This window comes from Chelativorans intermedius (assembly GCF_025398255.1).
GTDB lineage: Bacteria > Pseudomonadota > Alphaproteobacteria > Rhizobiales > Rhizobiaceae > Chelativorans > Chelativorans intermedius.
Genome location: NZ_JAODNW010000005.1, coordinates 1 through 54,727, shown reverse-complemented (window position 1 = coordinate 54,727; position 54,727 = coordinate 1). Strand labels below are relative to the sequence as shown.

The 54,727-nt window shown below is 68.1% G+C and carries 58 protein-coding genes and 1 other RNA gene (1 of these 59 cut by a window edge); 19 read left to right on the top strand and 40 right to left on the bottom strand.

Annotated features, from left to right (window positions below; genetic code table 11):
* Both thpD and NYR58_RS06020 read left to right on the top strand, forming a co-directional pair.
* Nucleotides 1-146 carry the 3' portion of an ectoine hydroxylase gene (gene thpD / locus NYR58_RS06025; RefSeq protein WP_261519585.1) on the top strand. It extends 787 nt beyond the left edge of the window, so 146 of the gene's 933 nt are visible here — the last part of the coding sequence; its start codon lies off the left edge, out of view; its stop codon occupies nt 144-146.
* Between the two features lie 17 nt (nt 147-163).
* Nucleotides 164-1,654: an aspartate kinase gene (locus NYR58_RS06020; RefSeq protein WP_261519584.1), complete on the top strand. Its 1,491-nt coding sequence runs from the start codon at nt 164-166 to the stop codon at nt 1,652-1,654.
* A gap of 40 nt (nt 1,655-1,694) precedes the next feature.
* On the opposite strand, the gene NYR58_RS06015 is transcribed toward NYR58_RS06020, so the two are convergent.
* From NYR58_RS06015 to NYR58_RS06000, 4 genes are all read right to left on the bottom strand, one after another.
* Entirely contained in the window at nt 1,695-2,627 is a 933-nt protein-coding gene (locus tag NYR58_RS06015) for a VOC family protein (protein ID WP_261519583.1), read from the bottom strand.
* A 183-nt stretch (nt 2,628-2,810) separates the two neighbouring features.
* Entirely contained in the window at nt 2,811-3,350 is a 540-nt protein-coding gene (locus NYR58_RS06010; RefSeq protein ID WP_261519582.1) for a PRC-barrel domain-containing protein, read from the bottom strand.
* A 144-nt stretch (nt 3,351-3,494) separates the two neighbouring features.
* Nucleotides 3,495-4,037, bottom strand: a complete 543-nt coding sequence (locus tag NYR58_RS06005) for a sigma-70 family RNA polymerase sigma factor (RefSeq protein WP_261519581.1) — start codon at nt 4,035-4,037, stop codon at nt 3,495-3,497.
* A 2-nt stretch (nt 4,038-4,039) separates the two neighbouring features.
* On the bottom strand, nt 4,040-4,255 hold the full coding sequence (locus NYR58_RS06000; protein ID WP_261519702.1) for a NepR family anti-sigma factor: 216 nt from the start codon (nt 4,253-4,255) through the stop codon (nt 4,040-4,042).
* Between the two features lie 194 nt (nt 4,256-4,449).
* On the opposite strand from NYR58_RS06000, the gene NYR58_RS05995 reads away from it, so the two are divergent.
* Nucleotides 4,450-5,244, top strand: coding sequence for a response regulator (locus NYR58_RS05995; protein WP_261519580.1), 795 nt, complete (start codon nt 4,450-4,452; stop codon nt 5,242-5,244).
* Nucleotides 5,245-5,253: 9 nt separating this feature from the next.
* Here NYR58_RS05995 and serA read toward each other — a convergent pair whose 3' ends face one another.
* The 20 genes from serA to NYR58_RS05895 form a co-directional block, all read right to left on the bottom strand.
* Entirely contained in the window at nt 5,254-6,852 is a 1,599-nt protein-coding gene (gene serA / locus NYR58_RS05990; RefSeq protein WP_261519579.1) for a phosphoglycerate dehydrogenase, read from the bottom strand.
* 51 nt (nt 6,853-6,903) lie between these two features.
* Nucleotides 6,904-8,076: a phosphoserine transaminase gene (locus NYR58_RS05985; protein ID WP_261519578.1), complete on the bottom strand. Its 1,173-nt coding sequence runs from the start codon at nt 8,074-8,076 to the stop codon at nt 6,904-6,906.
* Between the two features lie 124 nt (nt 8,077-8,200).
* Nucleotides 8,201-8,905, bottom strand: coding sequence for an outer membrane protein (locus NYR58_RS05980; RefSeq protein ID WP_261519577.1), 705 nt, complete (start codon nt 8,903-8,905; stop codon nt 8,201-8,203).
* A gap of 186 nt (nt 8,906-9,091) precedes the next feature.
* The gene (locus tag NYR58_RS05975; protein ID WP_261519576.1) at nt 9,092-9,940 is read right to left on the bottom strand and encodes an outer membrane protein; all 849 of its coding nucleotides are present in this window, start codon (nt 9,938-9,940) and stop codon (nt 9,092-9,094) included.
* Nucleotides 9,941-10,088: 148 nt separating this feature from the next.
* Nucleotides 10,089-11,441: a phosphoglucosamine mutase gene (gene glmM / locus NYR58_RS05970; protein ID WP_261519575.1), complete on the bottom strand. Its 1,353-nt coding sequence runs from the start codon at nt 11,439-11,441 to the stop codon at nt 10,089-10,091.
* Nucleotides 11,442-11,759: 318 nt separating this feature from the next.
* On the bottom strand, nt 11,760-13,697 hold the full coding sequence (gene ftsH / locus NYR58_RS05965; RefSeq protein WP_261519574.1) for an ATP-dependent zinc metalloprotease FtsH: 1,938 nt from the start codon (nt 13,695-13,697) through the stop codon (nt 11,760-11,762).
* 115 nt (nt 13,698-13,812) lie between these two features.
* The gene (gene tilS, locus NYR58_RS05960) at nt 13,813-15,147 is read right to left on the bottom strand and encodes a tRNA lysidine(34) synthetase TilS (protein WP_261519573.1); all 1,335 of its coding nucleotides are present in this window, start codon (nt 15,145-15,147) and stop codon (nt 13,813-13,815) included.
* Nucleotides 15,141-16,052, bottom strand: coding sequence for a tol-pal system protein YbgF (gene ybgF / locus NYR58_RS05955; RefSeq protein WP_261519572.1), 912 nt, complete (start codon nt 16,050-16,052; stop codon nt 15,141-15,143). The genes tilS and ybgF overlap by 7 nt, the downstream gene beginning before the upstream one ends.
* 110 nt (nt 16,053-16,162) lie before the next feature.
* Nucleotides 16,163-16,669 carry a peptidoglycan-associated lipoprotein Pal gene (gene pal, locus NYR58_RS05950; RefSeq protein WP_261519571.1) on the bottom strand — a complete coding sequence of 169 codons (507 nt, stop codon included), beginning with the start codon at nt 16,667-16,669 and terminating at the stop codon, nt 16,163-16,165.
* A gap of 166 nt (nt 16,670-16,835) precedes the next feature.
* Nucleotides 16,836-18,152, bottom strand: coding sequence for a Tol-Pal system beta propeller repeat protein TolB (tolB, locus tag NYR58_RS05945; RefSeq protein ID WP_261519701.1), 1,317 nt, complete (start codon nt 18,150-18,152; stop codon nt 16,836-16,838).
* Between the two features lie 29 nt (nt 18,153-18,181).
* Nucleotides 18,182-19,237: a hypothetical protein gene (locus tag NYR58_RS05940; protein ID WP_261519570.1), complete on the bottom strand. Its 1,056-nt coding sequence runs from the start codon at nt 19,235-19,237 to the stop codon at nt 18,182-18,184.
* A 5-nt stretch (nt 19,238-19,242) separates the two neighbouring features.
* A complete protein-coding gene (tolR, locus tag NYR58_RS05935; protein WP_261519569.1) occupies nt 19,243-19,695 on the bottom strand; it encodes a protein TolR in 453 nt (150 codons plus the stop codon).
* Complete coding sequence (tolQ, locus tag NYR58_RS05930) at nt 19,695-20,423, bottom strand: protein TolQ (RefSeq protein WP_261519568.1); 729 nt, start codon at nt 20,421-20,423, stop codon at nt 19,695-19,697. Before tolQ ends, tolR begins: the two co-directional genes overlap by 1 nt.
* A 228-nt stretch (nt 20,424-20,651) precedes the next feature.
* On the bottom strand, nt 20,652-21,116 hold the full coding sequence (ybgC, locus tag NYR58_RS05925; protein ID WP_261519567.1) for a tol-pal system-associated acyl-CoA thioesterase: 465 nt from the start codon (nt 21,114-21,116) through the stop codon (nt 20,652-20,654).
* Nucleotides 21,117-21,242: 126 nt separating this feature from the next.
* The gene (gene ruvB, locus NYR58_RS05920) at nt 21,243-22,280 is read right to left on the bottom strand and encodes a Holliday junction branch migration DNA helicase RuvB (protein ID WP_261519566.1); all 1,038 of its coding nucleotides are present in this window, start codon (nt 22,278-22,280) and stop codon (nt 21,243-21,245) included.
* A gap of 133 nt (nt 22,281-22,413) precedes the next feature.
* Complete coding sequence (ruvA, locus tag NYR58_RS05915) at nt 22,414-23,034, bottom strand: Holliday junction branch migration protein RuvA (protein ID WP_261519565.1); 621 nt, start codon at nt 23,032-23,034, stop codon at nt 22,414-22,416.
* Nucleotides 23,031-23,546: a crossover junction endodeoxyribonuclease RuvC gene (gene ruvC / locus NYR58_RS05910; protein WP_261519564.1), complete on the bottom strand. Its 516-nt coding sequence runs from the start codon at nt 23,544-23,546 to the stop codon at nt 23,031-23,033. The genes ruvA and ruvC overlap by 4 nt, the downstream gene beginning before the upstream one ends.
* A gap of 72 nt (nt 23,547-23,618) precedes the next feature.
* On the bottom strand, nt 23,619-24,149 hold the full coding sequence (gene rcdA / locus NYR58_RS05905) for a protease adaptor protein RcdA (RefSeq protein ID WP_261519563.1): 531 nt from the start codon (nt 24,147-24,149) through the stop codon (nt 23,619-23,621).
* A gap of 338 nt (nt 24,150-24,487) precedes the next feature.
* Nucleotides 24,488-26,131 (bottom strand): acyl-CoA synthetase, encoded by a 1,644-nt coding sequence (locus NYR58_RS05900; protein WP_261519562.1) that lies wholly within the window; start codon nt 26,129-26,131, stop codon nt 24,488-24,490.
* A gap of 50 nt (nt 26,132-26,181) precedes the next feature.
* Nucleotides 26,182-26,955, bottom strand: coding sequence for a sulfite exporter TauE/SafE family protein (locus NYR58_RS05895; RefSeq protein WP_261519561.1), 774 nt, complete (start codon nt 26,953-26,955; stop codon nt 26,182-26,184).
* A gap of 132 nt (nt 26,956-27,087) precedes the next feature.
* On the opposite strand from NYR58_RS05895, the gene NYR58_RS05890 reads away from it, so the two are divergent.
* From NYR58_RS05890 to NYR58_RS05875, 4 genes are all read left to right on the top strand, one after another.
* Nucleotides 27,088-27,741: a thiamine phosphate synthase gene (locus tag NYR58_RS05890; protein ID WP_261519560.1), complete on the top strand. Its 654-nt coding sequence runs from the start codon at nt 27,088-27,090 to the stop codon at nt 27,739-27,741.
* Between the two features lies 1 nt (nt 27,742).
* Complete coding sequence (locus tag NYR58_RS05885) at nt 27,743-28,762, top strand: SEL1-like repeat protein (protein ID WP_261519559.1); 1,020 nt, start codon at nt 27,743-27,745, stop codon at nt 28,760-28,762.
* 113 nt (nt 28,763-28,875) lie between these two features.
* Entirely contained in the window at nt 28,876-29,439 is a 564-nt protein-coding gene (gene efp / locus NYR58_RS05880) for an elongation factor P (protein WP_261519700.1), read from the top strand.
* A 50-nt stretch (nt 29,440-29,489) separates the two neighbouring features.
* Nucleotides 29,490-30,284, top strand: coding sequence for an inositol monophosphatase family protein (locus tag NYR58_RS05875; RefSeq protein WP_261519558.1), 795 nt, complete (start codon nt 29,490-29,492; stop codon nt 30,282-30,284).
* Here NYR58_RS05875 and NYR58_RS05870 read toward each other — a convergent pair.
* Complete coding sequence (locus NYR58_RS05870; RefSeq protein WP_261519557.1) at nt 30,256-31,176, bottom strand: NAD-dependent epimerase/dehydratase family protein; 921 nt, start codon at nt 31,174-31,176, stop codon at nt 30,256-30,258. The genes NYR58_RS05875 and NYR58_RS05870 overlap by 29 nt on opposite strands.
* Before the next feature lie 235 nt (nt 31,177-31,411).
* Between NYR58_RS05870 and NYR58_RS05865 the strand changes: the two genes are divergently transcribed.
* Together NYR58_RS05865 and NYR58_RS05860 are read left to right on the top strand one after the other, a co-directional pair.
* Entirely contained in the window at nt 31,412-32,428 is a 1,017-nt protein-coding gene (locus NYR58_RS05865) for a MotA/TolQ/ExbB proton channel family protein (protein ID WP_261519556.1), read from the top strand.
* The gene (locus tag NYR58_RS05860) at nt 32,428-33,459 is read left to right on the top strand and encodes a peptidoglycan -binding protein (protein ID WP_261519555.1); all 1,032 of its coding nucleotides are present in this window, start codon (nt 32,428-32,430) and stop codon (nt 33,457-33,459) included. Before NYR58_RS05865 ends, NYR58_RS05860 begins: the two co-directional genes overlap by 1 nt.
* Nucleotides 33,460-33,484: 25 nt before the next feature.
* Here the strand turns inward: NYR58_RS05860 and NYR58_RS05855 are convergent, their stop codons facing one another.
* On the bottom strand, nt 33,485-35,287 hold the full coding sequence (locus NYR58_RS05855; protein ID WP_261519554.1) for an ABC transporter transmembrane domain-containing protein: 1,803 nt from the start codon (nt 35,285-35,287) through the stop codon (nt 33,485-33,487).
* 192 nt (nt 35,288-35,479) lie between these two features.
* Between NYR58_RS05855 and rpmE the strand changes: the two genes are divergently transcribed.
* Nucleotides 35,480-35,701 (top strand): 50S ribosomal protein L31, encoded by a 222-nt coding sequence (gene rpmE / locus NYR58_RS05850; protein ID WP_261519553.1) that lies wholly within the window; start codon nt 35,480-35,482, stop codon nt 35,699-35,701.
* 193 nt (nt 35,702-35,894) lie between these two features.
* Here rpmE and NYR58_RS05845 read toward each other — a convergent pair whose 3' ends face one another.
* Nucleotides 35,895-36,176, bottom strand: coding sequence for a SelT/SelW/SelH family protein (locus tag NYR58_RS05845; protein WP_261519552.1), 282 nt, complete (start codon nt 36,174-36,176; stop codon nt 35,895-35,897).
* 22 nt (nt 36,177-36,198) lie between these two features.
* Entirely contained in the window at nt 36,199-36,948 is a 750-nt protein-coding gene (locus NYR58_RS05840) for a YebC/PmpR family DNA-binding transcriptional regulator (RefSeq protein WP_261519551.1), read from the bottom strand.
* A 178-nt stretch (nt 36,949-37,126) separates the two neighbouring features.
* Between NYR58_RS05840 and NYR58_RS05835 the strand changes: the two genes are divergently transcribed.
* Nucleotides 37,127-37,927, top strand: coding sequence for an MBL fold metallo-hydrolase (locus tag NYR58_RS05835; protein ID WP_261519550.1), 801 nt, complete (start codon nt 37,127-37,129; stop codon nt 37,925-37,927).
* 4 nt (nt 37,928-37,931) lie between these two features.
* Here the strand turns inward: NYR58_RS05835 and NYR58_RS05830 are convergent, their stop codons facing one another.
* The 10 genes from NYR58_RS05830 to hemC form a co-directional block, all read right to left on the bottom strand.
* On the bottom strand, nt 37,932-38,699 hold the full coding sequence (locus NYR58_RS05830) for a TerC family protein (RefSeq protein WP_261519549.1): 768 nt from the start codon (nt 38,697-38,699) through the stop codon (nt 37,932-37,934).
* A 60-nt stretch (nt 38,700-38,759) separates the two neighbouring features.
* Nucleotides 38,760-39,584, bottom strand: coding sequence for a TIGR00282 family metallophosphoesterase (locus tag NYR58_RS05825; RefSeq protein WP_261519548.1), 825 nt, complete (start codon nt 39,582-39,584; stop codon nt 38,760-38,762).
* A 9-nt stretch (nt 39,585-39,593) separates the two neighbouring features.
* Complete coding sequence (locus tag NYR58_RS05820; RefSeq protein ID WP_378074733.1) at nt 39,594-40,181, bottom strand: 5-formyltetrahydrofolate cyclo-ligase; 588 nt, start codon at nt 40,179-40,181, stop codon at nt 39,594-39,596.
* Nucleotides 40,182-40,282: 101 nt separating this feature from the next.
* Nucleotides 40,283-40,438: non-coding RNA, 6S RNA (gene ssrS / locus NYR58_RS05815), on the bottom strand.
* A 257-nt stretch (nt 40,439-40,695) separates the two neighbouring features.
* The gene (locus NYR58_RS05810; RefSeq protein ID WP_261519547.1) at nt 40,696-41,484 is read right to left on the bottom strand and encodes a glutamine amidotransferase; all 789 of its coding nucleotides are present in this window, start codon (nt 41,482-41,484) and stop codon (nt 40,696-40,698) included.
* Between the two features lie 8 nt (nt 41,485-41,492).
* The gene (locus NYR58_RS05805) at nt 41,493-41,963 is read right to left on the bottom strand and encodes a tellurite resistance TerB family protein (RefSeq protein WP_261519546.1); all 471 of its coding nucleotides are present in this window, start codon (nt 41,961-41,963) and stop codon (nt 41,493-41,495) included.
* 89 nt (nt 41,964-42,052) lie between these two features.
* Nucleotides 42,053-43,663 carry a heme biosynthesis protein HemY gene (locus NYR58_RS05800; RefSeq protein WP_261519545.1) on the bottom strand — a complete coding sequence of 537 codons (1,611 nt, stop codon included), beginning with the start codon at nt 43,661-43,663 and terminating at the stop codon, nt 42,053-42,055.
* Between the two features lie 10 nt (nt 43,664-43,673).
* On the bottom strand, nt 43,674-44,993 hold the full coding sequence (locus NYR58_RS05795; RefSeq protein ID WP_261519544.1) for a COG4223 family protein: 1,320 nt from the start codon (nt 44,991-44,993) through the stop codon (nt 43,674-43,676).
* Nucleotides 44,994-45,089: 96 nt separating this feature from the next.
* The gene (locus NYR58_RS05790) at nt 45,090-45,800 is read right to left on the bottom strand and encodes a uroporphyrinogen-III synthase (protein WP_261519543.1); all 711 of its coding nucleotides are present in this window, start codon (nt 45,798-45,800) and stop codon (nt 45,090-45,092) included.
* A gap of 3 nt (nt 45,801-45,803) precedes the next feature.
* Complete coding sequence (gene hemC, locus NYR58_RS05785) at nt 45,804-46,733, bottom strand: hydroxymethylbilane synthase (protein ID WP_261519542.1); 930 nt, start codon at nt 46,731-46,733, stop codon at nt 45,804-45,806.
* Between the two features lie 98 nt (nt 46,734-46,831).
* On the opposite strand from hemC, the gene tsaD reads away from it, so the two are divergent.
* From tsaD to NYR58_RS05745, 8 genes are all read left to right on the top strand, one after another.
* Nucleotides 46,832-47,920, top strand: coding sequence for a tRNA (adenosine(37)-N6)-threonylcarbamoyltransferase complex transferase subunit TsaD (gene tsaD, locus NYR58_RS05780; protein ID WP_261519541.1), 1,089 nt, complete (start codon nt 46,832-46,834; stop codon nt 47,918-47,920).
* Nucleotides 47,917-48,906, top strand: a complete 990-nt coding sequence (locus tag NYR58_RS05775) for an NAD(P)H-dependent glycerol-3-phosphate dehydrogenase (RefSeq protein ID WP_261519540.1) — start codon at nt 47,917-47,919, stop codon at nt 48,904-48,906. Before tsaD ends, NYR58_RS05775 begins: the two co-directional genes overlap by 4 nt.
* Before the next feature lie 25 nt (nt 48,907-48,931).
* On the top strand, nt 48,932-49,228 hold the full coding sequence (locus tag NYR58_RS05770) for a YciI-like protein (RefSeq protein WP_261519539.1): 297 nt from the start codon (nt 48,932-48,934) through the stop codon (nt 49,226-49,228).
* Nucleotides 49,228-49,653: an EVE domain-containing protein gene (locus NYR58_RS05765; RefSeq protein ID WP_261519538.1), complete on the top strand. Its 426-nt coding sequence runs from the start codon at nt 49,228-49,230 to the stop codon at nt 49,651-49,653. Before NYR58_RS05770 ends, NYR58_RS05765 begins: the two co-directional genes overlap by 1 nt.
* Nucleotides 49,608-50,309: a class I SAM-dependent methyltransferase gene (locus NYR58_RS05760; RefSeq protein WP_261519537.1), complete on the top strand. Its 702-nt coding sequence runs from the start codon at nt 49,608-49,610 to the stop codon at nt 50,307-50,309. The genes NYR58_RS05765 and NYR58_RS05760 overlap by 46 nt, the downstream gene beginning before the upstream one ends.
* A 69-nt stretch (nt 50,310-50,378) precedes the next feature.
* Nucleotides 50,379-50,786 (top strand): DUF1761 domain-containing protein, encoded by a 408-nt coding sequence (locus tag NYR58_RS05755; RefSeq protein ID WP_261519536.1) that lies wholly within the window; start codon nt 50,379-50,381, stop codon nt 50,784-50,786.
* A 100-nt stretch (nt 50,787-50,886) separates the two neighbouring features.
* On the top strand, nt 50,887-51,156 hold the full coding sequence (locus NYR58_RS05750) for a helix-turn-helix domain-containing protein (RefSeq protein WP_261519535.1): 270 nt from the start codon (nt 50,887-50,889) through the stop codon (nt 51,154-51,156).
* Nucleotides 51,157-51,221: 65 nt separating this feature from the next.
* Nucleotides 51,222-52,931: a SulP family inorganic anion transporter gene (locus NYR58_RS05745; RefSeq protein ID WP_261519534.1), complete on the top strand. Its 1,710-nt coding sequence runs from the start codon at nt 51,222-51,224 to the stop codon at nt 52,929-52,931.
* Between the two features lie 26 nt (nt 52,932-52,957).
* On the opposite strand, the gene NYR58_RS05740 is transcribed toward NYR58_RS05745, so the two are convergent.
* Complete coding sequence (locus NYR58_RS05740) at nt 52,958-53,611, bottom strand: septation protein A (protein ID WP_261519533.1); 654 nt, start codon at nt 53,609-53,611, stop codon at nt 52,958-52,960.
* On the bottom strand, nt 53,612-54,727 hold a 1,116-nt coding region (gene ftsY, locus NYR58_RS05735; RefSeq protein WP_261519532.1), incomplete at its 5' end, for a signal recognition particle-docking protein FtsY.

Sequence of the window (54,727 nt, the reverse complement as noted above, 5' to 3'; positions counted from 1 at the left end):
TCCCCCGCTCCAACGCCTTCTTCGTGTTCAACGCCGTGTCGAACAGGCTGGAAGAGCCCTTCGGCGCCAGGAAGCCCAGACCGGATTTCCTGGCCGATCGCAGCGAGCCGAAGGCCATCGACATCGCGTCCGGCAAGCTGGTGTAGGAGAAACGGTCCAGACCATGACACCAAGAGCGGAAGAGACGCACGCCGCAGCCAGCCGCGGCGTGCAGGAAGGTGCGCCCGGCGGCCACACGGTCGAGAAGATCGGCGGCACCTCCATGAGCAGGGCACGCGAGCTCATCGACACCGTCCTGATCGGCCAGCGCCGCGGGGAAGCGCTTTACGGCCGCGTGTTCGTGGTTTCCGCCTTCGGCGGCATCACGGACAGGCTGCTGGAGCACAAGAAGTCGGGCGAGCCCGGAGTCTATGCCCAGTTCGCGCGCGCCGACAACGAGCACGGCTGGCTCGACGCGCTGAGCGCCGTCAGCCATGCCATGCAGGAGATCAACGCCGCGATGTTCGACGACGCCGGCGACCGGCACGCGGCCAACGATTTCGTGCGCGAGCGCATCGAGGGCGCGCGCGGTTGCCTGATGGATCTGCAGCGCCTGTGCTCCTACGGCCATTTCCAGCTCGTCGAGCACATGCACACCATCCGCGAAATGCTGTCGGCGCTGGGTGAGGCCCATTCGGCGAACAATCTGACGCTGCTGCTGCGCCGCCACGGCGTGAACGCCCGCTTCATCGACCTGACGGGCTGGCGCGACGAATCCCAGCCCAGCCTGGAGGAGCGCATCGCAGATGCCTTCGCCGAGGTCGAGCTGGCGCGCGAGCTGCCCATCGTCACCGGCTATGCCCAATGCCGCGAGGGGCTGATGCGCGAGTTCGACCGCGGCTATTCCGAGGTCACCTTCGCGACGATTGCGGCGCTGACCGGCGCGCGCGAGGCGATCATCCACAAGGAGTTTCACCTCTCCAGCGCCGATCCGCGCCTGGTCGGCATGGAGAACGTGCGCAAGATCGGACGCACCAACTACGATGTCGCCGACCAGCTCTCCAACATGGGCATGGAGGCGATTCACCCGAAGGCCGCCAAGAAGCTGCGCCAGGCGGGGGTGCCGCTGCGCGTGGCCAATGCCTTCGAGCCGCACGACCCCGGCACGCTGATCGACGCCGAGCCGGCAGAGGCGCCGGGGGTGGAGATGGTCACCGGCCTGCCCGTCACCTCGCTGGAGCTCTTCGAGCAGGACATGGTGGGCGTGAAGGGCTATGACGCGGCCATCCTGGAGGTGCTCACGCGCCATCGCGTGCGCATTGTCTCCAAGGTCTCCAACGCCAATTCGATCGTGCACCACATCGAGGCGCCCCTGAAGACCATACGCCGCGTCGAGCGGGACCTGACGGAGCGCTATCCCTCCGCGCGCATCACCACGCGCCGCGCCGGCATGGTGTCGGTCATCGGCCGGGACCTGACGGGCCTCGACGTCATGCTCCAAGGGCTGACGGCGCTGGGCGATGCCGGCATCCGGCCGATTTCGGCACAGGAGACCGGCCGTGGTGTCGACGTGCAGTTCGTGGTGGGCTACGAGGAGCGCGAGGCGGCGGTGAAGGCGCTGCACCGCGCCTTCATCGAGGGGGAGGAAAACCCGCGCCTGGCAAGGGCCGCCTGAGGCGCCGGCCGAGGGTGCAGCCCGGCGTTCTGCCGCCGCCTCACGCCCCGAGGGGCGGCAGATGGCTTTCCAGATAAGGGCGCAGATGCGCGTGCTGCCTTGGCAGTTTCAGCGCCTCGCCCAGATGCGCCAGATCCTCGTCGCGCGCAAAGCCGGGTTCGTTGGTGGCGATCTCGAAGAGGACGCCGCCCGGCGCCCGGAAATAGATGGACAGGAAGTAGTCTCGGTCGATCACCGGCGTGACCGCGAAGCCCTCCTTGACAAGCGCCTCGCGCACGCCGCGCTGGGCGGCTATATCGGCCACGGCAAAGGCGATGTGATGCACCGAGCCCGCGCCCTGGCGCGCCGGGGCCGCCATTGCGTCGGTCTCCAGATCGACGATGTCCGCACCGTTGCCGCCGGCGCGCGCCATGCGGCGCACGGAGCCCTCGGCGCCGACGCTCTCGAAGCCCATCAGCGCGAGCAGCTCCTCCGTTCCCGCGCTATCGTCGAGCAGGAGCGAGGCGGAGTGAAAGCCGCGAATGGCGTGCTCGGCGGGGATGCCGGCACCCGTCCAGGGCGAGCGTCGATCCTGCGCCGTCTCGACGAGTGCAAAGCCGTCCCCATCGGCTCCGTGGAAGTGAAGGCGCGCCTCGCCGAACCGACCGCCGCGCGCAAGCCCGCCGACCCCGTGAGCGGCCAGATGCTTCTCCCAGAAATCGAGACTGCCTTCGGGAACGGAAAAGACCGTGGTGCCGACCTCGCCCGCCCCGCGCACGCCGACCACGACGTTGGGGAAGGGGAAATAGGTCATCACCGTGCCCGGCTCGCCGGTGCCGTTGGCATAGTAGAGATGGTAGACCTCCGGCGCGTCGAAATTCACCGTCTTCTTGACGCGACGCAACCCCATGACGGTGGTCAGGAAGCGGTCCGTGCGGACGGCATCCTTCGCCAGAGAGGTGATGTGGTGAATGCCTTCGATGGTCTTGAGCATGGCAGCGCTCCTTGCGTTGGAATGGCCCACAGATGTGGCCTCTCGGCCGCGTGCAAAAGCCGCCCTCGTGGATAAGCACTGTTTCCGCCACGGCGACAGTGCTCTTTTCCCTTTCCGTGCAAACCGGCCCCGCAACGGCAAGCGCTGCGGAGCCTTGAGGCATTCAGGCCGAAGGAGCGGCTTCTATTCGGCGATCTCTTCTTCCTTGGCGGCATCCTCCCGCGAGGTGGAGGCCGTCTCGAGATCCTCGGCGGAAGCGGGCGGCGTCTCCCTCACATCGGCATCCGCCGGCATGGGCCTGTAGGCGGAACGATCGAACGCCTGCTGGGCGCGCAATGCGTCCTCCGTGGTCTCGACCACGAGCCAGCGCTCGCCGCCTTGCTGCTCGAACCAGCGCACGAGGTCGTATTCGAGAGCCACCTCCTTCTGTCCGATACCGAGGAAGCCGCCGACGCCGACGACAATCGCCTCGACATTGCCTTCCTTGCCGATCACCAGGTCGTTGACGGAGCCGATATTCTCCGCGCCCTCCCCGGTGCCGTTGTAGACAGCCTTGCCGATGATGTCGGAGGCCAGGTTGCCCTCGGCGCGAATGAGCATTTCGACCGGCTGCTGTTCGGTCAGCGTGGGGTCGGTTGTCGTGGTCGTGGTGGTTTGTGCCATGGCACTGCCGGCTGCCAGAAGCGCAACCAGTGAGCCGGTCGCCAGAGTGTTGCGGATCATGAGAATTTCTCCTTGTGTAGCGTCTTGCACATCGGTGCACAGCGCCCACCGCCCGGCAACGCGTTGCCTGCGCGTCCGTTGCTCTCCTTCAAAACGCTTTGTCCTGGGAAGAAGTTCCCTGCCGACGCTGCTGCCCGGCGCCGCTCAGGCGACGTTCGTCGCCTGAGCGGCAATCGAATCGGGGCCGAACTCGCCCTCGCCCTCGATGCCGAGGATGTCCTGAAGGCGGGCGCGGGCGCGGCTGACGCGGCTCTTGATCGTGCCCACGGCACAGCCGCAGATGGCCGCTGCCTCCTCGTAGGAAAAGCCGGAGGCGCCGACGAGAATGATCGCCTCGCGCTGGTCTTCGGGAAGAAGCGCCAGCGCCTTGCAAAAATCGGCAAGATCGGAGGAGCTCTCCTGGCTGGGACGCACGGAAAGGCTCTCCGTCATCGTTCCCTCCGCATCCTCCACTTCGCGCCGCCGCTTGCGCATCTGCGAATAGAACTCGTTGCGCAGGATCGTGAACAGCCAGGCCCTCAGATTCGTACCGGGCTGGAAGCTGTCCTGCTTGCTCCATGCCTTGACCAGGGTCTCCTGGACGAGATCGTCCGCCCGGTCGGCATCCTTGGCAAGCGAGATCGCGAAGGCGCGCAAGGTGGGCACCGCGGCCAGCAGACCGTCTCGAAAGGTCGGCGTCCCGGTCATGCTCAATCCTCTTTGGCGGCCTGGCGCGGCGTGTTGAGCTTCTCCTTCTTTTCCAGCTCGCTCAAAAGCTGGCTGAAGCGGTCCGGTACCTCATCCGAAATCAGCGCATCATAATATTGCTTGAGCTTGCGGCCTATCTCCGAGTTCGGCCCCAGCGGATCGGAGACGAGGCGGCGCTTGTGTGAGTTTCGTCTTCTGTCGGAATTCTGCTTCGTCATACCCTTTTCAAAGCCCGTCTCGCATCCCGTTCCCGTGCGCTTCCTGCCCGCCATGGAGCGACCGCGGGTCGGGCAAGGTCGGGTGGAAACGCCAGCGGCGCCCGATTGTTCCCCCGTCGGGGAACTTTCGCCGGCAAGCGGCGTTGGGAATGGACCTTGCATCCGCCGCATTTCCAGAAGGAGAGATCGCCAGCATGAGCCTTTCAGCGAGAATCGCGCCGCACCTGCCCTATCTGCGCCGGTTCGCCCGGGCGGTTTGCGGATCGCAGACCAGCGGCGATGCGCTGGTTGCCGCAACGCTCGAGGCGCTGGTCTCCGATGTCTCCATTTTTCCCGAGGCATCGAACGACCGCGTGGCACTGTACCGGCTTTTCGTCGAGCTGTCAGAGAGCCTCGACATCCGTGTGCCGCAGGCGCAGCCCAGCTCCGCCTGGGAGCAGCGCGCAGCCGCCAACCTTTCCGCCCTTGCCCCGCAGCCGCGGCAAGCCTTCCTTCTGGTGGCGGTGGAGGGGTTCGAGACGCCCGAGGCCGCCGAGATCCTGGCGGTCGAGGAGGCGCGGCTGGAGACGCTGCTGCGGGAAGCAAGCGACGAGATCTCGCGCCAGATGGCGACCGACATCATGATCATCGAGGACGAACCGCTGATCGCCATGGACATCGAGGAGATGGTGGAAAGCCTCGGCCACCGCGTCGTCGGCACGGCGCGCACCCGTCGCGAGGCGGTCGCGCTGTTTCAGAAGACCGCGCCGGGCATGGTGCTGGCCGACATCCAGCTTGCCGACGGCAGCTCGGGGATCGACGCCATCAACGAGATCCTGGAGAACGATCCGGTCCCCGTCATCTTCATCACGGCTTTCCCCGAACGGCTGCTGACGGGGGAAAGGCCGGAGCCGGCCTTTCTCGTCACCAAGCCGTTCAATCCCTCCATGGTGAAGGCGCTCATCAGCCAGGCCCTCTTCTTCGACCGGCGGACAAGGGCCACCGTCTGAGGCGGCGGCCTATGCGCCCACGTCAAAATGCAGCCGCTTGGCCGAGAGGATGGACTGGGTCGCCAGCAGTTCCTGAAGCACGTTCTGCGGAAACGGTGCATCGAGATAGAGCAGCGCGATGGCATCTCCCCCCGGCCGGTTGCGGCCGAGCTGGAAGTTGGCGATGTTCACCCCGTGCTTGGCACACACGGTGCCGAGCAGGCCGATGATGCCCGGCGTATCGTAGTTGGTGGTGTAGAGCATATGCTCGCCCACCTCCGCATCGAGATTGATGCCCTTGATCTGGATGAAGCGCGGCTTTCCGTCGGAAAACACCGTACCGGCGATGGAGCGGGTCTTGGCCGAGGTCTTGACCGTGAGCTTGATATAGCCGTCGAAGACGCCCGACTTGTCGCGCTTGACCTCCGAGACGATGACGCCGCGCTCCTTGGCCATGATGGGAGCGGAGACCATGTTGACGTCGGAGACCTGCGGCCGGATGAGGCCGGCCAGCGTGGCGCTGACGAGGGCGCGCGTGTTCATGTTCGCCGTGGCGCCATCGAAGACCACCTCCACCTCGCGGATCGGCTCCTCCGTCACCTGGCCGACAAAGGCGCCCAGCACCTCCGCCAGCTTGATGAAGGGTTTCAGGCGCGGCGCCTCTTCGGCGCTGATGGAGGGCATGTTGATGGCGTTGGTGACCGCGCCCTTGATGAGATAGTCCGACATCTGCTCGGCAATCTGCAGCGCCACGTTCTCCTGCGCCTCGGTGGTGGCCGCGCCGAGATGCGGCGTGCACACCACGTTGGGCAGGTTGAACAGCGGATTCTCCGTCGCCGGCTCGACCTCGAACACGTCGATGCCCGCGCCCGCCACCTTGCCGGACTTCAGCGCCTCGACCAGATCGGCCTCGACGATCAGCCCGCCGCGCGCGCAATTGATGATGCGCACGCCATCCTTCATCTTGGCGATCGCCGCCGCGTCGATGATGCCCCTTGTCTTGTCGGTGAGCGGGGTGTGCAGGGTGATGAAGTCCGCGCGCGCGAACAGCTCGTCGAGCTCCACCTTCTCCACGCCCAGCTCCTCGGCCCGCTGGGTGGACAGGAAGGGATCGAACGCCACCACATGCATCTTCAGCCCAATGGCGCGCATGGCCACCACGGAGCCGATGTTGCCGCAGCCGATCACCCCCAGCGTCTTGCCGGTGATCTCCACGCCCATGAAGCGGTTCTTTTCCCACTTGCCGGCGTGGGTGGAGGCATTGGCCTGGGGGATCTGCCGCGCCACGGCGAAAAGCATGGCGATGGCGTGCTCGGCGGTGGTGATGGAGTTGCCGAAGGGCGTGTTCATCACGATGATGCCGCGGCGCGAGGCGGCCGGGATGTCCACATTGTCGACGCCGATGCCGGCGCGCCCGACAACCTTGAGATTGGTCGCCGCATTGATGAGCTTTTCCGTCACCTTGGTGGCCGAGCGGATGGCGAGCCCGTCATACTTGTCGATGACGGAGAGCAAGGCTTCCTTGTCCTTGCCGAGGTCGGGCTCGTAGTCGACCTCGATGCCATGCTGCCTGAAGATGTCGACCGCGGTCGGCGAAAGCTTGTCGGAAACGAGTACGCGAGGTGCCATGTCGAGGCTCCGTGTTTCGATCGGGAGTGATGAGGCCGTGAGGCGGCGGGCTCAGGGGCGCGCGAGCGCCGCCTTCTGCTCGTGGAATGCCCAGTCGAGCCAGGGCATCAGGGCTTCGAGATCGGCGGTTTCCACCGTCGCGCCGGCCCAGATGCGCAGGCCCGGAGGCGCGTCGCGATAGTGGCCGATGTCGTAGGCTGCGCCTTCGGCCTCCAGCCTGGCGACCATACCCTTGGCGAAGGCTGCCTGGGCCGCGGCGTCGAGGCGCGTCACGGCCTCGTCGACGATCGACAGGCACACGGAGGTGTTGGAGCGCGTGGCCGGGTCCTCTGCCAGATGCGCCAGCCATCCGCTCTTTTCCACGAAACGGTCGATGACGGCGAAATTGGCGTCCGCGCGCGCGATCAGACCGTCGAGTCCGCCGACCGACTGCGCCCAGGAAAGGGCATCCAGATAGTCCTCCACGCACAGCATGGAAGGGGTGTTGATGGTCTCGCCCCTGAAGATGCCCTCGATGAGCTTCCCACCCTTGGTGAGACGGAAGATCTTCGGCAGCGGCCAGGCGGGTGTGTGGCTTTCAAGCCGTGCCACCGCGCGGGGAGAAAGGATCAGCACGCCATGGGCGGCTTCCCCGCCCAGCACCTTCTGCCAGGAGAAGGTGACGACATCGAGCTTCCGGAAATCGAGGCGCTGGGCGAAGGCGGCCGAGGTGGCATCGCAGATGGTCAGGCCGCCGCGCGTCTCGGGAATGAAGTCGCCGTCGGGCACGCGCACGCCGGAGGTCGTGCCATTCCAGGTGAACACCACGTCGCGGTCGAAATCCACCTGCGAGAGGTCCGGCAGCTTTCCGTAGTCGGCCTCGATGCGGCGCACGTCCGAAAGCCTGAGCTGCTTGACGACATCCGTCACCCAGCCGGCGCCAAAGGACTCCCAGGCCAGCATATCGACGCCGCGCGCACCCAGGAGCGACCAGAGCGCCATCTCCACCGCCCCCGTGTCGGAGGCGGGCACAATGCCGATACGGTAGTCTTCGGGAACCTGAAGCACCTCGCGCGTCAGCGCGATGGCGCGGGCGAGCTTTTCCTTGCCGATCTTGGCGCGGTGGGAACGGCCGAGCGCAGCATTCTTCAGCACCTCGGGTGTCCAGCCCGGGCGCTTTGCACATGGTCCTGACGAGAAATGGGGATTTGCCGGACGGATGTCCGGCTTCTTGTGTGTGGTCATGGTGGTCTACCCTTCCAGATAGCACGCCCCTCGGTGGGGAGGGGTGGCCCACGCGGGGACTTAGCGGAAAGCCCTCCGCGGCGCAAGGAAAAAGGCAGACCGGGCGTGCGGCAATGTGCCGGCGCTACCAGAGGTCGTAGCGAAGCCCCACCCGCAGCTGATGGAAGTCGATGCCGTCCTTCACTGCGCCGGAGGCGAGGTCGCGATATTCCGCGCTCGGCGCGCTGAGATACTGATAGCCGACATCGACGGAGACGTTGCGCGTGAGCTGATAGGCAACGCCCGCATTGAGGCTGTAGGCGAATTCATACTGCCTGTCCGTCTCGGCATAGGCTACGCCCAGCGTGGGCGAGTTCACCCTCAGCTCCTGCTTCGAGTAGAGAAGGCCCGCGCCGGCGCCGACATAGGGCGTGATGCCTACGAAGGTGCCGAGATCCACATAGCCGTTGACCATTGCGGCCAGCGTCCTGTTCTCGGCCGAAGCGAAGTCGACCCCGTCGTCGTGGTAAAAGCTGTCGTCCCCGATATAGGCCAGATTGACGTCGGCGCGCAGCATGTCCGTGAAGTGATAGCCCATGCCGATGCTGCCGCCGAAGCGGTTGTTGTCCGCCTCGGTGCCGAAAAGGCGGACATCATAGACCGAGTCGTTGAGGGCATAGGTGACGTCGCCGCGCAGATACCATCCGGAGCCGACTTCCACCGGCACATATTGCGGCGCGTCGAGGGGGATCGAAAGGTCGTAGTCGGCCGCTCCGGCCGCCATGGGCATGGCCAGGACGCCGATCGCCCCCGCCAGGGAAAAATGCCTGAAGAACAATGATTTCGACATGATGATCGACCCCGCAGGATGTGACGGAGCGGCCCGCCCACACCGCCTTTGGGAAGACAGTGTTAACCAAGCCGGTTAAACGACCGTTAAGGCTAACGGGGGGTAACCGCGAAATTTCGCCGCCCACGCGCAAAAAATCCGCCCGGCAGGGCGCCGGGCGGACGATGGATGAAACGGCAGGGACGGCTACTTGTAGACCGGCTCGTATTCATAGGCCGGCGGCTCGTAGGCCACCACCTGCGGCACCGCGCAGTTGACGTTGCCGTTGCCGAAGGAATAGCGCAGGCCCGCGCGCGCCTCGTGCACGTTGAAGCCGTGGTCGAAGCCGGGGCCCACGCCATTGGCGTAGTCGAACATCCGGCCACCCTCGATCTGCGTGAAGCGGTAGCCCGCATCGAGCTGCAGGTTCTCCGTCAGGCAGTAGGACGCGCCCGCCATGACCGACCAGGCAAAGCGCCAGTTGCTGGCGCCCCTGTGCACCGTGCTGCCGCCGCCGTCGATGGCGTTGGTCAGGTCGTCCCAGCTCACATAGGCCCCGCCGAGGCCCGCGCCCACATAGGGCGTGACGCCCTGATAGGTGCCCAGATCGACATAGGCATTGGCCATGAGGAGCAGCGCCGAGTAGGAGGACTCATCGGTCGAGGTGCAGGGCACGCCCCCGCAGGTGCCCGACGTGGTGCCGCGGAAATCCGAATCGAACCAGTAGTCGGCGGTGAAATCGGCGCGCAGATAGGGCGACATCTGGTAGCCCACGCCGGCACCGAGCGAGAACGCCCCGTCGAGGTCCGTCGTGTCGAAATCGTCGCTGCCGGGATCGACGACACCGCAGCAGCCATAGGTGATGTACTCGCTGCCGCGCAGCTTCGACCAATGATAGTTGAGATCGCCGCGCAGGTACCAGCCGCCCGTGGCGACCGGCTTCTCGATCACCGTCGGCGGTGTCACCGCCGGCGGCTCGTAGAGATCGGCGGCATGTGCGCTGGTGGCCACCGCAAATGCAGCGGCAGCGACGAACGGCATCATCGTCTTAAGCATCTTCCCCACCCCAATTCACTTGGCCGCCTGCCAGGCGCCCCACTTGTGAGTCTCGGGAAGATTGAAGGAAAAAGGTTAAGCGCCGCTTAACCCTAACGGGCGGTTATCCCGCCCGTTCGCCTTTCGCGTGTTGCGGTCGGGAAATGCCTCAGGCGGCGGTGCGCGCGTCGGCAATGGCATCGACGATGTCGTCGACCACGGCGCGAACCAGTTCCGGGTCGTCGCCCTCGGCCATCACGCGGATGAGCGGCTCGGTGCCGGAAGGCCGGATGACAAGCCGCCCGGCCTGGCCGAGCCGCGCCTGCGCATCGGCGATCGCCGCCTTGACCGGCGCGCGCTCCAGCGGCTTCCCGCCGGCAATGCGCACATTCCTGAGAACCTGCGGCACCGGCTCGAACTTGCGGCACACCTCGCTGGCCGGCCGGTTCTCGCGCTTGATGCAGGCCAGCACCTGCAGCGCGGTCACCAGCCCGTCGCCGGAGGTGGTGAAATCCGACAGGATGACGTGGCCGGACTGCTCCCCGCCGACATTGAGGCCATGGGCGCGCATGTGCTCGACCACGTAGCGGTCGCCCACCTTGGTGCGATGGAGTTCCAGCCCGCGCGCATTGAGGAAGCGCTCGAGGCCCAGATTGGACATGACCGTGGCCGCGATGCCGCCGCCGGCCAGCCGCTCGCTCTCGTGCCAGGACTGGGCGATCAGCGCCATGATCTGGTCGCCGTCCACCACGGTGCCATTCTCGTCGACGATGACCACGCGGTCGGCGTCGCCGTCGAGCGCGATGCCGATGTCGGCACGCACCTCGTGCACCTTCTTAGCCAGGCTCAGCGGACTGGTGGAGCCGCAGTCACGGTTGATGTTGAGGCCGTCGGGCTCGACATGGATGGGTACCACCTCCGCGCCCAGCTCCCACAGCGCGGCCGGCGCCACCTTGTAGGCGGCACCGTTGGCGCAGTCGACGACGATGCGCAGGCCCGACAGCGACATGGCACGCGGCAGCGTGCGCTTGGCAAACTCGATATAGCGGTCGTGCACGCCGTCCACGCGCTTGGCGCGGCCGAGCGAATCGGCGTCGGCCAATGCCAGCTCCACACCCTTGTCGAGCAGTGCCTCGATGCGGTCCTCGATCCTGTCGGAAAGCTTGTAGCCATCCGGCCCGAACAGCTTGATGCCGTTGTCCTCGAAGGGATTGTGGGAGGCCGAGATCATCACCCCGATATCGGCCCTCAGCGAACGCACCAGCATGGCGACGGCGGGCGTGGGGATGGGCCCCAGAAGGAAGACGTCCATGCCCGCCGCGCAGAAGCCGGCGACGAGTGCGTTCTCGATCATGTAACCGGAAAGACGGGTGTCCTTGCCGAGCACCACGCGATGGCGGTGATTGCCGTTCTGGAAGGTCAGACCCGCGGCCATCCCCACCTTCATGGCCACCTCGGCCGTCATGGGAAATCTGTTGGCGCGGCCGCGGATGCCGTCGGTCCCGAAATATTTCTTCGTCATGCTCTTTCTTGCCCGCACCGTTTTGGAAGTCTGTCGCAAGATCGCGGTCCCCGTCTTCAACTGCCACAGGTTCGGGTGCTTCTGCCCATCACTTTATGTGAGAAATCGTAATCGATCCATATGAACAGCCACTTGCCCACTATGATTAACACGGGGTTAAACATGGTGGGGACAGCAGCGGCCGATGGTGGAGGGTCCGAAGGCGACCCATACGCAGGAAGACGGATCGAAGCGCCGCCTTCCTGCGGGAGGGCCGGCGGCGCGCCCGTCGCCTTCATGGCGCATCAGGCACCATGCAATGCGCGCCGCGGCACAGCCTCATCCCTGCGGTTGAGGCTCCATGCCGGCGTCGGGTTCCTCGCCGCCCTTCTTGTTCTCCTTGCGCACGCCGGCCTTGGGCACGGTGGAGCCGCGCGAAGGCGGGGTGTCGTCGCCGAGATCGCGCGAGGGCTTCTCGCCGCGAATGATCGCCTGGATCTCCTCGCCCGACAGCGTCTCATATTCCAGCAGCCCTTCGGCAATGGCGATCCAGTCCTTCTTCTTTTCGGTCAGGATCGAGCGCGCCTTGTCATACGCCTCGTCGATAAGGCGGCGCACCTCGGCGTCGATCTTCTGCTGGGTCTCCTCGGACATGTTCTGCTGGCGCGTCACGGAATGGCCCAGGAAAACCTCCTCCTGGTTCTCGCCATAGGCGACCTGGCCGAGCTTGTCGGAAAAGCCCCAGCGCGTGACCATGGCGCGCGCAAGCTTCGTCGCCTGCTCGATGTCGGAGGCCGCACCCGAGGTGATGTTCTCCTTGCCGAACTTCAGCTCCTCGGCCACGCGCCCGCCCATCATGATGGCGAGCCGGGAGATCATCCACTTGTAGCTCATGGAGTAGCGGTCGCCCTCGGGAAGCTGCATCACCATGCCGAGCGCGCGTCCACGCGGGATGATCGTCGCCTTGTGCACGGGGTCGGCCGACGGCACGTTGAGCGCCACGATGGCGTGGCCCGCCTCGTGATAGGCCGTCAGCTCCTTCTCTTCCTGGGTCATGACATGCGAGCGGCGCTCCGCCCCCATCATCACCTTGTCCTTGGCGTCCTCGAACTCCTGCATGGTGACGAGGCGTTTGTTGCGCCTGGCCGCCATCAGCGCCGCCTCGTTGACCAGATTGGCAAGGTCCGCCCCGGAGAAGCCTGGGGTGCCGCGCGCCACGGTCTTGAGGTCCACATTGGGTGCCAGCGGCACGTTGCGCACATGGACCTTCAGGATCTTCTCGCGCCCGGCAATGTCCGGGTTCGGCACCACCACCTGCCGGTCGAAGCGGCCGGGACGCAGCAGTGCCGGGTCGAGCACGTCCGGCCGGTTGGTGGCGGCGATCAGGATGATGCCCTCGTTGGCCTCGAAGCCGTCCATCTCCACCAGAAGCTGGTTCAGCGTCTGCTCGCGCTCGTCATTGCCGCCGCCGAGCCCCGCGCCGCGGTGCCGGCCAACGGCGTCGATCTCGTCGATGAAGATGATGCAGGGCGCATTCTTCTTGGCCTGCTCGAACATGTCGCGCACGCGCGAAGCGCCGACGCCCACGAACATCTCCACGAAATCCGAGCCGGAAATCGTGAAGAAGGGCACGTTCGCCTCGCCGGCGACGGAGCGGGCAAGCAGCGTCTTGCCGGTTCCCGGCGGGCCGACGAGCAGCACGCCGCGCGGAATCTTGCCGCCGAGGCGCTGGAACTTCTGCGGATCGCGCAGGAACTCGACGATCTCCTCCAGGTCCTCCTTCGCCTCGTCGACGCCCGCCACGTCCTGGAAGGTGACGCGCCCGTGCGCCTCGGTCAGAAGCTTGGCCTTGGACTTGCCGAAGCCCATGGCCCGACCCGAGCCCGACTGCATCTGCCGCATGAAGAAGATCCACACCGCCAGGATGAGGATCATCGGCAGCCATGAGATGAAATAGCCGAGCAGCGAGTTGGAGCCGTCCGTTTCTGGCCGCGCATTGATGGTCACGCCGCGCTCCTCCAGCCGCTGCACCAGGCTCGGGTCGCCCGGAGAATAGGTCTGGAATGGCGTGTTGTTGTCCGTATAGGTGCCGGTGATGCGCTCGCCCGTGATCGTCACGCTCTCCACGCGGCCGTTCGACAGATCCTGCAGGAACTGCGAGTAGGCAATCTCACGCGTGGCACCGCGCTGCTGCGGCGCCTGGAACAGGTTGAACAGCGCGATGAGCAGAACGGCGATGATCGCCCACAGCGCAAAGTTTCTGTAATTCGGGTTCATGTGCGTCCTGTATGTGCGCCGAGGCCGGCATCATCCAAAGCACCAGTTTTCCCTAACATAGGGAGCATGCGCAACCTTGCCAAGCGCGCGGAAGGCGCCAGCCGACCGATATGGTTTATCTGTCATCGTCATTGTGGCCGCGCCATGGCGAAGGCGGCGGCGGCACGCCACCGATGAGCCGCAGGACGGCCCGCGCCGCCGCCAGATCGAAGCAGGGAAGAAAGCGCGCCCACGGCCCGGCCACTGGCTGCAGCACGACGCCAGGAACGGCGCGGCCGAGGCACAGCCCGCCCTGCCAGAAGGCAGGCTCGGCGGCCGCCGCAGCGCGCGCCAGCCCGCGGGGCGCCTCCTCGCCGCTCTCGGGGGGTGGCACGTTCTCCCGGCCCGACGCGGCAAGCGTCAGGGCTTCTGCCTGCCGGCACTCGGCAACACGGTACCGCCCGTCCCAGACCAGGTCGGCGGCCACGTCCAGCCGGGGAAGATGGCGCCCCTCGCGATGCAGGTAGACCGCGCCGCGCCGCACGGCCACCACCGCCCGCGACAGCGTGACGCGGAGCCCATCCTCCTCGAGCCGCGCCTGCAGAGCCCGGCTCCGCGCCTCGTCCGGCAGGTGCGATGTCCCACCGGCCACGGCAAGGAGAATGCGCAGGGCATAAAGGGCCGTCTCGCCCTCAGCCCGCGTCGCCGCGCCCGCCAGACGCAGAAGCCCGGGCGCGGCAAGCCGCGCATGACGGGCGATGAAGGCGGCCGCCTCCTCGCCCGCAAGGGCGCGGGCTGCCGCCATCCGCCGCCCCGTGGCCAGAAGCGGCGCGATGTCGGCATGGGCCAGCGCCTGGCGCACGCGTGCCCGCTCGAACCGCCGATCCTCGTTGGTCGGATCGTCGAACCAGCCGACCCCCTGCGCCTGCAGGAAGCCGCGCAGCGCCGCGCGCCGCACGCCGAGCAGCGGGCGAACGAACCATATGCGCCCCTCGTGGAGCGTTGCCGGCGCCATGCCGGCCATGCCGCGCCCGCTGCCGCGCCGCCCGCGCATGGCCAGGGTCTCGGCCTGGTCGTCGGCGGTGTGGCCCGTCAGCACGAGATCGCTGCCTGCCTCTTCCGCCGCCTTTGCCAGAAGCCCCAGCCGCGCCTCGCGCGCAGCCGCCGAAAGCCCGCTGGCGGGCTTTTCCCCCTGCCATTGCAGCGTGCGATGGGCGATGCCGCGTGCCCCGCAAAGCCGCTCCACGGCGCGCGCTTCCTCGGCCGCCTGCGCGCGCAGGCCGTGGTCCACCGTCACGGCGAGCAGCGAAGGCGCGTCGGCCAGCCGCCGCAGATAATCGTGAAGCAGAAGCAGGAGAGCCAGCGAATCGCCGCCGCCCGAGACCGCCACGACAAGGCAGGACCTGCCGGTCAGATCGATGGAGGAGAAAAGAAGATCCGCCTTCGGCGGAAAGACGGCCTGGCTCAGCAACCGGCGTTGGCCTGCTCGCGGCGGACGCGCTCCCTGAGCGCGTCGGAAATCTGCGGATAGCGCTGGCCGACCTCCGTGAAGGTGGCGCAGGCGACATCGATCTGGTCGAGCGCGGCGAGCGAGACGCCGAGCTTCAGAAGCATCTCCGGTGCCTTGGCGGCACTGGGGTGGTCGCGGTTGGCCTGCAGGAAAACCTCGGCCGCCTCGCGGTACCGGTCCTGGCCAAGCAGCGCCTCGCCGAGCCAGAAGCTGGCATCGGCCGCGTGCTCCCCGTTGGGAAAGCGTTCCAGATATTGGCGGAAGCCGGCTTCTGCCGTGCGATAGTCGCCGGAAAGCACAAACTGATAGGCATTGCCGTAGATCTCCTCCGGGTTGTCGGAGGGGGGCAGCGCGGTGACGACCGAACCCGCCCCGCCGGGCACCGGGTTGCCGTCGAGAAGGTCGACCGTCCCGTTGCTGCCGTTGGCGACGACATTGCCGCTCTCATCGAGTGTGATCGTGCCGAGCGCGCGCGGCGGCTCTCCCGTGCCTGCCGGGGCGGAAGGCGCCGCCTGCCCGGCATTGCGGGCCGGCGGGGGCGCGCCGGCATCCGAGCGCCGTCCCTCCAGCTCCTGAAACCGGAACTCGTAGTCCTCCTGCATCCGGCGAAGCTGGTCCTGCATCTGCAGCATCTGGAAGTTGAGGTCTTCCATCCGCCCGTTCAGCCGCCGGATCTCCTCTTCGAGGCCGATGAGGCGCGGATCGCTCGCCTGGGCAAGGATCACCGGGGCGGGGAGATGGTTCCGCCCGTCGTGAACGGGTGTGCCGGGCAGGTGCGACTGGATGGCCGCGTGGCCGGCTCCTACCGCGGCTGCCAGGGAAAGCGCGGCAATGGCCAGGCCGCTCAGATGGGTTCGCAACAGCATACCTGTCTCGCTCTCGAAAAGGAAACGGCGAAGGCGACGGCACCGAGCCGCCGCCCCTTGCCTTTATCAGGCCGCGAGACTTCGGCCAAATTTTGATTGCCGCCCCGCGGTCAGCTTCCCGCGCCGTTGAGCACCGTCACGGCGCGCCGGTTCTGCGACCAGCAGGAGATGTCGTCACAGGTGGCCACCGGGCGCTCCTTGCCGTAGGAGATGGTCTGGATGCGGTTTGCCGCCACGCCCTGGGCGATGAGGAAATCGCGGGTGGCCGCGGCACGGCGCGCGCCGAGCGCCAGGTTGTATTCGCGCGTGCCGCGCTCGTCGGCATGGCCCTCGATGGTGATGGAATAGGAGGGATACTGGTTTAGCCATTGCGCCTGGCGGGTCAGCGTCGCCTGCGCATCGGGGCGGATGACGGAGGAGTCGGTGTCGAAGAAGATGCGGTCGCCGACCGTGACGGTGAACTCCTGCCGGGAACCGGGAGCTGCCGCCGCCCCGGCACCAAGGCCCAGATCGGCCGCGGTGTTGGGCACCTGCTGCGTTCGGCATCCCGCCACCGCAAGGGCGGCCAGGAAGACGATGGCGACTGGATGTCTGGTCAGGGCTGCGATACGGCGCATTGCCGTCACTCCTTGGCAATCGAGGGGAATTCTTCAACGCTTGGTAACCATCGTGGGGTTAACGGGCGCTGAAGAAACGGGGTTAATCTTTCCTTTATATTCTCTCTTGGCCGCGGCCATCCTACAGCACTTGCCGGCTGCGGGGTACTGCGGAATGGCGCTGGCCTCACTTCAGCAGCGGCGACCAGGCCGGGTCCGAGCCGAAATTCGGCGTCGGCACCGGTTGCTCGTTGCGGCCCGTCAGGTCGATCGTATAGAGCTTCGGGCCGGCTGCGCCCGCATCCTGGCGGAAGAACATGATCACCCGGCCGTTGGGCGACCAGGTCGGCCCTTCCTGCAGGAAGCCGGTGGAGATGATGCGCTCGCCGGAGCCGTCGGTGCGCATCACGCCGATCTGGAACTGGCCTGCGCTCTGCTTCGTGAAGGCGATGAGGTCGCCGCGCGGCGACCAGACGGGCGTCGAATAGGTGCCGTCGCCGAAGGAGATGCGGCGCTGGTTGGACCCGTCGGCATTCATCACATAGATCTGCGCCCGCCCGCCGCGGTCGGAGGTGAAGGTCACCTGCTTGCCGTCCGGCGAATAGGAAGGCGAGGTGTCGATGGCGTTTGTGTCGGTCAGCCGCGCCGTGTTGCGCGTCCGCAGATCCATGGTGAAGATGTTGGAGTTGCCGTCCTCGCGCAGAAGGCTCATGATGACCTTGTCGCCGCTGGGCGAGAAGCGCGGCGCGAAGGTCATGCCGGGGAAATTGCCCACAAGCTCGCGCTGCCCGGTCTCCAGTTGCAGGAGATAGACCTGCGGCTGGCCGCTCTCATAGGACATGTAGGTGATTTCCTGGCGCTCCGGCGAGAAGCGCGGCGTGAGAACGATGGAGCGGCCATCGGAGAGGTAGCGATGGTTGGCGCCGTCCTGGTCCATGATGGCCAGGCGCTTGACGCGGTTGTTGCGCGGCCCCGATTCGTCGACATAGACGATGCGGCTGTCGAAATAGCCCTTCTCGCCGGTGAACTGCTCATAGATGGTGTCGGCGATGATGTGGGCGACGCGGCGCCAGTTCTCGCGATTGGCGAAAAGCTGCTCGCCCTTCAGCTGCTGCCCAGCGAAGGTGTCCCACACGCGGAACTCGACACGCAGCCGCCCGTCCGGCTCCTGCCGCACACGCCCCGTCACCACCGCCTGGGCGTTGATGACGCGCCAGTCCTCGAACCGTGGCGCCACGTCGGGATTGGAGATCTTTTCGATGAAGGCGCCCTTGTCGATCGGCGCGAAGAGGCCGGAGCGGCGCAGATCGGCAGCCACGACGCCGGTGATTTCCGCACCCATCGCATCCGCCGAAAGAAAGTCGGTGATGGCGATCGGCACCGGCTCGACGACGCCCTTGTTGACGTCGATCTCCACCAGAGCACGCGCCGGCACGGCCGCCAGCGCCAGCGCGCCCGCAGCCAGGCTGGCGATGGTCAGGATCGCTTTCACGAATGTCCGCATCAACTCATGCCTCGTCGCTTCTCTCGGGGTCAGAACATGTCGCTGGGGTCGAAATGCACGATGACATCGGCCCAGGCGCTGTATTTTTCGGTCGGCAGGTTGTAGGGCGCACATTGCAGGATGGCGCGCCGGGCCGACTCGGCGGCCGCCCGCGCCACGCCGGAACCGTCGCCGCCGGAAATGATCTCGGGGTTGCCCTCGACCGCTCCGCTGGGGTCCAGCCTGAAACGCAGCGACACCTTCAGATTGGCCGCGTCGATGGCGCCTGCCGGCACGTTCCAGCAACGCTGGATCTGGCCGCGCAGCGCATCCATCTCGCTCTGCGTGAGCTGCTCGCCCGCCGTGGTGCGCGTGCCGCCGAGCGCCGCCTCCCCGGTGGAACGCCTGGCGCCGCCGCCCGACGCACGCTCCTTGTTGAGGAGGGCGGCGACCTGGTCGAACAGCTCGTCATCCTTCTTCTCGCCCCTCGCCTGCTGGCGGGGTGCGGGCGTCTCCGCCTCCGCCTGCCGGCGCTCCGGCGCCTTGGCGGTCTGCGCCCTGGGCGGCTGCGGGCGTGCCTGCGGCACCGGCGCGGTGCGCGGCAGCGTCACGCTTTCGGCCTCGGCATTCTCCGCCACCATGGGCTTGTCGGTGGGATCCGGCGTCACCTCCTGCCGTGGCTGGGGCTCCGGCTGCCGCTCCGTCGCCGGCACGGGTTCGGCCTCGGCCACCTGCGCCTCCTCGGCTGCCGTCTCCACGGGCTGCGGCCGCGGCGCGGGTGCCGGCGGAGGTTCGGCAGCGCGTTCCACGGGCTTGGGCTTCGCATCCGGCGTGGGCGGCGATTTCAGGTCGGTCTCCGCCTCGCCCACCTTCTGGGCGTTCTCCACCTCGTCGGTGCGCAGGGTGGGCCTCGGTGCCGGCCGCCGCTCGGCGGGCGCCTGCCTGTCGCCTTCCTGAACCTGCGTGATGCTTTCGACCGGAACGATGTCGACCGGCAGCGCCTCGACGTCGGCCACCTCGAAGGCGCGCGGCGTCGACAACGAGAAGATCCCGAAGCCGAGAAGCGCCGCATGCATGGTGACCGAGATGGCGAGACCGGTCTTCATGAAGATCAGCCGTCCTGTTCCTGCAGCGTCACGAGGCCGAGATTCCGGAAGCCGGCGGCCGAAATGCGCGCCATCACGCGCATCACCGTGCCGTAGTCGGCCGAACGGTCGCCACGCACATAGATGCGCTCGTTGTAGCCGGCCTCGGCGATGGCCTCCAGCTTGGGCACCACCTCGTCGATCGCGATCTCGGTTTCCTGCAGATACACCCGGCCCTCGCCGTCAACCGAGACCGTGATGGGCTGCGTGTCGGCGTTCAGCGCCCTGGCCTGCGTTTCCGGCAGGTCGATGGGCACGCCGACGGTCAGCAGCGGGGCGGCAACCATGAAGATGATGAGCAGCACCAGCATCACGTCCACGAAGGGCGTGACGTTGATCTCCGAAATGAGCGCGTGCCGGCGCCCGCGGCGCCGGCGTCCGTTTCCGCCCGTGCGGGCGGAGGCAACAGACATGCCCATCAGGCGTACTCCTCTGCCCTCTGCCGTGACGAGACCTTCTCATCGATTTGCCGCGAGAGTATGGCGGAGAACTCGTCGGCGAAGCCTTCCATCCTGGCGCCCAGCTTGGCGGCGTCCGAGGAAAGCTTGTTATAGGCGATGACGGCGGGAATGGCCGCAAGCAGCCCCATGGCCGTGGCCAGGAGCGCCTCCGCGATACCGGGCGCCACCACGGCGAGATTGGTGGTCTTCGAGCCGGCGATGGCCTGAAAGGAGGTCATGATGCCCACCACCGTGCCGAACAGGCCGATGAAGGGCGCCGAGGAGCCGATGGAGGCGAGGAAGCCGAGCTTGCCTTCCAGCCGCTCCATCTCGCGCGCCAGCGCCAGGTCCATGGCCTTGTCGACACGCGTCTGCAGGCCCAGCGGCGAGCGCGCGCCCTTCTCGAAGCTCTTCTTCCACTCGCGCATGGCGGCCACGAAGATGGAGCCCATGCCGGTGGTCTTTCGCTCCGAGAGTGAGCGGTAGAGCTCCTCCAGCGACTGACCGGACCAGAACACCTGCTCGAAGCGGTTGAGCGCCACGCGCATGCGCGCATAGGCGAGCGTCTTGTCGACGATAATGGCCCAGGTCCAGATGGAAGCGCCAAGCAGGCCGATCATCACCAGCTTGACGACCCATCCCGCCTGCCAGAACAGCGCCCAGATGGACAACTCCCCACCGGGTGCGGTGAGCGCTACACTCTCCATGGATAAACGTCCTCGTAAAAACTGGGCAGCATCTTCGTGCCGATCCGTCCTGCCCGCGTGTCCGCGCCGCCCGTTGAAGCCGCAGCGCCCCCCGCGGACCCTCTTCCGCGCCTTTTTCCGGTAAAATTTGGTCAAAGGAAGGCGCGCGAACGATGACCGTCGCCCGATGGTATGGAGGAACATGGTTAACAGTGTCTTACGCGGCATCCCGCATGGCCGCCGCCCGCCCTATCCGGGCCTGCGCAGAAAGGCCGCCGCCCACTCCCTGGGAAACCGCCGCGGTTTGCCGGAGGCGCCGATGATCGCCGCTTCCACCCGCGCCGACACCAGAAGCGTATCGTCGCGCAGAAGCTCCTGCGCCATGAAGATGCGCGCCCCGGAAATCCGCTCCACCCGCGTGTCCACGGTCACGATGTCGTCGATGCGCGCCGGCCTTTGGAAGTCGATCTCCATGCGCCGCACCACCCAGGCCAGCCTTTCGCCGTGCTTGCCCTCGGCCAGCTCGGTGTGGTGAACCCCGGCCAGCCGCAGAAAATCCGACCGCCCGCGCTCCAGAAACTCCAGATAGCGCGCGTGATAGACGACACCCGTGAAATCGGTATCGGCGAAATAGACCCGCGCCTTGAGGCGGTGGCCGGTGGCGGTCAACCTGCCGCTGATGCCGGAAACGAGGCTGTCGTCGGTGTCGGTCATGGTTTCGGAAGCGATTGGTGAATGGTGAATGGTGAATGGTGAACAGGGATATCGTATGCGATCTCTTCTGGAAGGGGCTCTTTTTTGCTCCTCCTCGCAATCCCCTTCTCCCATTCACCGCCCCATTCACTCCTCCTCGAACAGATTGATCTGCGCCTGCGCAAGCTCCTTCGGCGCGGCCAATCCCAGATGTTTCCAGGCCTTTGCCGCCAGCACGCGCCCACGCGGCGTGCGCTGGATGAAGCCCTGCTGGATGAGATAGGGCTCGATGATGTCCTCGATGGCATCGCGCGGCTCCGAGAGGGCGGCGGCGATGGTTTCGATGCCGACGGGCCCGCCGCCGAAATTCTCCACGATCATGGTGAGATAGCGCCGGTCGAGCTGGTCGAGTCCCAGCGCATCCACCTCCAGCCGCGACAGCGCCTCGTCGGCGACCTGGCGTGTCACCCGTTCCGCGCCCGCCACGGAGGCGAAGTCGCGCACGCGGCGCAGGAGACGGCCGGCAATGCGCGGCGTGCCGCGGGCGCGGCGGGCGATCTCCTCCGCCCCGTCCTCGCTAAGCGCCAGCCCCAGGATGCGTGCGCCGCGCGCGACGATGGTTCTCAGCTCCTCCACCGTGTAGAAGTCCAGCCGCACGGGAATGCCGAAGCGGTCGCGCAGCGGCGTGGTCAAAAGGCCGAGGCGCGTCGTCGCCGCCACCAGCGTGAACTTCGCAAGGTCGATCTTCACCGAGCGCGCCGCCGGCCCCTCGCCGATGATGAGGTCGAGCTGGTAGTCCTCCATGGCCGGATAGAGGATTTCCTCCACCGCCGGGTTGAGCCGGTGGATCTCGTCGATGAAGAGAACGTCGCGCTCTTCCAGATTGGTGAGAAGTGCGGCCAGGTCGCCGGCCTTGGCGATGACGGGGCCGGAGGTGGCACGGAAGTTGACGCCCAGCTCGCGCGCCATGATCTGCGCCAGCGTGGTCTTGCCGAGGCCCGGCGGTCCGACGAACAGGACGTGATCGAGCGCTTCGCCGCGTGCCCGCGCCGCCTCCACGAAGACCTTCAGATTGGCGCGTGCCGCCGCCTGCCCGACGAATTCGTCGAGCGTCTGCGGCCGCATCGTGACGTCGGCATCCTCGCCGCGCTTGTCGGCGGAGATGAGGCGGGAAACCTCGCTCATGAAACACGCTCCATGCCGGAAACGCTCCGCGCAACCCCTGCGCCGCGCTGTGGCGTGAGCCAGGCACTTGCCATCAACGGCCGAAGAGCGTCAAGCACGGCCCGGCCATCCGCGCCGGCGCGCACCGCCAGGCTCATCGTGCCAGCTCCTTCAACCCCAGCCGGATCAGCGTTCCCGCATCCGCGCCTTCGCCGGCCGCCTTCAGCGCCGCGGCCACCGCATTGGCGGCCACGTCCCGCGAATAGCCGAGATTGGCAAGCGCCGAGACCGCGTCGGAGACGGGCGCCGGCGCGGCCCCTTCGCCCAGCTCCTGTTTCAGCCCGATACCGCCTGCCGCCTCCCCGGCATAGGCCGGGGCCTTGCTCTTCAGCTCCGTCACGATGCGCTCTGCCACCTTGCGCCCCACGCCGGGGGCCCGCGCCACCATGGCCACATCCTTGAGCGCGATGGCGTTGGCAAGCTCGGCCGGCGAAAGCGTGGAAAGCACCGAAAGCGCGACCTTCGCCCCCACCCCCTGCACGTTGTTCTGCAGAAGGCGGAACCACTCGCGCTCGAGCGCCGTGCGGAAGCCGTAGAGGCGGATCATGTCTTCGCGCACATAGGTCTCGATGAACAGCGTCACCGCCGCGCCCACACCCTCCAGGCCGGCCAGCGTGCGCGCCGGGCAATAGGCCACATAGCCCACGCCGCCGACATCGATGATGCAATGGTCGTCGCCGATCTCGTCGACGATGCCTTTCAGCTTGCCGATCATGTCGCCGCTTCCATGGCGAGCCGCGCTGCGGCGGATTGGCGGTGATGCGCATGGCAGATGGCGATGGCGATGGCATCCGCCGCATCGTCCGTGTCGAACCGCGCCTTCGGCATCAGCACTCTCACCATCATGTGGATCTGCTTCTTGTCGCCGTGGCCCACGCCGATCACCGCCTTCTTCACCGCGTTGGGCGCATATTCGGCGACGCTGAGCCCGGCGCGCGCCGGCACCAGCATGGCGATGCCGCGCGCCTGGCCGAGCTTGAGCGTCGCCGCCGCGTCCTTGTTCACGAAGGTGGCCTCCACCGCCGCCTCGTGCGGCCTGTGCGCCTGCAATATGTCGGACAGGCCGTCGTGAAGCTGGCACAGCCGCGCCGCCAGCGCCGCCTTGTCGTCGGAGCGCACCGTGCCGGCGGCCACGAAATGCAGGCCGTTGCCGAGCGTCTCGATGACGGCCCAGCCGGTGCGCCTCAGCCCCGGGTCGATGCCAATGATGCGAATCGCGCTTGCCATGGCCTCACCATAACCGCTGCCCGGCCCGTTGCCATCAGGCAAGCAAGGCAGCGGCGGCGGCCTGCGACATGTTCAGCCGCGCCCGAAGGCGGTCTCCAGAAGCGTGATCTGGTCCGACACGGGGTTGTGCGCGGCATCGCCCGCAATGCCGCCTTCGCCGTCCGCGCCATAGATCTCGCGATCCATGCGCCGCACCAGCGCCTCAAGCCGCAGCGAGCGGCGCACCAGATCGCGAAAGGCCGCCGGCAGCTCCTCCCAGCCGGGAGCGTCCTCCTGGGCGGAGGCGGTGTCGAGGCGCACCTTGGCCTTTTCCACCGCCACCTGCTCGCGCGTCATCTCGCCGGAATTGGCGGCGCGTTGCAGAAGCAGCCAGGAGGCAAGCTGCATGAGCCGTGTCGTCAGGCGCATCGATTCGGCGGCATAGAGCCCGGCCACCGTGCGCGGCAGACCCTTCGCGGCAAGGCGCCCCTCGCCGTCGAGATATTCCGCGGCCTCCTCCACCAGCCCCATGCCTTCGTCATAGAGCGGCTTGAAGGATGGAGAGAAAACCCGCCTCTCGGCCAGCCTGACCATATTGGCGCTGCCCGTGCTGCCCGTGATCATGCGTATCCAGTCCCCACTCTCATGGTGCCCGCACCGGCACCTGTCCCTTGTCACACGGCGTTTCTGGAGGTGTCGAAAATGCGCTTCGCCGCCGGCGAACGCAAGCCCTCGCTTAACAAAGCGTTAACGGGCGATTCCGGGCGCAATGAAGGCGGGCGGACAAAAAAAGAGCCGCGGATCGCGGCTCTCAGGAGTCAAACAGGGAGGCGTCAAACAGAATGGCTCCAGCCACTCGGTAAGAATCCAGATAACTGGATTTGCACAGTAAACACACGTAAAGCTTAACTGGAAGTTAACGAACCGGCGATCCTTCGATTAAAATTTTCCTCTGCCCGCCCTCACAGTGTCCTGGCCATCTCGCGCAGCCTGAACTTCTGGATCTTGCCGGTCGAGGTTTTGGGGATTTCCACGAAAAATACATGCCGCGGGCATTTGAAGGCCGCGAGATGGTTGCGGCAATGGGCGATGATCTCCTCCGCGCTCGCCTGCCTGCCCGGCTTCAGCTCCACGAAGGCCACCGGCGTCTCGCCCCATTTTTCGTCGGCCCGCGCCACCACGCCACAGGCGGCGATGGCCGGGTGCTTGTAGAGCGCGTCCTCCACCTCGATTGAGGAGATGTTCTCGCCGCCGGAAATGATGATGTCCTTCGAGCGGTCCTTGAGCTGGATGTAGCCGTCCGGGTGCATCACCCCCAGATCGCCGGAGTGGAACCAGCCGCCGGCAAAGGCTTCGTCCGTCGCCGCCTTGTTCTTAAGGTATCCCTTCATGACGATGTTGCCGCGGAACATCACCTCGCCCATCGTCTCGCCGTCGGCGGGCACCGGCGTCATGGTCTGCGGGTCGAGCACGGCCAGCCCTTCGAGCGCGGCGTAGCGCACGCCCTGCCGCGCCTTGCGCGTGGCCTTGGCCGCGCCTTCGAGCCCGTCCCAAGCCGTCTTCCACTCGTTCACCACCGCCGGACCGTAGGTTTCCGTCAGGCCGTAGAGATGGGTGACGGAGAAGCCCGCCTCGGCCATTGCGGCCAGCACCGATTCGGGCGGCGGGGCGGCTGCGGTGCTGAAGGTGACGGTCTGCGCGAAGGCGCGCCGCTCCGTCTCCTCGGCGTTGATCAGCGTCGCCATCACGACGGGCGCCCCGCACAGATGCGTCACCCCATGGTCGGCGATGGCGTCGTACATGGCCTTCGCCCGCACCCAGCGCAGGCACACATGGGTGCCCGCCTGCAGGGCCAGCGTCCAGGGAAAGCACCACCCGTTGCAGTGAAACATGGGCAGGGTCCACAGATAGACCGGGTGCCGCCCGAGCCCCGCATGGATGGTGTTGGAATAGGCCATCAGCGCCGCGCCGCGATGGTGGTAGACGACGCCCTTGGGATTTCCCGTGGTGCCGGAAGTATAGTTGAGGGAGATGGCATCCCACTCGTCATCCGGCATCGCCCAGGCGAACTCGGGATCGCCGGACGCGACGAAAGCCTCGTAGTCCTGGCTGCCGATGCGCTCTCCCTTGGGATAGGGCGCGTCAGCGGGATAGTCCGGGTCGTCGTAGTCGATCACCAGCGGCTGCGCCTTGGCTCTTGCGAGCGCTTCCTTCATGACGGCGGAAAACTCGCGGTCGACGATCACCACCCTGGCCTCGGCATGATCGAGCTGAAAGGCGATGACGGCGGCATCCAGCCGCGTGTTGATGGAATGCAGCACCGCTTTCGTCATCGGCACGCCGAAATGCGCCTCGAGCATCGCCGGCGTGTTGGACAGCATCACCGAAACCGTGTCGCCCTTGCCGATGCCGTGGCGGGCCAGCGCCGAGGCGAGACGGCGCGCCCGCTGCCAGAAGGCGCGATAGGTGTACCGTGTGTTCCCGTGGATGACGGCCGGATGATCGGGAAACACCTGCGCCGCCCGCTCCAGAAGCGTCAGCGGTGTGAGCGGCTGATGGTTCGCCGGATTCCTGTCGAGATTCTGTGCATAGGGATTTTGGCTCACGGTCTCCTCCCGGGCGTTGTCGTACGATTCTTACGCCAGGAGGTTGCCTCTCACCAGCCCCAAAGCCCGCGCACCCCGTCATGGATGAGCTTCAGCGAAACGATCAGCACCATACCATACATGAAGGGGTAGAAGACCTGCGGCTTCATGCGCCTGACGATCCAGGCCCCGGCCAGCGTGGCCAGCGGCGCCAGCGGCACGAGGATGAGGGAAGCGGTCAGGTTGGTGGCGTCGAACTGGCCGAGCGCAAAATAGGGCACCAGCTTGATGGCGTTGACGATGGCGAAGAAGACCACGCTCGTGCCGGTATAAAGCTTCGGGTCCTGCCTGAGCGGCAGCGCATAGACCTGGTAGGGCGGCCCGCCGGCATGGGCCACGAAGCTGGTAAAGCCGGCCACCGTGCCCCAGAAGAAGCCCTTCGGCGCGTTGTGCCGGGCGATGCGTTCATTGCGCCGCACCTTGTCCACGGCCCAGCGCACGAAGAAGAGGAGGGTGACGAGACCGACGATCAGACGCACATGCGCCTCGGTCACCACCGCCGCTGTCAGCCAGCCGATGGCGATGCCGGCCAGAGCGCCCGGCAGCATGATGGCGAGCAGCCGCCGGTCGAAGAAGCCGCGCCAGGCCCAAAGCGAGACGATGTCCATGACGATGAGGATGGGCAGCAGGATGGCCGCCGCCTGCACCGGCGGCACCACAAGCGCCACCAGCGGCACGCCGAGCAGTGCCATCGCGCCGCCGAACCCGCCCTTCGACAGGCCGACAAGGATGACGGCCGGAACGGCGGCCAGATAGAACAGGGGGTCGCTGAGAATGGGAGCCATGAGACACGTCGATCGTGCGCGGTCATAGCCTCATTTGCGCCGCTTGACGAGGGGTTGCGCCAACTTTTCGTTTCCTCTTGTGGGGGGCACGGCGCTTCGCTATGCCCACGGCAACAGGAAAGGCCGCCAGCCATGCAGGAACAAGCACCGAACCGCTGCCGTATCGTGCTCATCGCCCCGCCGCCCGGCGATGGCGATGGCGCGCGCATCGAGGCCGCCCTGTCGGCCGGTGACGTCGCCTCGCTCATCGTGCCGGCCCATGACGGCGACGAGGCCGCCTTCCAGGCCCGCGCCGAGCGCCTGGCAAGACTGGCGCAGGGCCACGGCGTGGCCTGCGTGGTGGCCGGCGAGCCGCGCATCGCCGCGCGGGTGGGGGCCGATGGCATCCATATCGAGGGCTCGAAGGCGGAGCTTGCAGAGGCCGTCCGCAAATACCAGAACCGCATGATGGTGGGCTGCGGCGGCGCCAAGAATCGCGACGACGCGCTGGAACTCGGCGAGACGCAGCCTGACTACATCTTCTTCGGCCGCTTCGGCTACGACGTGAAGCCGGCGCCGCATCCGCGCAACCTGGCCCTTGGCGCCTGGTGGTCGCAGATGATCGAGATTCCCTGTATCGTCATGGCCGGTGCCGACATCGCCTCCGTGCGCACGGTCGCCGAGACGGGTGCGGAGTTCGTGGCGCTCGGGGCTGCCGTCTTCGACGCGGGGGCGGACCCGGCGCAGATGGTGGCAGAAGCCAACAGGCTTCTGGATGCCCACGCCCCCCTGCTGGAAGACGGATGACATGATGAGGCGTGCCGCCGGACCCTGTCTTGCTCTCCTGCTCGCCGCCACGCCGGGCGGACCGCCCGCACGCGCGCAGGAAGGCATGGCGGCGGACGCCAAGCAGGCCAGGCCCGCCATGGACGGACCGACGCTTGAGACGGTCGACCCGCGGCGCTTCGGCAAGCTGCCGGACCTCGCTTTCGGGGCCTTTCAGCGTGGCTATTACCTGACTGCGCTGGAGCTTGCCCGCCCGCGCGCCGAACAGGGCGATGCCGCCGCGCAGACGCTGATGGCCGAGATTTACGCCCGTGGCCTCGGCGTGGCCCGCGACCCGCAGGAAGCGGCCAAGTGGTATGCCCGGGCGGCCGAGGGCGGCGACCCCAACGCGCAGATGCAGTATGCGCTGCTGCTGCTCGGCAGCGAATTCGTGGAGGAGGATCGGGAGCGGGCGTTCGAGCTCATGCGGAGCGCCGCCCGGGCGGGCAAGCCGCTCGCCCAGTTCAACCTCGCGCAGATGATGATGGAACGCGGCGATCCGGCCAGGGAGGCGGTCGATTGGTACGAGCGCGCCGCCGAGGCCGGACTGCCGGATGCGCAATACGCCATGGCCCAGGTCAGCGCCAACGGCGCGGGCGGCCGCCCGGTGGACGAGGCCGAGGCCCGCCGCTGGCTGGAAAAGGCGGCGCGCCAGAACTATGACTCCGCGCAGCTCGATCTCGGCACCTGGCTGGTGGAAGGCCGCGGCGGCGAACCCCGCCCCGAGCAGGGCTTCGCCTGGCTGAAGCGGGCCGCCGAGGGCGGCAATGTGGCGGCGCAGAACCGCCTGGCCAAGCTCTACCGTGCCGGCGTCGGCGTCGAGGCCGACCCGGTGGAAGCCGCCGCATGGTACATTCTGGCCCGCCGCGCCGGCCTTCGCGACCCGCAGATGCAGGATTTCATGGACGGGCTGACGAACGAGGAGCTGAAGGAGGCCATAGAGCGCGCCAACCGGCTGCGTGGAGGAGACGGAGGAGAGGCGGAGGGCGCGGACGCGCAGTAAAGTGCGCCAGCCCCGCGGCCGGGCCGCGCCTTCGGCTTGCCTCGGCAATCATTTTGTGGTCTTGGAGGCGCCGGCATCCGCGCGATGCGGAGATGGATCACGACAGGTTCAGGATGAAGATCAACGGCAACGAAATCCGTCCCGGAAACGTCATCGAGCACAATGGCAGCCTGTGGGTGGCGGTCAAGACCAACCACGTCAAGCCCGGCAAGGGCGGCGCCTACAACCAGGTGGAACTCAAGAACCTGATCGATGGCACCAAGCTCAACGAGCGTTTCCGCGCCGCCGAAACGGTGGAGAGGGTGCGCCTGGAGCAGAAGGATTTCTCCTATCTCTACGAGCAGGGCGATGCGCTGGTCTTCATGGACATGGAGACCTACGAGCAGCTCGAACTGCAGAAGGACTTCGTGGGCGACCGCGCCGCCTTCCTGCAGGACGGCATGACCGTCACCGTGGATCTCTACGAGGAGAAGCCGATCGGCATCTCGCTGCCCGACCAGGTGACGTTGCAGGTCGCCGAGGCCGATCCCGTGGTCAAGGGCCAGACAGCCGCCTCCTCCTACAAGCCTGCCGTGCTGGAAAACGGCGTGCGCGTGATGGTGCCGCCCTTCATCACCGCCGGCGAGAAGATCGTCGTCGACACCAACGACATCACCTATGTGCGCCGCGCCGACTGACGGCGCCGCCGCACATGCCCTGAAGCCACACGACCCCGAGGACACGAGCGATGCCGCGTTCGGCCATCATCAACGTCATGGTCCAGGCCGCCATGAAGGCCGGGCGCTCCCTGGCGCGCGATTTCGGCGAGGTGCAGAACCTGCAGGTCTCGCTGAAGGGACCGGGCGACTATGTGAGCCAGGCCGACCGCCGCGCCGAGGAGATCGTCTATAGCGAGCTGTCGCGCGCCCGCCCCGGCTATGGCTTCCTGATGGAGGAAAGCGGCGTGCGGGAAGGCGAGGACGCCCAGCACCGCTGGCTGGTCGATCCCCTCGACGGCACCACCAACTTCCTGCACGGCATCCCCCTGTTTGCCGTATCCATCGCGCTGGAGCGGCAGGGCCAGCTTGTCGCCGCCGTCATCTACAACCCGGCCATGGACGAGCTCTACACCGCCGAGCGCGGCGGCGGCGCCTTCTGCAACGACCGCCGCATGCGGGTGGCGGCGCGCGGCCGCCTCTCAGACGCGGTGGTGGGCACCGGCATTCCCCATCTGGGCCGCGGCGACCATGGCCAGGCGCTCATCGACCTGCGCAATGTGATGGCGGAGACCGCCGGCATCCGCCGTCTGGGCGCGGCCTCGCTGGACCTTGCCTATGTCGCTGCCGGCCGTTTCGACGGTTTCTGGGAGGACGCGCTGAGCCCTTGGGACATCGCGGCCGGCATCCTGATGATTCGGGAGGCCGGCGGCTTTGTCACCGACCGGAAGGGCGGCCACGAGATGCTGTCCACCGGCTCCGTCGTCGCCGGCAACGAAGCCATCCACCGCGCGCTGCTCAAGGTTCTGGCCAAGCCGCTTCGCTGACCCCGCGCGCCACGTGGAGGCGGCCGCAGCGCACAATCGCCGCCTGCGCCGTCTCGGGCGGCACCCAGTCGAACGTCTGCATGAAGCGGCCCGGATCGAGCGTCAGGTCGTCGAGCAGCGCGGCGGCAAGCCTGCGCCGGCCGCTGGCAACGGCCATGACCCGCAGCAGACCCCTGGGCACCGGCAGAAGCCGTGCTGGCCGCCCCATCCCCGCCCGCAGCCACGAGACGATGTCGCGAAGCGACACCTGCTCGCGGTCGGCAATCTCGTAGATGCCGCTGCCCGCGCCGCCAAGTCCGGCCGCAAGCGCCGTGGCGACGGCATCGCACAGGTTTTCCACCGCGCACAGGGAGCGCCGGTTGGCCACCTGCCCGAAGGGCAGCGGCACACCGCTGGCGGCAAGGCGCAGCAGGCGGCCCCAGTTGCCCGGCGCGTCTGCCCCGTAGACGAGCGGCGGGCGCAGAACGATACCGGTGCACCCCTGCCCTTCGGAAAGGCGCAGCACATGGCGCTCCGCGGCGCGCTTCGACCGCCCGTAGGCGCCGGCGCCGTCGCGCGCCGCGATGCTGCTCAGAAAGACGAGCGTGCGCACATCGGCCTGCGCGCAGGCCTCGGCAAGCCGCCTCGTGCCCGCCTCGTTGACGGCGAAGTGCTCGGCCGCACCCGCCGCTTCCCGGTGCGCCAGCCCGGCGAGGTGGACGACGGCATCGACGCCCGACAGCGCTCCGCCCCAGTCTGTCGCGGGGCCGATCTCCCCGACCGCCACGAAGCGCCCGCCCCCGGGGCGGCGGCGCCGTCCCGCCTCGCTGACCCGGTGGCCGCGTGCCGCCAGCACCGGCACCAGATGCCGGCCGATGAAGCCGGAAGCACCCGTCACCAGCACATGCGCCATGAAAGCCCGTCCTCTCTTTGCGGATCGCCGGTATTCCACGCATCGCACGAAAGGGGAACGCTTATTTCAATTTCGTCACAATTCCGTTTAGAGTCGGGGCCGGTCTCAGGCATGAACGGGCCGGTGGATTGTGGTTGGCGCCCCGCGGCGGGCAATGTAGGTTGTATCTGTGCGGCGCACAGCGTCCCGCCAGCAGCGCGCCCTCTCCACGCGGCCCAACCAACTCGAGGAACAGATGGCCTTGCTGAAATCGCTGGGAGCGGACGGCCTCACCGCCGAGGAAAGATACGATCCGCGAAGCCTTTCGAGCCCCCAGGTTTTCCTCTATTCGATGCTGATCTTCCTGGCGATTGCCGGCTTTGTGGCCGCGATCCTGTATCGCCAGATTTCCGCAGCCTTTCAGAGCAATCCGGGGCTGAACGGGCTCATTCTCGGCGTGCTCGCCGTCGGCATCCTGCTGGCCTTCGCGCAGGTCGTCAGGCTGTTTCGCGAGGTGCGCTGGATCAATTCCTTCCTGGCGGGAACCGAGGCCACGGAGCCGGTGCTGCTGGCTCCCATGAAGGCGCTTCTCAGCCGTTCCTCCACCATGGCGCTGTCGCCCAGCTCCATGCGCTCCATTCTCGATTCCATCGCCACACGGCTGGACGAGAGCCGCGACATCTCGCGCTATCTCATCGGCCTGCTCGTCTTCCTCGGCCTGCTCGGCACCTTCTGGGGCCTGTTGCAGACGATCGGCTCCATCGGCGACACCATCCAGTCGCTCGATCCCGGTTCGGGCGATGCCAACGACGTTCTCGATTCGCTCAAGGCGGGGCTTTCCGCGCCCTTGAGCGGCATGGGAACGGCCTTCTCCTCCTCGCTGTTCGGCCTGTCCGGCTCGCTCATCCTCGGCTTTCTCGATCTGCAGGCCGGCCGCGCCCAGAATCGTTTCTACATCGAGCTCGAGAACTGGCTGTCCACCGTCACCGATCTGAGCTCGGATCTCGCCGACAGCGCCAGAAACGGCAACTCCGAGGAGCTGCGGGTGCTGGCGGAGAAGCTGCGCACGCTGCAGGAATCGGGCGGCAGCAGCCCGCGCACCGCCGCCGCCATGGCCGCGCTTGCCAGCGGCATCTCCGGCCTTGTGAAGAGCATGCGCCAGGAACAGCAGATGATGCGCGACTGGGTGGAGGCCCAGGCGGAGGACCAGAAGGCGCTGCGCGAGACTCTGGAGCAGATCGCCGAGGCCCTGAAGAAACGGGATGATGGCTGATGGCGCTGGCACGCGGACGCCGCCGCGACAGGGCCGTGGACTACTGGCCGGGCTTCGTCGATGCCCTTGCCACGCTCCTGCTTGCCATCATGTTCCTGCTGTCGGTCTTCGTGCTGGCGCAGTTCTTCCTGAGCCGCGAGATCACCAGCCGCGATGCCGTGCTCGACCGCCTCAACGCACAGGTGAACGAGCTGACCCAGCTTCTGGCGCTCGAACGCTCCAACGTGCAGGACGCCGAAGACCAGATCGCCAGCCTGCGCGCCTCCCTGGCGGAAGCGGAGGCGGAGCAGTCGCGCCTTGAGCAGATCCTGGCCAGCGGCGCCGGCCGCAGCCAGGCGGCGCAGGTGCGCATCCAGACGCTGACGGGCGAGCTTGAGGAGGAGCGCCAGGTCAGCCAGCGCGCGCTTTCCCAGGTGGAGCTTCTGAACCAGCAGATTTCGGCGCTGCGCCAGCAGATCGGCGCGCTGGAGGCCGCTCTCGAAGTCTCCGAGCAGCGCGACCAGGAATCCAGGGCCAAGATCGCCGATCTGGGCCGCCGCCTCAACGTCGCGCTCGCCCAGCGCGTGCAGGAGCTCAATCGCTACCGTTCCGACTTCTTCGGCCGCCTGCGCGAGATCCTCTCCGACCGGGAGAACATCCGCATCGTCGGCGACCGCTTCGTCTTCCAGTCGGAGGTCCTGTTCGCCTCCGGCGCAACGGAGATCAACGAGCGCGGGCGGGAGGAGATGCAGAAACTTGCCGGCGCCATCCTCGAACTGCAGAAGGAGATCCCGCCGGAGATCAACTGGGTGCTGCGCGTCGATGGCCACACCGACAACGTGCCGCTGTCGGGCACCGGGCGCTACCGCGACAACTGGGAGCTTTCGGCAGCCCGTGCCATCGCGGTCGTCAAGTTCCTGATCGAGCAGGGCGTGCCGGCCGAGCGGCTGGTGGCGGCCGGCTTCGGCGAATATCAGCCGCTGGAGACCGCAGACACGGCGGAGGCGCGTGCAAGGAACCGCCGCATCGAGCTGAAGCTGACGGAGCGGTGACAGTCAGGCGCGCCGCTCCCGCCCGTCACTCCGCCGCGCCCCTGAACGCATCCGCGCCCGCCTCGAACTGCAGGCTGGCAAGCCGCGCATAGACGCCGCCGCGGGCCACCAGGTCGGCATGGGTGCCCTCCTCCACGATGCGCCCCTCGCTCATCACCAGAATGCGGTCGGCCTTGAGGATCGTCGCCAGCCGGTGGGCGACGATGATGGTGGTGCGCCCGCGCATCAGCCCTTCCAGCGCCCTTTGCACCAGCGTCTCGCTTTCGGCGTCGAGTGCGGAGGTCGCCTCGTCGAGAAGCAGGATCGGCGCATCGCGCAGGATGGCGCGCGCAATCGCCAGCCGCTGGCGCTGGCCGCCCGAGAGCGTGACCCCGCGCTCGCCCACCTGCGTGTCGTAGCCCTCTTCGAGCGCCATGATGAAATCATGCGCATGCGCGGCGCGTGCCGCCGCCTCCACCTCTTCGCGCCCCGCTCCGGGCCGGCCGAAGGCGATGTTCTCGGCGATGGAGGCATCGAAAACCGTCACCTCCTGCGGCACGATGGCCATCCTCTCGCGCACCGCCCTGGGATCGGCCTGCCTCACGTCCACGCCGTCGAGGAAGATGGCGCCTTCCTGCGGGTCGTAGAAGCGCAGCAGCAGCGCGAAGACCGTGCTCTTGCCGGCGCCGGACGGCCCGACGATGGCCACCGTCTCACCCGGCGCCACGGAGAAGGAAAGCCCTTTGAGGGCGGAACGGTCCGGCCTTGTGGGATAGCAGAAGCCGACATTGCGGAAGGCCACGGCACCGCGCGGCGGCACAGGCAGCGCGCGGGGGACCTGCGGGGTGGCGATGGCCGGCTTCTGGGCCATGAGCTCCATCATGCGTTCCGTCGAGCCCGCCGCCTGGGAAAGCTCGCCCCATACCTCCGACAGCGCGCTGAGGGCGCCCGCCGCCAGCACGGCGTAGAGCACGAACTGCACGAGCGTGCCCTCGCTCATCGTGCCGGCCAGCACATCGCGCGAGCCGACCCACAGCACCGCCACCACCGAGGCGGAAACGCCGGCGATCACGAAGAAGGTGAGGACGGCACGGGCCAGCACGGAGTGCCGGGCGGCCTGGTAGGCGGCCTCCACCGCCGCGTTGAAACGGGCCGCAACGCCTTCCTCGCTGGTGAAGGCCTGCAGCACGCGCACCGCGCCGATCTGCTCGCCGGCGAAGGCCGATGCGCGCGCCAGCGTGTCCTGGGCATGGCGGGAGCGCCGGCGTACCGCGCGGCCGAAGGCGACGAGCGGCAGCACGATGACGGGTATGGCGCCCACCACGAGGGTGGAAAGCCGGGGGCTGGTCATCACCATCATGCCCACCGCGCCGAGCGCCAGGATGGTGTTGCGCGCCGCCAGCGAAGCGGTGGCGCCGACCGCGGACTTGATCTGCGTTGCATCCGCCGTCAGCCGGGAAACGATCTCGCCCGACTGCGCGGTGTCGAAGAAGGCCGGCGAAAGCCGCAGCACATGGGCAAAGACATTGCGCCTCAGATCCGCCACCACGCGCTCGCCCAGCGTGATGACGAAGTAGTAGCGGCAGGCCGAGGCCAGCGCCAGCAGCGCCGCCAGCGCGATGAGCGCGGTGAAATAGGTGGTCACGAAGGAACCGTCGGCCTGCGAGAAGCCTCTGTCGATCACCCGCCGCACGGCAAGCGGGATGGCAAGTGTTGCCGCCGTCGCCAGAAGCAGAAAGAAGCCGGCGCCCGCCACGAGCCCCCGATACGGGCGCAGATAGGGCAGGAGCCCGCGCAGCGGCTTGAGCGAGCGTCGCGAGCCTTGCCTCGACGGGCCGGTTTCTTCCATGTCCCTCGTCCTTCCGGTGCGCCTTCAGGATTTGCCCGGCCGGCCTTGTGTCCACCGGGCACCTGATGTATAGGCACGCGAACCTTTCCGAAGCCGTAGCGGGCAATGGCTGCGGCTTCAAGTTTTCAGAATGGGCGAGATTGCCGCAGCGCGGGCCGCGCCCGGATGCGAATGCAGATTCAGGACTGAGCCATGAAAGCCGACATCCACCCCGACTATCACAAGATCAAGGTCGTCATGACGGACGGCACCGAGTACGAGACGCGTTCCACCTGGGGCAAGGAGGGCGACACGCTGCACCTCGACATCGACCCCACCACGCACCCCGCCTGGACCGGCGGCCAGCAGACGCTGGTGGACCGCGGCGGCCGCGTCTCCCGCTTCAAGAAGCGTTACGAGGGCCTGGGCATCTGACGCCCGGCGATGAACCGGAAAAGCAAGGCCCGCCGGGTCCTGCCCGGCGGGCCTTGCTTTGTGCGCCTTTCATGCAGGCTCCGGCGGTCGCCCAGGGCATTTTGCAGCCAGATGGAATCATCTGGCGTCGCACAAATGCGGCAAAAGCAGATAGATGGACCGGATCGGCGTTTCGATGAAACGATGAACCGGCCTAACCCTTTCGATCCAGATGCCCCATCGCGCGCTCCGGCGCGATGATGTCGCGTATGCGCCGTTTCAGCTCCGCCGCGTCGGGAAAGCCGCCGTCGCGCTTGCGTTCCCAGACCAGCTCCCCATCGCAGTGAATTTCGAAGATGCCGCCCGTGCCGGGCTTCAGCGTCACCTCGGCGAGCTCCGTGGAGAAGGTGGACAGAAGCTCCTGCGCCATCCAGCCGGCACGCAGGAGCCATTGGCACTGGGTGCAATAGGCGATGGTGACGCGGTGGCCGCTCATCGGTGTCTCCGGGGCGTTCCCGTCAGGCGGCGCTGAGCCTCGCCATGGTTTCGTCATCCACCTCGAAATTGGCGTAGACGTTCTGCACGTCGTCGTCATCCTCGAGCGTGGCGATAAGCTTGAGCACGGACTGCGCCTTCTCCTCGTCCACCGGCGCTCCGGTCTGCGGCCGCCAGACGGCCTTCACCGATTCGGCCTCGCCGAGCGTCCGTTCGAGGGCCGTGGTCACGTCGCCGATGTCCTCGAAGGCGCAGGTGATCACATGGCCGTTCTCGTCCGACTGGACGTCCTCGGCGCCGGCCTCGATGGCCGCTTCCATCACCTTTTCGGCATCGCCGGCCGAGGCCGGATAGAGGATTTCGCCGACGCGGTCGAACATGAAGGAGACCGAGCCCGTCTCGCCCAACGAGCCGCCGGCCTTGGTGAAGGCGGCGCGCACATTGGAGGCTGTGCGGTTGCGGTTGTCGGTCAGCGCCTCGACGATGAGGGCCACGCCGCCCGGCCCGTAACCTTCGTAGCGCACCTCCTCATAGTTCTCCGAATCGTTGCCCGACGCCTTCTTGATGGCGCGCTCGATGTTCTCCTTGGGCATCGACTGCGCCTTGGCGTTCTGCACGGCCAGCCTGAGCCGCGGGTTCATCGCCGGGTCGGGCAGGCCGGACTTGGCGGCGACGGTGATCTCGCGCGCCAGCTTGGAGAAGATCTTCGAGCGGGCCGCATCCTGGCGGCCCTTGCGGTGCATGATGTTCTTGAACTGTGAATGGCCAGCCATGGGGCTCCTTTGTCGGCGTCGCTTCGAGCGTTCGGAAATGCCCGGCCTTATAGTGAAATCAGCCGGCAACGTCCAGAAAAGATGGGCTTTTCGAAGCCCTCACGCAATGGTGAGGGCGCTGCCGTGGCAGCCGGTGCGCCGATCGGCTAGGATCAAAGGCCAATCCGGGGAGACGCCGATGTCCGCTTTGCGCCCGATTGCCCTTTTCCTTGCCTTCCTCTTCCTGCCGCTCGCCGCGCGCGCGCAGGAGCCGCATCCCAGCACCTGCATGGCCATGGCCCGCGCGCTGCCCGGCGCCGTCTTCGCGAGCCTGCGCCCGGTCCAGGCCGTCTCCGGCGAGGTGCGGATCACCTATGCCGGCCACTCCACCTACGTCATCGAGACGCCGGCCGGAGTGCGCATCGCCACCGATTTTTCCGGCGTCTACGGCACCGAGCCCCTGCCCGACGTGGTGACGATGAACAAGGCCCACAGCACCCATTTCACCGACACGCCCGATCCGGCGATCGCCCACGTGCTGCGCGGCTGGAACCCGCAGGGCGGGCCGGCCCGCCACGCATTGACGGTCGAGGACGTCTACATCCGCAACGTGACCACAGACATCCGCCGCTACGGCACGATGGAGCAGGACGGCAACTCGATCTTCATCTTCGAGGTGGCGGACCTGTGCATCGGCCATCTGGGCCATCTTCATCACCGGCTGGAGGATTCCCACTACGCGGCCATCGGCCGGCTGGACGTGGTGATGGTGCCCGTCGACGGCGGGCTGACGCTTTCGCTCGACGGCATGAGCGAGATCGCGCGCCGCCTTTCCTCCTCCATCATCCTGCCGATGCACCGCCACGCCACGCCGCTCGAAGCCTTCACGCGGCGCATGGGCGAAGGCTTCGACATCGACTTCCGCGATTCGCGCTCGCTTACCGTCTCGCTGGCGAACCTGCCGCGCAGGCCGACCGTCGTCGTGCTCGACGGCGTGTAGCCGCTTATGCCTCCTCCTCGCGCAGCGCCCGCTCGCGCGCCCGCTTGCGCCGCGCCAGCATGTTGAGCGCCTCCACCATGGCCGAGAAGCCCATCGCCGCGTAGATGTAGCCCTTCGGCACGTGAAAGCCGAAACCGTCGGCAATCAGCGTCATGCCGATCATGAGCAGGAACCCGAGCGCCAGCATCACCACGGTGGGATTGGCCGCAATGAAACGCGACAGGGGCTCGGCCGCCAGGAGCATGACCGTCACCGCACAGATGACGGCGATGAACATGATGGCGATCTCGTCGGTCATGCCGACGGCGGTGATGATGGAATCGATGGAGAAGACGAGATCGAGGAGCAGGATCTGAAAGATCGCCGCGCCCACGGACATGGTGACCGCGCCGCCCATCATGTTTTCCTTCGGATCGGCCGGGTCCACCGAATGATGGATCTCCTTCGTCGCCTTCCAGACCAGGAACAGACCGCCGGCGATGAGGATCAGGTCGCGCCAGGAAAAACCGTGGTCGAAGAGGGTGAAGAGCGGCGTGGTGAGCTGCACGATGAAGGAGATGGTGGCCAGAAGGGCCAGCCTGAGCACCAGCGCGGCCCCGATGCCGAGCCGGCGGGCGGCAGCCTGGTTCTCCTTCGGCAGCTTGTTGGTCAGGATGGAGATGAAGATGAGATTGTCGATGCCGAGCACGATCTCCAGAACCACCAGGGTGACGAGCGCCACCCAGGCTTCCGGGCTGGAGACGAAGGCGAAGTGGGAGAACAGCCAATCCATGGGGCAACCGTCACTTGATGAGAAAAAGCCTCGCAGAGGTAGGGCCGGCGCGCGCGCCCGTCAACGCCAGAAGGCGGGAATCGTCTCCTCCAGCCGCGGCCCGAGCCGCAGCGGGGCGATGGCCTCGGCCAGCCCCGTGCGCTCGGAGATGTCGAGTCCCACGCCGCACAGCGTGGCAGGCCCCGTCGCGGCCTCGAAGCGGCCGCGCGGCACCTTGGTGAGAAAGCGGTTGAGCGGCTCCTCCTTGTCCATACCCAGCGAGGAATCGTAGTCGCCGCACATGCCGGCATCGGAGATGTAGGCCGTGCCGCCGTTGAGGATCTGGTGATCCGCGGTGGGCTGGTGCGTGTGGGTTCCGATCACCGCGCTCACCCGCCCGTCGACGAAATGGGCAAAGCACATCTTCTCCGACGTGGCTTCGGCGTGAAAGTCGATGATCGCCGCATCGGCCTGCTCGCCGAGGGGGCAGGCGGCGAGCTGCTCCTCCACGCAGCGGAAGGGATCGTCGAGATCGGGCACCATGAAGATGCGGCCCATGATGTTGGAAACGAGCACCCGCGCGCCGTTGCGCGCCGTGTAGAGCCCGCTTCCGCGCCCCGGCGCGCCGGCGGGAAAATTGGCCGGCCGCAGGAAGCGCTCCTCATGGGGGGCGAAGACCAGCGCCTCCCGCTGATCCCAGACATGGTTGCCGGTCGTCACCACATCGGCGCCGGCGTTGAGCGTGGCACGGAAGATCTCCTCCGTGATGCCGAAGCCGCCGGCGGCGTTCTCCCCGTTCACCACCACGAAATCGAGACGGAAGTCGCGGATCAGACCCGGCAGCCGCTGCCATACCGCGGTGCGGCCGCTGCGGCCCACCATATCGCCAAGAAACAGAACGCGCATCGCCTGCTCTTAACCGGCCTCGGGGAAGCGGTGCAAGCCGCTTTCGGTCAGGATCTCGGGAATCCTGATGTCGTGCGGCTCCTCGGGCACCCGCTCCACCGCCTGGCAATCGAACGCGATACCGATGAGCCGCCCTGCGCGCCCCCTGGCGCGCAGCCGGGCGATCGCCCGGTCGTAATAGCCCGCCCCATAGCCGATGCGATGGCCGCGCCGGTCGAAGGCGGCAAGCGGCACCAGCATCACCTCCGGCTCCAGCTCGGCCGCCGCCTCGCCCGGTCCGCGCGTGCCGAAACCCATATCGACGAGCGGCGCGCCGCGCAGCAACTCGCGAAAGACGATGGTGGTCCTGTCGAGAATGGCCGGCAGGCAGAGCCGCGCCCCGCGCTCGGCGAGCGCCGCCATGAGCGGCCGCACATCGACCTCCGAACGGATCGGCCAGAAGCCGGAAACAACCGTGCCGGAGGGCGGCGCGATCTCGGCCGCCCGCTGCGCGAACGCCAGGCTGGCCTCGATCCGCCACGCAGGGTCGAGCGCGTCGCGCCGTGCCAGCGCCTGCGCCCTCAGCGCCCTCTTCGTCTCGCCAGCCGTCATCGCCATGCGCATCGTCCTCCGGGTTTTCGCGCGACAATAGGCAACCGCCGATGCGGCGCAAAGGCCGGAAGGCGACATGCCGGAGAACCGGGACGACGGAAAAGGAGATGCGATCCGCGGCAACCGATGGAATTTCGATCCCGGGAACCTACAAAGTAGGTGGGCGCCATATGGCCAAGCCCACGAGCAAGGCCAGGGACAGCTCCCTTCAGGATCGATAAGGCCCCGGGGATATGAGTTCCTGTCGCGAGGCGCAGATCGCCCCGCCAATATAGGCCCGCCATGCGCCGTGCGCCAGAGGCCATGCGTCGCAAGCGGATCGGGACAGGGACAATTTGAGGGTGCGGGCTCGTCATCGCGTTGTCCGTGTCTTCTCTATGGATGTGCGGCGCGCCCAACGGCCCCGCGCCATGGCTCCGGGCGTTCGCCGCTCGAAAAGTGGGAGCAACGGGTTGCGGGGAGAAAAATTCCGGGGGCGTTGAATCTGTCCGCGCGCGGGAAGCATCGGCGGCGCCGAACCTCAGGCCACGCCCCGCCGGCCGACCTGACGGCGGGCAAGCGGCTTGTGCGCCGTGGCCTCGTCGCCGGCCGTCACCCGCCCCCGGCTGCCGCCGCCGAAAACGATGTCGAGAAACTCCACCAGCCACTGCTTCAGATGCGTGTCCCAGATGAGGCGGCCGCCGAGATGGTCGCGCCCCGGCTGGGCGCCGGGCAGCACAAAGCGATGGGCGCCGTGCACCACCCAGCGCTGCATCATGAGCCGCGTGAGCTCGGCATGGAACTGCACGCCCCAGGCGTTGCGCCCGTAGCGGAATGCCTGGTTGGGGTAGTGCTCGGCGGTGGCGAGAAGCGTGGCGCCCGAAGGCAGGGAGAACCCCTCGCGATGGAACTGATAGACCATCTCCGGCCAGTGCATGAGCCGGCGCCCTGCCTCCGTCGCCCTGATGGGATACCAGCCGATCTCCACCAGCCCGTCATCGTGGCTCTTCACCTGGCCGCCCAGATGCTTGACCAGCATCTGCGCACCCAGGCAGATGCCGAGAAAGGGCTTGTCCTCCTTGAGGGGAACGGCCAGCCAGTCGGTCTCGCGCCGCACGAACTCGTCATGGTCGTTGGCGCTCATCGGGCCGCCGAAGATCACCGCACCCGCGTACCCGGCCATGGTCTCGGGCAGCCGATCGCCGAGCGGCGGGCGGCGGATGTCGAGGGTAAAGCCGCTGCGCTGCAGGAGCTGGCCGACCCTGCCGGGGCTCGACATTTCCTGATGCAGCACGATCAGGATCTTCTTCTCCTCTATCCCCCTGCCCATGCGCGCGCTCAACCCTCCCTGCGTTCCCGCTCCTCCTGCACGCGCTGGCGCATGACCACCCGTGTGCGCGTATCCACGCCCAGAAGCTCGGCCACCCGCCAGACCAGATTGTCCTCCAGCTCGTGCAGGGTGCCGTCGGCAAAGACGATCTCCCACATGCAGCGGATGAACTCGGCGCGCGCCGCCTCGTCGAGATGCCGCTTCAAGACGCTCGTGAAGGTGTAGAGGTCCACCGCCTCGGCCTCCGCCTCCTCGGCGGCCTTCATCAGCGCCTTGAGCTCCGCCCCGTGCAGGTCGTAGGCGCTCGACAGGGCCTGGCGCAGGCGCTTCTGCTCCTTGGAGCTGCGCTCGCCATCGGCCGCCATCACGTGGATGAGCAACGCCGCCGCCGCCACGCGCGGGTCGTCCGCCTCGGGCCTCTGCGAAGCATCGCCGGCGGCCGGCAGGTCCTTCAGGAAGGAAAGGATACGCTCGAACATCGAAAACTCGCGGGAATCAGCGTGGACCATGTTGCGGGCTGGCGGCAACCCGCACAAGCCGCTTTTTGCTGCGGCCTGAGGGGGCGCCTTCAAAACAGCCTGTAGCGGGAGGACCCGTTTTCCTTCTCCTCCGGCTCCACGCCGGGATCGTCCGGCAGGGGCGGCCGCGCCGGCCCGGCGTCTTTTGCCGGCGCGGGCGCCGGCCGCGTCGGGCCGTCGCCGTCTTCCCGCGCGGCGGAAGGCCGGGGCTTCTCCGCCTGCGGCTTGTCCTCGCCGCCTTCGGGCGCCGGCGCGGCATCGAGGGTAACGGCCGGCTCCGCCGGCTCGTCCGCTTCCTGCTCCCGGGCCTCCGCCGGCTCGCCCAGCGCCGGCAGCGCGGCCAGCGCCTCCTCGCTCTCCAGCACCTGGCCCAGCCGCTCCATGGGCGCGCGCCAGGTGAAGGCGTCCAGCCGGCCCGTCACCGGCGAGGCGGGCGCCCAATGCTCGCTCACCACGCCATCGGCCACCCAGGCGGGATCGCGCGGGGCGCGCACGGCCTTTCCCAGCCAGTGGCGCACGCGGCCCTGATCGCCCGTCTCCGCCTCCTCGATATCGGCCAGAAGAAGGAATGCGCCCTCGCGCGGGGAGAGACGCACCGCCGCCTCGGCGGCACGGCGGGCCTCCTCGAATGCACCGGCGGCAAGCGCGGCGCGCGCCACGGCAAGCTCCGATTCCACGTGATTGGGCCTGAGCCGCGACAGGCGCCGGGCGCGCTCCAGCCGGTCCTGCGTGGAATCGCCCGGCCGGGCATGCACGTAGAGCTCCGCCACCTGCGGATGCGGCTCCTTCTTCCACACGGTCTCCAGAACCCTGGAGCCGCGGCGCAGGTCGTTTTCGCGGAAGAGGGCGCGCGCGGCGGCCAGGGCGGCGGGCACGAAATCCGGCTGCAGGCGGTGGGCCTCCAGCGCCGCGCTGCGTGCGGCAGCGGGGTCTGTGTCCTGATCCTCCATCGCCTTGGCGGTGAGCAGCACGGCGCGGCGCCGCGCCTGTATCTCGCGCTCGCCCTTGTCGGCCGCCTTGCGCTTTTCCACAAGCGCCAGGGCGCCCTGCCAGTCGCCCTCCAGGGCCTTGGCTTCCAGGGCAGCGTTCATCGCCCAGGCAAGCTGCGGCGCCTCTGCCGCCGCGCGGGCGGCATACTGGCGGGCCGCCTCCCGCTCGCCCAGCCGCTCCGCTTCCAGATAGAGCCCGCGCAGGCCCAGAAGCCTGGTCTCGGGGTCGTCGGCCATGGCGGCGAAGGTTTTGCGCGCCGTCTCATGGTCGCCTTCGAGAAGGGCGGCCTGCGCGTCGAGCAGGTGGATGAGCGGCTCCTGATCGGCGGAGATCAGCTTGGCGGCCTGCCGGCCCATGCGCCGGGCAAGCCCGCCATCGCCGGCCCCGGCCGCAATGATGCCGGTGGACAGCGCCTGGTAGCCCCGGTCGCGCCGGCGGGCGCGAAAATAGCGCGCCACGGCGTAGGGGCTTGTCCAGATGCTGCGCACCAGCCACCACAGGATCATCACCGCCGCCACGACGGCGGCGACCATCACCGCCGCCACCATCAGCGTCACCTCATAGCGATAGCCGCCGAAGGTGATGATCAGATCGCCCGGCCGCTCCGCCAGCCAGGAAAAGCCGAGCCCCAGCAGGAAGACGACGGCGAGAAAGAAGAGAATGCGAATCATGGGCACGTCCTCAGGCCGGCTTCAGCGCCGCGGACAGCGCCTCTTCGAGAATCCGGTCCGCCGACCGGCGGGCCCGCAGCCGCTCGGCAAAGCCGCTGGCAACGCCCTGCAGCGCCGGCGGCAGCATTTCGTATTCGGCGAGCGCGCGGGCATAGTCGCCCTCGATCGCCGCCTGCTCCATGCGCGCGGCGATGGCGGCGGGCGTCTCGCCCTCCACCTCGCCCACCGGGCGCACGGTGACGGCGCGGCGGGCGCTGGCCAGCAGCCGGTCGAAGAAGCCGGCATCCTCCGGCGGAGCGGCCGCCGCGGCGGCGATGCGCGAGGCCGCCTCGGAGGCTTCCCTGGCCAGGTCGGCGCGCGTGGGAATGCCGGTTTCGGCATATGGGCGCAGGGCGGCGAGCGCCGGCGCATCGGGCGCGAGCGCCGCGTAGGTCTCCAGCTCGCCGGCAAAGGGCGCGCCGCGATCCACCGCCGCGCGCAGCGCCGTGGCCGCCGCCATCAGCGCCAGGCGCGGCCCCTCGTCGCGCGCTTCCACCTCCGCCTCCAGCGCCGACAGCCGCCCGGAAAGCGCCTCCAGCCGCTCTGCACCCTCGGCGCCGGACTGCCGCGCGGCGGATACCGCCGCGCTCAACGATTCCACATCCGCCTCGACCGCCGCCAGGCGGTCGGCAAGGCCCGTCCCGGCGGCGCCCTGGTCCGCCGCCTGCGACAGCTGCGAAAGCCGCTCCTCGATCGCGGACAGGCGCTGCGCCAGCGCGGCGGGAAGCTGCCCGCCGTCGCCGGGGGCGGCCTCCCGCAGCGCCGAAACGGCATCGCGAAGGGCCGCGATGTCCTGCTGCGGCCCGGACAGCGCCTCCTCCAGCGCGGCGCGGGAAACACTGTCGGAGGCAGCATTCCGCGCCTGCGCGATCTCGCCGCGCAGGACCTGGACCTCCTGGCGCAGCGCGTCGAGCGCCGCATTGTCCGTGCCGCCGGGCACCGGCAGGACGCCGCTCCACTGCAGAGCACCTGCCAGGCCCACGGCCACGACACCGCCGACGAGGCCCGCCGCCAGCGCACGGCCGCCGCCGGAGGGGCGGCTGGCGGGGGGCACCTGCCCGGCGGGCGCCGTTTCGGCCTCCTCGCCGCGCGGGCCCTCGCCGGATGCGGGCTCCGCGGCACCGGTGTCCTGCGTTTCCTGCGATGCCTGCTCCTGCGGGGCGGCGGGCTGTTCCGTCGCCGGCTCCTCGGCCTTTTCGGGCACCTCCCGCTTCACCTCGTCGGCATCGAGATCGATGGTGACCGGCTCCCGTTTCGTCCCGGAGTGGCGGTTCCTCGGTGTCTTGGCCATCAGGCAGCTCTCCGCTGGCAGGTCTTCCCTCACACGCGCTTGTGCGGCGCACCACCTTCCCTAGCACACGAAAAAGGCTTGGGAAGAGGGCGGCCCCTACATTCCCCCGGCAAGCCGCGCGAACATCGCCTCCTCCGTCGGCCGGGCGGCGACGGCCACCCGCCCCCCGGTGCGCGGCGGCAGGCTTTCGGCGACGCGCGGGGAAATGGCGACGAACAGGGTATCGGCAAAGCAGCGTGGCGCCTGTTCCAATACCGGCGCGAAAAGGCGCGCCGCGAAGGCCGAGTGGAACAGAGCCGCCTGCACGGGCGCGCCGCCCAGCAGCGCGGCCACCGCCTGCGGCGCCGGCCGCGCCGGCAGCGTGTCATAGGTCTCCAGCACGTCGATGCCGAAGCCGGCTGCCGACAGCCGCCGCTCCAGCGTGTCGCGCCGCACCCGCCCGCAAAGAAGCAGGATGCGGCCGGGGGCACGCTGCGCGACAATCTGCTGTGCCAGCCGCTCCGCGTCGCCGGCGGCCGCCGCCGCATGGGCAAGCCCCGCCGCACGCGCCGCCGCTGCCGAGCCCTCGCCCACCGCGTGGACCGGCAGGCCGGCAAGCGCCCCGAGCAGCCCGCGCGGCGCATGGCGCACGGCGTTGGGGCTGGTGATCGCCACCGCCGACCAGGGCACCGCCTGAAACGAGACGGGCGGTGGGAGCGGAACGATCCGCGTCAACGGCAGGACGAGCGGCGCAAACCCCAGGGCGGAAAGCCGCTGCGCCGTCTGTCCGGCGCCGGGCTCGGGCCGTGTGACGAGGACGCGGCGCATCGCTCACTCCCAGGTGCGGAAGAAGCCGCTTCCCGCCTTTTCGCGGATGCGCCTTCCCGCCTCGGCGCCGATGCGGGCCGCCTCCTCCACGCCGCCCTCGCCGGTGATCTCGTGCGCCTGGCGCCCGTCGGGCGTGAGAATCATGCCGTAGAAGGCGATGCGCCCCTCCTCCACCCGTGCCAGCCCGGCAATCGGCGTGCGGCAGGAGCCGTCGAGAACGGCGAGGAACGCCCGCTCGCAGGCCAGGGCCGCGCCGCTTTCCCCATGGTGGATCGCTTCGACCAGCGGCCTGACGCGCCGGTCGCCGACGCGGCTTTCGATGCAGATGGCGCCCTGGCCGAGCGCCGGCGGGAAGATTGCGGGATCGAGGATCTCGCTTGCCACATGTTCGAGTCGCAGCCGTCTGAGCCCGGCAAGCGCCAGAAGCGTGCCCTCGGCCACGCCGTCCTCCAGCTTCTTCAGCCGTGTCTGCACGTTGCCGCGGAACATGCCGACCTGGAGGTCGGGACGCAGCCGGAGCGCCAGAGCCTGGCGGCGCAGCGACGAGGTGCCGAGCCTGGCGCCCTGCGGCAGGTCTTCGAGCCGCCCGACGGAGCGGCCGATGAAGACGTCGCGCACGTCCTCACGCTCCAGAAAGGCGGAGATTTCGAGCCCCTCGGGCAGGATGGTGGGCATGTCCTTGGAGGAATGGACGGCAAGGTCGATGTGCCCGTCCAAAAGGGCCTCCTCGATTTCCCTGGTGAAGAGCCCCTTGCCGCCGACTGCCGATAACGGCCGGTCCTGGATGCGGTCGCCGCTCGTTCGGATCACGACGATCTCGAACGCCTCCTCGGGCAGGCCATGGGCGGCCATGAGCCGCGCCCTGGCCTCCGCCGCCTGGGCCAGCGCCAGAGCGCTGCCGCGGGTTCCGATTCTCACCACATCCGTTTGCATCCCGTCACGTCCGTGCTAACCGCATCTTCCTGATGCGGGCGTTTTTCCGATACCTATCGGGGAACGCCCGCCGCGGCAACAAAGGCGGGCCGGACCGAATGACGCGCGTACTGGGCATCGAGACGAGTTGCGACGAGACCGCTGCCGCCGTCGTGGAGCAGACGGCAGACGGTGCGCCGGCAATCCTGTCCAATGTGGTGCTGAGCCAGATCGAGGAACATGCCGCCTTCGGCGGCGTGGTGCCGGAGATTGCCGCGCGCGCCCATGTGGAAGCGCTCGACGGCGTGATCGAGGCCGCGCTCGGCGAGGCGCATCTCGGTCTGCACGACATCGACGCGGTGGCGGCGACCGCCGGGCCCGGCCTGATCGGCGGGCTGATCGTCGGACTGACGACGGCCAAGGCCATCGCCGCCGCGCTCGGCAAGCCGCTCATCCCCGTCAACCACCTGGAAGGCCACGCGCTGACGGCGCGGCTGACCGACCGGCTTTCCTTTCCCTACCTTCTGCTGCTCGTCTCCGGCGGCCACACGCAGATCGTGCATGTGGCCGGTGTAGGCCGCTACGAACGCTGGGCAAGCACCATCGACGACGCCCTGGGCGAAGCCTTCGACAAGACCGCCAAGCTGCTGGGCCTGCCCTATCCCGGGGGCCCGAATGTCGAGAAGGCGGCGCGAGACGGGGACCCCGAGCGCTTTGCCTTTCCAAGGCCGCTCAAGGGCGAGGCGCGGCCCGACTTCTCCTTCTCCGGCCTCAAGACCGCCGTGCGCCGCGCCGGCACCCAGCTTGCGCCGCTTTCCCGGCAGGACGTGGCGGACATATGCGCCTCCTTCCAGCGCGCCGTCGCCGAGACCCTTGTCGACCGCGTGGCGCACGGGCTTGCCCGCTTCCGCGAGACGCACCCGGACCTTGCGGCTCCCGCTCTGGTGGTGGCCGGCGGCGTGGCGGCCAATGCCGCCATCCGTGCGGCGCTGGAGACGCTGTGCGCGGGCGAAGGCTTCCGCCTTGTCGCGCCGCCGCTCGCCCTGTGCGGCGACAACGCCGCCATGATCGCCTGGGCAGGGGTGGAACGCCTGCGGGCGGGGCTCGTGGAAGAGGACGCGCTGGCTTTCGCGCCCCGCCCGCGCTGGCCGCTGGACGCGGCCGCTGCACCGCTGGTCGGCGCCGGCAAGCGGGGAGCCAAGGCATGAGCGGGGGATGGACCATTGCGGTGCTGGGGGCCGGCGCCTGGGGCACGGCACTGGCGATGACGGCCCTGCGGGCCGGCCACAGGGCAACGCTTTGGGCGCGCAATGCCGAGACCGCCCGAGAGATCACCCATGGCCACAGGAACAGCCGCTATCTGCCCGGCGTGGCGCTCGACCCGCGGCTGGCGGCGCTGGACGACATGGCGGCGGTGCTGCACGGCGCGCAATGCGTGCTGGCCGTCACGCCGGCGCAGACCCTGCGCGCGGTGCTTGCCCAGGCGCGCCTGGCGCTGGCGCCCGACGTGCCGGTGGTGCTGTGCGCCAAGGGGATCGAGCGCACGACGGGACGGCTGATGTCGGAGGTGGCCGGCGAGGTGCTGCCCGACAACCCGATTGCCGCCCTTTCCGGCCCGAGCTTCGCGGCCGACGTGGCCGCCGGCCTGCCAACGGCCGTCACCGTGGCAGCCCGCAACGCAGCGCTGGCGGGCAGGCTTGCAGCGCGCCTTTCGGCCCCCAATCTGCGCTGCTATTCGAGCGACGACCTCGCCGGCGTGGAGATCGGCGGTGCGCTGAAGAACGTGCTGGCCATCGCCGCCGGCGCCACGCAGGGCGCGGGCCTCGGCGCAAGCGCCGTGGCGGCCATCGTCGCCCGCGGCTTCGTGGAACTGCGCCGCATCGGCGCGGCCTTCGGCGCGCGCGCGGAAACGCTGATGGGCCTTTCCGGCCTCGGCGACCTGATCCTGACCTGCTCGTCCGAGCAGTCGCGCAATTTCGCCTATGGCCTGGCGCTCGGCCGCGGCCGAAGCGTGGAGGGACTGCCGCTTGCCGAGGGCGTACACACCGCCGGCATCGCCGCCCGGCTGGCGGAGGAGCGCGGGTTGGAGGCGCCCATCGTCGCCAGTGTGGCGCGGGTGCTGGAAGGCCGGCTGACCGTCGAGGCCGCCATGCAGGCCCTGCTTGCCCGGCCGTTGAAGAGCGAGGCGGAGTAAGCCTGTTTCGAGGGAGAGCCAAGAAATGATCTTCGTCATCCTGTGCCGGGACAAGCCCGGCCACCTTCGGCTGCGAATGGACACGCGCCCCGGGCACGTGGCCTATCTGGAACGGCTGAACGCCGAGCGCCGGCTGCACTTTGCCGGCCCCTTTCTGGATGGGGAAGGCAAGCCTTGCGGCGGCATGGTGGCCGTGGAGGCGGAGGACCGGGAGGACGCCGAGGCGGTGGCCGCCGCCGATCCCTATGCCCTTGCCGGCCTCTTCGAATCCGTCGAAATAAGGCCCTGGAACTGGGTCTTCAACAAACCGGAGAATGCGTGATGGCCTACTGGCTGTTCAAGTCCGAGCCCTCGTCCTGGTCCTGGCAGATGCAGAAGGAAAAGGGGAAAGAGGGCCAGGAATGGGACGGCGTGCGCAACTATCAGGCACGCAACAACATGCGCCAGATGAAGGTCGGCGATCTCGGCTTCTTCTACCACTCCGTGAAGGAGACGAGCGTGGTGGGCATCGTGGAGGTGTGCGCCGAGGCCCATCCCGACTCCACCACCGACGATCCGCGCTGGGAATGCGTGGACATTCGTGCCGTGCGCGACATGCCGAGGCCGGTCACGCTGGAGGAGATCAAGGCCAATCCGAAGCTCAAGGACATGGTTCTGGTCAACAACTCCCGCCTTTCCGTGCAACCGGTGAGCGAAGCGGAGTGGCGCGAAGTCTGCCGCATGGGCGGTCTCGACGAGGCGCCGTGAGGGGCAGGCTGACACCGGCGAGCGCCGAGGCCTTCATCCGCGCCAACACCGCGCTCGCCGCGCCGCCGCACGTGCCGGAAATCCGGCTGCACCTCGCCGACGAGGCCCACACGCTGTGGACCCGCACGGAGGAGGAGCTGCAGGCCATCGGCCTGCCGCCGCCCTTCTGGGCCTTCGCGTGGGCGGGCGGCCAGGGGCTCGCCCGCTATGTTCTCGACCATCCCGAAACCGTGCGCGGGCTCAGCGTGCTCGACTTTGCCACCGGTTCCGGTCTCGTCGCGATCGCCGCCTGCATGGCCGGCGCAGGCCATGTGCGGGCCGCCGATACCGACCCCTTCTCGCCGGCTGCCTGCCGGCTCAACATGGCGGCCAACGGCGTTGTCTTTTCGCTGACGGGCGAGGATCTGATCGGCCGCGACCCCGATGCGGCGGTGCTCCTGGCCGGCGACGTGTTCTACGACCGCACGCTGGCGGGCATGCTCACGCCCTGGTTTGCCGGGCTGGCGGCGGCGGGCACGCAGGTTCTCGTCGGCGATCCCGGCCGGGCCTACCTGCCGAAGGAGCGCATGGAGCCGCTGGCCGTCTATTCGGTTCCCGTCACCCGCGCGCTGGAGGATGCGGAGGTGAAGCGCACCACGGTGTGGCGTTTTTCTTGACGCAGCGGGCGGGCGGGCGTTCAATCCGCCTCCCCGGAAGAAACAACGCGTTGCAGGAGGCAGTCGGCCATGGATTTCGGCGGCATCAACCATCTGGCGATCGTGGTGGCAGCCATCGCCGCCTTCGCCTTCGGAGCGGGCTATTACGGCCTGCTCGGCAAGCCATGGATGAAGGCGGCGCGCCTGAAGCCCGAAGATCTGGGCAAGAGCCCGGCGCCCTTCATCATCGCCTTTGTGGCCGAGCTCGTGATGGCATGGGTGCTGGCCGGCGTGATCGGCCATCTGGGCACGGGCCAGGTGACGCTGTGGAACGGCCTCGTCTCCGCCGCCTTCCTGTGGGCAGGCTTCATCGCCACGACGCTGGCCGTCAACCACCGCTATCAGGGCTTCGGATGGGATCTGACCCTGATCGACGCCGGCCACTGGCTGGGCGTGGCACTGGTGATGGGCGGCATCATCGGCTGGTTCGGGGCTTAGACGTGAGGCGGCATTGATAACGCATGAAATGATAATGTTGATGTTCTAGACATCACTTATGACCTATCGTATATAATCCCTCCCGTCAGACGGAGCACCGATGATAACCGCTGCACAGATGCGCGCTGCGCGGGCGCTTCTCGGCATCGACCAGAAGCGGCTTGCCGAGCTTTCCGGGGTCTCACTTCCCACCATCCAGCGGATGGAGGCGAGCGAAGGCAATGTGCGTGGCGTGGTCGACACGCTGTCGAAGGTGGTGGAGGCGCTCGATGCCGCAGGCATCGAGCTGATCGGCGACCATGCGCCAAGCACCGGGCAGGGGCGCGGCGTGCGCTTCAAGGAGGCGGCGGGCAGGGGCAAGACCGGCTGACGAGGTTCACCCCGCGGCGGCGGCCGGCGCGGCCGCTTCCGCACAGCCTGCAGGAAAGGTCGGCCATGCTTGCCCGCATGCGCGAGCCCAGCTTTCTGGAACTGTTCACGCCGAAGCTCGTCACGGTGCTGCGCGAGGGCTACGGCCCTGCGGCACTCAAGGCGGACGCCATGGCGGGGCTGACCGTCGCCATCATCGCGCTGCCGCTTTCCATGGCCATCGCCATTGCCTCCGGCGTGTCGCCGGAGCGCGGGCTTTACACGGCCATCGTCGGCGGCTTCCTCGTCTCCGTGCTCGGCGGCAGCCGCTTTCAGATCGGCGGGCCGGCGGGCGCCTTCATCGTGCTGGTGCTCGCCACGGTGCAAGCGCACGGGCTCGACGGCCTGATCCTCGCCACCTTCCTTTCCGGGCTCATCCTGATGGGCATCGGCCTTCTGCGCCTCGGCACCTTCATCAAATATGTGCCCTATCCGGTGACGGTGGGCTTTACCGCAGGCATCGCCGTCATCATCCTGGCAAGCCAGGTGAAGGATTTTCTGGGCCTGCAGCTTGCCGGCCAGGAGCCGGGGCCGCTTCTGCCCAAGCTTGCGGCGCTGGGCGCGGCGCTGCCCACGGTGAACGGCGCGGCGGTGGCGCTGTCGCTGCTGTGTGTCGCCACCATCGTGCTGTTGCGCCGCCACCGCCCGCACTGGCCAGGCTTCCTGATCGCCGTGGCGCTCGCCACGCTGCTTGCCTGGGGCTTCGACATGCCGGTGGAGACCATCGGCACGCGCTTCGGCGGCATTCCCCAGGCGCTGCCCCTACCGCACCTGCCGGAGCTGAGCTACGGCCGGATCGTCGAGGTGCTGCCGGCGGCCCTGTCCTTCGCGCTTCTGGGCGGTATCGAGAGCCTGCTTTCGGCCGTCGTCGCCGATTCGATGAGCGGCCGGCGCCACCGCTCCAATTGCGAACTCGTGGCGCAGGGCGCGGCCAATGTGGCCTCGGCGCTGTTCGGCGGCTTCTGCGTCACCGGCACCATCGCCCGCACGGCGGCCAACATCCGCGCCGGCGCCCGCGGGCCGGTCTCCGGCATCCTGCATTCGCTCTTCCTGCTCGTCTTCATGCTGGCCGCGGCACCGCTGGCAGGCTACATCCCGCTTGCCGCGCTTGCCGCCATCCTGGCCGTGGTGGCGTGGAACATGGCGGAGAAGCACCAGTTCGCGGCGCTTCTGAAAAGCTCGCGTGGCGATGCGCTGGTTCTGCTCGTCACCTTCATGCTCGTGGTCTTCCGCGACCTGACGGAGGGCATTCTGGTGGGCTTCGGCCTCGGCGCGCTGATCTTCCTGCACCGCATGTCGCAGGCCGTCTCGGTGGACCGGGCCGCCACCATCGGCGAGCCCGACCGTGCCGACAAGGGCGGCGAACGGCCCTACCGGGCGGAGCTTTCCACCGACGAGGACATCGTCGTCTACCGCATCTCCGGCGCCTTCTTCTTCGGCGCGGCAGCGGCCGTGGCGGCGGCGCTGGACCGCATCGGCGGGCGGCCCACAGCCTATGTCATCGACATCTCCGCCGTCACCCTGCTCGACTCCACCGCAGCGGCCACCATCGAGGGCTTTGCCAGAAAGGCGCGCGGCCAGGGCGCCACGGTCTATCTCGTCGGCGCCGCCCCCTCGATCCGCCGCCTCCTGCGCACCCACGGCCTGCGCCCGCCGCATGTGCGCTATTACGGCAGGCTGGAGGATGCGGTGGGTACGGCGAGGAAGGCGATGCGCCGGGAGGCGGGCGGCGCATAGTGGCGGGGCCGGCCCGGCGCCGGCTCCTACTTGCCGCCGGTGCCCTCCTCCAGCGAATGGCGCATGATGAGCGGCATCTGGCTCATGGTGAAGATGAAGGTGATGGGCATGATGCCCCAGACCTTGAAGGCCACCCAGAAATCGGTGGAGAAGGAGCGCCAGACCACCTCGTTGGCCGCTGCCAGGAAGAGGAAGAACAGGCCCCAGCGCAGCGTCAGCTTGCGCCAGCCCTCGGCATCGAGCCGGAAGGCGGAGTCGAAGACATAGCCCAGCAGCGACTTGCCGAAGGCCAGCCCGCCGAGCAGCACCGCCCCGAACAGCGTGTTGACGATGGTCGGCTTCATCTTGATGAAGATCTCGCTGTGCAGATAGAGCGTCAGCGCGCCGAAGACGAAGACCACGATGCCCGAGACCAGCGGCATGACGGGCAGCGTGCGCAGAAGCAGCCATGAGACGGAGAGCGCGATGGCCGTCGCCGCCATGAACAGCGCCGTGGCGATGAACAGCGGCCCGCCGATGTCGCCGAGCAGGGGGAAGCGTTCGGCCAGCCACTCGCCGCGCGCATTGGCGAAGAAGAAGACGAGCAGCGGCCCGAGCTCCAGCGCGAGCTTGAGCAGGGGGTTGACGGTCTTGCGCGCGGGGTCGGAGGGGTCGCGCTCGAAGATCGGTTCGTCACTCACTTACGCCACTCCCGCTATCGCTTTGGCGAAATCGCTCGCCGAGAAGGGTTCAAGGTCGTCGACGCCTTCGCCGACGCCGATGAAATAGACCGGCAGCTTGTGCCGCGCGGCGATGGCCACGAGGATGCCGCCGCGCGCCGTGCCGTCCAGCTTGGTCATCACCAGGCCCGACACGCCGGCAACATTGCGGAAGATTTCGACCTGATTGAGGGCGTTCTGCCCGGTGGTCGCGTCGAGCGTCTGGAGAACGGTGTGCGGGGCTTCCGGGTCGTGCTTGCCGAGCACGCGCACAATCTTCTCCAGCTCCGCCATCAGTTCGGCCTTGTTCTGCAGCCGGCCGGCCGTATCGATGATGAGCACGTCGCTGCCCTCGGCCTTCGCCCGCTCGTAGGCCTCGTAGGCGAGGCCCGCCGCATCCGCCCCGAGCCTGGAGGCGACGACGGGCGAGCCCGTGCGCTCGCCCCAGATCCTGAGCTGCTCGATGGCGGCGGCGCGGAAGGTATCCCCCGCCGCCAGCATGACCGACAGCCCGCCCTGACGCAACTTTGCCGCCAGCTTGCCGATGGTCGTCGTCTTGCCCGTGCCGTTGACGCCGACGACGAGAATGACATGCGGCTTGTGCGTAAGATCGAGCTCCAGCGGCACGGCCACGGGGGCGAGCACCTTTTCCACCTCCTCGGCCATCACCGCCTGTACCTCCGGGCCGGAGACATCCTTGCCGTAGCGGCCGGCCGCCAGCGCATCGGTGATGCGCATGGCCGTCTCCAGCCCCAGATCGGCGCGCAGCAGCACGTCCTCAAGGTCCTGCAGCGTGTCCTCGTCCAGCTTGCGCTTGAGGAAGATGGCGGCGATGTTTTCGCGCAGCTCGCGCGAGGAGCGCGACAGCCCCTCGCGCAGGCGCTGGAACCACGGCTTTCTCGGCGCCTCTGCGGCCACCGCCGGCGCCGGCGCGGCGCGGCGCTCGACCGATCTGGCGACGGTGACCCGGGCTGGCGCATCCGCCTCCGCCGGCTCCGCGCCGGCCGGCCTTTCCGGCTCTGGCTCTGGCTCTGGCTCTGGCTCTGGCTCTGGCTCTGGCTCTGGCTCTGGCTCTGGCTCTGGCTCTGGCTCTGGCTC

Bases quoted from the DNA above. Each gene is read 5' to 3' on its own strand.
- NYR58_RS05860 (WP_261519555.1), top strand. From the start codon at position 32,428: ATGGCGCTGGCACGCGGACGCCGCCGCGACAGGGCCGTGGACTACTGG.
- NYR58_RS06010 (WP_261519582.1), bottom strand. From the start codon at position 3,350: ATGATCCGCAACACTCTGGCGACCGGCTCACTGGTTGCGCTTCTGGCA.
- NYR58_RS05750 (WP_261519535.1), top strand. From the start codon at position 50,887: ATGATAACCGCTGCACAGATGCGCGCTGCGCGGGCGCTTCTCGGCATC.
- NYR58_RS05985 (WP_261519578.1), bottom strand. From the start codon at position 8,076: ATGACCACACACAAGAAGCCGGACATCCGTCCGGCAAATCCCCATTTC.
- NYR58_RS05745 (WP_261519534.1), top strand. From the start codon at position 51,222: ATGCTTGCCCGCATGCGCGAGCCCAGCTTTCTGGAACTGTTCACGCCG.
- ybgF (WP_261519572.1), bottom strand. From the start codon at position 16,052: ATGCTGTTGCGAACCCATCTGAGCGGCCTGGCCATTGCCGCGCTTTCC.
- NYR58_RS05835 (WP_261519550.1), top strand. From the start codon at position 37,127: ATGTCCGCTTTGCGCCCGATTGCCCTTTTCCTTGCCTTCCTCTTCCTG.
- NYR58_RS05980 (WP_261519577.1), bottom strand. From the start codon at position 8,905: ATGTCGAAATCATTGTTCTTCAGGCATTTTTCCCTGGCGGGGGCGATC.
- rpmE (WP_261519553.1), top strand. From the start codon at position 35,480: ATGAAAGCCGACATCCACCCCGACTATCACAAGATCAAGGTCGTCATG.
- NYR58_RS05995 (WP_261519580.1), top strand. From the start codon at position 4,450: ATGAGCCTTTCAGCGAGAATCGCGCCGCACCTGCCCTATCTGCGCCGG.
- NYR58_RS06015 (WP_261519583.1), bottom strand. From the start codon at position 2,627: ATGCTCAAGACCATCGAAGGCATTCACCACATCACCTCTCTGGCGAAG.
- NYR58_RS05775 (WP_261519540.1), top strand. From the start codon at position 47,917: ATGAGCGGGGGATGGACCATTGCGGTGCTGGGGGCCGGCGCCTGGGGC.
- NYR58_RS05765 (WP_261519538.1), top strand. From the start codon at position 49,228: ATGGCCTACTGGCTGTTCAAGTCCGAGCCCTCGTCCTGGTCCTGGCAG.
- NYR58_RS05885 (WP_261519559.1), top strand. From the start codon at position 27,743: ATGATGAGGCGTGCCGCCGGACCCTGTCTTGCTCTCCTGCTCGCCGCC.
- NYR58_RS05940 (WP_261519570.1), bottom strand. From the start codon at position 19,237: ATGAAGACCGGTCTCGCCATCTCGGTCACCATGCATGCGGCGCTTCTC.
- NYR58_RS05820 (WP_378074733.1), bottom strand. From the start codon at position 40,181: ATGGCGATGACGGCTGGCGAGACGAAGAGGGCGCTGAGGGCGCAGGCG.
- pal (WP_261519571.1), bottom strand. From the start codon at position 16,669: ATGCGCCGTATCGCAGCCCTGACCAGACATCCAGTCGCCATCGTCTTC.
- NYR58_RS05755 (WP_261519536.1), top strand. From the start codon at position 50,379: ATGGATTTCGGCGGCATCAACCATCTGGCGATCGTGGTGGCAGCCATC.
- NYR58_RS05795 (WP_261519544.1), bottom strand. From the start codon at position 44,993: ATGGCCAAGACACCGAGGAACCGCCACTCCGGGACGAAACGGGAGCCG.
- NYR58_RS06005 (WP_261519581.1), bottom strand. From the start codon at position 4,037: ATGACCGGGACGCCGACCTTTCGAGACGGTCTGCTGGCCGCGGTGCCC.
- NYR58_RS05810 (WP_261519547.1), bottom strand. From the start codon at position 41,484: ATGGGCAGGGGGATAGAGGAGAAGAAGATCCTGATCGTGCTGCATCAG.
- serA (WP_261519579.1), bottom strand. From the start codon at position 6,852: ATGGCACCTCGCGTACTCGTTTCCGACAAGCTTTCGCCGACCGCGGTC.
- NYR58_RS05895 (WP_261519561.1), bottom strand. From the start codon at position 26,955: ATGGCTCCCATTCTCAGCGACCCCCTGTTCTATCTGGCCGCCGTTCCG.
- NYR58_RS05865 (WP_261519556.1), top strand. From the start codon at position 31,412: ATGGCCTTGCTGAAATCGCTGGGAGCGGACGGCCTCACCGCCGAGGAA.
- ruvC (WP_261519564.1), bottom strand. From the start codon at position 23,546: ATGGCAAGCGCGATTCGCATCATTGGCATCGACCCGGGGCTGAGGCGC.
- ybgC (WP_261519567.1), bottom strand. From the start codon at position 21,116: ATGACCGACACCGACGACAGCCTCGTTTCCGGCATCAGCGGCAGGTTG.
- NYR58_RS05790 (WP_261519543.1), bottom strand. From the start codon at position 45,800: ATGCGCCGCGTCCTCGTCACACGGCCCGAGCCCGGCGCCGGACAGACG.
- NYR58_RS05870 (WP_261519557.1), bottom strand. From the start codon at position 31,176: ATGGCGCATGTGCTGGTGACGGGTGCTTCCGGCTTCATCGGCCGGCAT.
- NYR58_RS05890 (WP_261519560.1), top strand. From the start codon at position 27,088: ATGCAGGAACAAGCACCGAACCGCTGCCGTATCGTGCTCATCGCCCCG.
- hemC (WP_261519542.1), bottom strand. From the start codon at position 46,733: ATGCAAACGGATGTGGTGAGAATCGGAACCCGCGGCAGCGCTCTGGCG.
- ftsH (WP_261519574.1), bottom strand. From the start codon at position 13,697: ATGAACCCGAATTACAGAAACTTTGCGCTGTGGGCGATCATCGCCGTT.
- NYR58_RS06000 (WP_261519702.1), bottom strand. From the start codon at position 4,255: ATGACGAAGCAGAATTCCGACAGAAGACGAAACTCACACAAGCGCCGC.
- NYR58_RS05875 (WP_261519558.1), top strand. From the start codon at position 29,490: ATGCCGCGTTCGGCCATCATCAACGTCATGGTCCAGGCCGCCATGAAG.
- rcdA (WP_261519563.1), bottom strand. From the start codon at position 24,149: ATGATCACGGGCAGCACGGGCAGCGCCAATATGGTCAGGCTGGCCGAG.
- ruvA (WP_261519565.1), bottom strand. From the start codon at position 23,034: ATGATCGGCAAGCTGAAAGGCATCGTCGACGAGATCGGCGACGACCAT.
- NYR58_RS05805 (WP_261519546.1), bottom strand. From the start codon at position 41,963: ATGTTCGAGCGTATCCTTTCCTTCCTGAAGGACCTGCCGGCCGCCGGC.
- tsaD (WP_261519541.1), top strand. From the start codon at position 46,832: ATGACGCGCGTACTGGGCATCGAGACGAGTTGCGACGAGACCGCTGCC.
- glmM (WP_261519575.1), bottom strand. From the start codon at position 11,441: ATGACGAAGAAATATTTCGGGACCGACGGCATCCGCGGCCGCGCCAAC.
- NYR58_RS05800 (WP_261519545.1), bottom strand. From the start codon at position 43,663: ATGATTCGCATTCTCTTCTTTCTCGCCGTCGTCTTCCTGCTGGGGCTC.
- tolR (WP_261519569.1), bottom strand. From the start codon at position 19,695: ATGGGCATGTCTGTTGCCTCCGCCCGCACGGGCGGAAACGGACGCCGG.
- NYR58_RS05845 (WP_261519552.1), bottom strand. From the start codon at position 36,176: ATGAGCGGCCACCGCGTCACCATCGCCTATTGCACCCAGTGCCAATGG.
- NYR58_RS05975 (WP_261519576.1), bottom strand. From the start codon at position 9,940: ATGCTTAAGACGATGATGCCGTTCGTCGCTGCCGCTGCATTTGCGGTG.
- NYR58_RS05830 (WP_261519549.1), bottom strand. From the start codon at position 38,699: ATGGATTGGCTGTTCTCCCACTTCGCCTTCGTCTCCAGCCCGGAAGCC.
- tolB (WP_261519701.1), bottom strand. From the start codon at position 18,152: ATGCGGACATTCGTGAAAGCGATCCTGACCATCGCCAGCCTGGCTGCG.
- tolQ (WP_261519568.1), bottom strand. From the start codon at position 20,423: ATGGAGAGTGTAGCGCTCACCGCACCCGGTGGGGAGTTGTCCATCTGG.
- NYR58_RS05770 (WP_261519539.1), top strand. From the start codon at position 48,932: ATGATCTTCGTCATCCTGTGCCGGGACAAGCCCGGCCACCTTCGGCTG.
- NYR58_RS05840 (WP_261519551.1), bottom strand. From the start codon at position 36,948: ATGGCTGGCCATTCACAGTTCAAGAACATCATGCACCGCAAGGGCCGC.
- efp (WP_261519700.1), top strand. From the start codon at position 28,876: ATGAAGATCAACGGCAACGAAATCCGTCCCGGAAACGTCATCGAGCAC.
- NYR58_RS06020 (WP_261519584.1), top strand. From the start codon at position 164: ATGACACCAAGAGCGGAAGAGACGCACGCCGCAGCCAGCCGCGGCGTG.
- NYR58_RS05855 (WP_261519554.1), bottom strand. From the start codon at position 35,287: ATGGAAGAAACCGGCCCGTCGAGGCAAGGCTCGCGACGCTCGCTCAAG.
- NYR58_RS05825 (WP_261519548.1), bottom strand. From the start codon at position 39,584: ATGCGCGTTCTGTTTCTTGGCGATATGGTGGGCCGCAGCGGCCGCACC.
- ruvB (WP_261519566.1), bottom strand. From the start codon at position 22,280: ATGAGCGAGGTTTCCCGCCTCATCTCCGCCGACAAGCGCGGCGAGGAT.